Raw genomic sequence first — 54,957 nt, 5'->3', positions numbered from 1 at the left:
TGGTCGACAGGGTCCTGGCGGCCACGCGACGGGCGAGGAACCCCGCGGTCACGGCGGCGACGGTCGTGCCGATCGGGGTGGGGAGCACCCAGAGGGCGGCCTCGACGGCGTCCTTGCCGTCGACGGCCTGGAACGACAGGGACGCCAGCAGCACCAGTGCGTAGCTGGACAGGGCGCAGAGCCCGGCGGCGGAGAACAGGGTGATGGTGGCGCGGTCGCGGAAGATCGCCGGGTCGACCAGGGGGTGCGCGACCCGGCGCTGGGTCCACACGAACACGCCGCCGAGGACGACTGCGCCCGAGGCCATCGCCACGACGGGGACGGCCGACCAGCCGATCGAGCCACCCATCGAGACGGCGCCGACGAGCAGGCCGACGGCCGCGACGGACAGGATCGATCCCGGTACGTCGAGGCGCTCGCCGGAACGGGGACGGGTGCTGTGCGGGATCAACCGGAGCGACCAGACGAGTCCGGCGAGCGAGATCGGCACGCCGGCGAGGAAGATCCAGCGCCACCCGAAGGACTCGGCGACCAGCCCGCCCACGACCGGGCCGATGACCTGCCCCACCGCGGCGACGGTGGCGTTCAGGCCGAGGCCGAGCGACAGGATCGACTCCGGGAAGACGTCGGTGAGCAGTGCGGTCGTGTTCGTGACGATGGCCGCCGCACCCACGCCCTGCACGAGCCGGGCGCCGAGCAGGACGGCGGCGTCCGGGGCGAACCCGCACGCGAGCGAGGCGAGCAGGAAGACGAGGATGCCGGCGATGTACAGGCGGCGCCGACCGACGAGGTCGGCGATCCGTCCGAAGACCAGGATCAGGGTGGTCGTGGTGAGCATGTAGCTGAGGAGCACCCAGCTGGACTGCACCGCGCTGGCGTCGAGGTCGCGGCTGACGTCGGGGAGCGCGACGAGCAGGGCGCTCGAGGAGATGAAGACGAGGACGACGCTCAGGCTCGAGGCGCAGAGCACCTGCCAGGCGCGTCGTCGGGCGGCGCCCTCGTCGATGGTGCGGCTACTGATCGGTCGGCCCTCGCACGGCGGACGACGGCGGCACCAGGCGGTGGTGCGTCGTGACCCGCTGGAAGGCGGCGGCCGCGGACAGCACCAGGCGGTCGTCCCACGGCCGCGCGACGAGCTGCACGCCGACGGGCAGACCGTCGGGCGCGGTACCCGCCGGCATCATCAGTGCCGGGAACCCCACGTAGTCGAACAGGCGGGTGTTCCGGGGGATGACGTCGTGCAGGTTGAACCGCTCGCCGTCGACGGACATGGTCAGGTCGTCGAGTCGCGGGGCGGTGGCCCCGATGCCGGGGGTGAGCACCACGTCCACGCCGGCCTCGTCCATCCGGGCGACCATCGCGGCCTGCACGAGCGGGCGGCGGCGGAGCGCCCGGAGGTAGTCCGCCGCGGTCGGCAGGAACGACACGTCGAACCGGGCCCGGGTCCCGGCGTCGAACAGGTCGGCCGTGGCGGCGTTGGCCTCCTGGTTCGCGGCGAGTTCGCCGTAGAAGACGGTCCAGCACTCCGCGTCGATCGACTCGAGGTCGTCGAACTCGATCGGCACGAGGGTCGCTCCGAGGGCGCGGAACTGCTCGGTCGCGGCGGCGTGGGCGTCGAGCACCGCGGTGTCGACGCGTTCGGTGAACCAGCCGCGCGGCACCCCGATGCGGAGCCCCTCGACCCGCTCCGGTTCCGCCTCGATGAGCGGGACGGCGGTGAACGTCGTCGGGTCCTCGCCGTCGGACCCGGCGATGACCGCCAGGACGAGCGCGAGGTCCTCGGCGGAGCGGGCCATCGGTCCGACGTGGTCGAGGGTCCACGACAGGCTCGCGACCCCGGTGCGCGGCACGAGGCCGTAGGTCGGCTTGATCCCGGTGGTGCCGCAGAGTGCGGACGGCACGCGGATCGACCCGCCGGTGTCCGATCCGAGCGCCAACGGGACGATCCGGGCGGCGAGCGCCGAACCCGACCCGGTCGACGAGCCACCGGTCCAGCGCTCGGGGTCCCAGGGGTTCCGCACGGCACCGTAGCGGGCGTTGTGCGGCCCCCCGCAGGCGAACTCCGTCGTGGCCGCCGTGAACACGGGGATCGCGCCGGCTGCACGGAGTCGGGCCACGACGGTCGCGTCGGCCGGGGCCACACGGTCGCCGGTCTGGAGCGAGCCGCTCGTGACGATCGTCCCCGCGACGTCGATGATGTCCTTCACGGCGAACGGGATGCCCTCGAGCGGCCGGGCCTCGTCGTCCGCCCAGCGGCGGGTGGACTCGGCGGCGGCTGCCTCGGCTCCGTCCACCAGGCGCAGGACCGCGTCCGACCAGACGTCGTCGCTCGTCCAGTGCGGGGCGAGTGCGGCCAGGACGGCGGACGGGGTGGTGGTGCCGGAACGGTAGGCGTCGAGGAGCTCGACGACCGTGGCAGCGGCGGGGTCGGCGGCGGCGGGCCGGGACGCCGACGGCGCGTCTGCGGGCCGGGCCGGGATCGTGTCCACGCCCGTGCCCGGTGTCGCCGCCACGGCCGGGGCCGCCTCGATCGCGGCGTCGAGCAGCCGACCGAACAGCTGCGCACTGTGTGCCGGTTCCGCGCGCAGCGACGACGGGGCTGCCGGCAGCGGGTTCGCGCGGCTGGCGGCCAGCGCCCGGTCGAGCTGCGGGGCGATGGTGCCGCGGACCACGGCGGCGACGTCCGTCACGCGGGGACCGCCGCCGGTGCGTGGGCGTCGGCGAGGTACCGGAACACCCCGGGCTGGCGGTCGCGTCCGAGCGGGAAGTCGTGGCGTGCCGCGGCGACCTCGCCGACGTCGATGGTGGCCCGGATGATCGGCCCCGCCTGGTGGGCCGGTGCCGAGACGACCAGGTCGCCCCGCGGTGAGACGACCGACGACCGACCGAAGTAGCTCACGGTCTTGCCGTCGACGGTCTCCTCGCCGCCGCGGTTCGGGGCGACGATCCACGTCTGCGTCTCGAGCGCGCGGACCTGCAGTTCCTGGGTGAACAGGGTCTCGCGGAAGCCCATCGACGACACGAGCACGAGCATCACCTCGGCACCGGCGGCCCGCGATGCGAGCCAGTACTCCGGGAAGCTCCGGTCGTAGCAGATGAGCATCCCGAAGCGGGTGCCGAGCGCGTCGAACACGACCGGCCCGGAGCCGGCGGCGAAGTAGTGCTTCTCGTCGACGTCGGAGATCGCGTTGGTCGGGATCGAGGTCTTGCGGTACGACGCCACCTGCTCGCCGTGCACGTCGGTGCCGTGCACGAGCGTGCCGTCGGCGTCGATGAGCACGGCGCTGTTGTACTGCGCGTCGCCCGCGTCCTCGTACAGGCCGAAGGCGACGGCGGTGCCCAGACGCTTCGCCGCCGCTGCGAACCGTGCGGTTGCGGGGCCGGGGACGGGCTGCGCCCAGGCCTTGCGGCTGTCGTTGACCACGCCGCAGAAGTAGGGCGTGGTGCAGAGCTCGGGGAACACGACGAGGTCGGCGCCCTCGGCCGCCTGTTCGAACAGGGCGATGAGCTCGTCGAGCGCGACGTCGCCGTCGGCCGGGGTCTGTCCGGCCTGCACGACCGCGACCTCGATGACCGGTCGGCTCCCTGCGGCGCTCATGCGGTGACCGCGCTCGGAGCAACGGACTCCACGCCCTCGCGGGTGCGCATCAGCGGCTGGATGCGGGTGCCGAAGTCGTCCATGCCCTGCAGGAAGTCGTCGAACACGACCATGATGCCCTTCGTGCCCTCGACGACGGCGGCCTCGTCGAGCATCGCAGCGACCTGCTCGTACGAGCCGACCAGCGTGCCCATGTTCATGTTCACGGCGCCCTCGGGCAGGGAGATCCGCTTGGCGGTGTTGCCCTCCTCACCCTCGGTGTCGGTGAGCGCCTGGCCCGTCATCCACGAGATCGCCTCGACGTCGACGCCGTCGTTGTAGAGCGCCCACTTGGCCTGGGCGGCCTCCTCGGTCTCGTCGGCGATGATCATGAACAGCACGTACGAGCCGACGTCACGACCGGTCTTCGCCCGCGCCTCGATGAGGGCCTTGTTCTGGTCGGCGTAGGCGGTCGGGGTGTTCACGCCGACGCCCATCGAGAAGTTGTAGTCGGAGTACTGGGCGGCGAACGCCATGCCCTGCGACGACTGGCCGGCCGAGACGATCGGGATGTGTCCGGTCGGCTTCGGCAGCATCTTGCAGTCGTTCATCGTGAAGTAGTCGCCGTTGAAGTCGGACTCGCCGTGCTCCCACAGCTCCTTCATGACCTGCATGTACTCGGTCTGGTAGGCGTAGCGGCGCTTGAAGTGCACGTCGTCGCCGGGCCACAGACCCATCTGGTCGTACTCGGCCTTCTGCCACCCCGCGACGAGGTTCAGGCCGAAGCGACCGTGCGAGATCGAGTCGACCGTCGCCGCCATGCGCGCCGCGATCGCCGGCGGGATCGTCAGGACCGCGGTGGTGGCGAACAGGCGGATCCGCTCGGTGCGGGCGGCGAGACCGGCCATCAGCGTGAACGACTCGAGGTTCTCGTCCCAGAACCCGCTCGGGCCGCCGTACCCGTGCAGCTTGATCATCGACAGCGCGAAGTCGAAGCCGTACGCCTCGGCCTTCTGCACGATCTCGAGGTTCAGGTCGAAGGACGGCTTGTACTGGGGCGACGTGGTGGAGATGAGCCAGCCGTTGCTGCCGATCGGGATGAAGACTCCGATGTCCATGGGGGACTCGCTTTCTGTGGTGGGTGTCGAGCAGGGAGGGGGAGGACGAGGTGGGTCAGGAACGCTTCGCGGCGGCCTTGGCGGCGGTCGCGACGGAGTGCCGCCGGATGGTCTGCGACACGGCGACGGCGACGATCAGGGCGCCGCCGTAGAACAGCTGCTGGACGAAGTTGTCCGCGCCGAGCATCTGCAGGCCGACGACCCCGGAGAACAGGAAGTACACGGCGATGAAGGTGCCGATCGCGTTGAACCGGCCCGGGATGATGGCGGTCGCGCCGAGGTAGCAGGCGGCGAACGCCGGGAGCAGGAACGACTGTCCGCTCGACGGGTCCGCGCCGCCGAGCGTGCCGGCGTAGACGACCCCGGCGACCGCGGCGGTGAGGCCGGCGCCGACGAACGCACCGACCCGGAGCCGTCGCACGTTCAGCCCGGACAGTTCGGCGACGGTGCGACCGGTGCCGACGAACAACAGCCGTCGGCCGACCGGGGTGGCGCTCAGCACGACCAGGACGACGACGGTGGCGATCAGGCCGTACACGAACGCCAGCGGCAGGCCGGCGAGCCCGCGCCACCCGACCGTGGCCTGCACGAGCGCGGGGTCGATGCCCGTCACCGACGACGAGGCGCTCATCCACTGGATGATCCCGATCATGAACGTCGAGGTGCCCAGCGTGACGATGAACGAGTCGATGCGGAACCCGACGGTGAGCAGGCCGTTGACGAGCCCGACCACGACGCCGATGACGAGACCGGCGGCGATCGCGGGCACGAGCGGGACGTCCATCTTCGCGTTGAGCACGGCGATGGTCATGGCGGAGAGCGACATCGTCGAGGCGCCGGACAGGTCGAACTCGCCCGCGGTCAGCGGGAAGAGGAACCCGAGCGCCAGGATGAGCAGGACCGACTGGGACCCGAGGATGTTCTGCAGGTTGCCGAGGGTCGGGTAGGTGTCGGGCAGCGCGATGCTGAACGCGATGACGATGACGAGCCAGGCACCGAGCAGGGCGTAGCGCTCGGTGTGCCCCCATGAGAAGCGCGGGCGGGTCGGACGGACGATCGAGGTCTCGAGGACGGGGTCGGCGGTGGTGGACATCAGGCGTTCTCCTTGACGAGGGAGGGAACAGCAGCAGGGGACGGAGCAGCGGCGGACGGAGCAGCGGGTTCGGCCGCGTCGACGAGGCTCGCCACGACGGCGGCCGCGATGACGTCGCGGTCGACGCGTTCGTCGGTCAGCACGTCGTGCACGCGGCCGTGGGCGAGGACGACGACGCGGTCGCACAGTTGCGCGAGCTGGTCGTAGTCGGTGGACGCGCAGACGATGGCGACGCCCTGCTCCGCACTCCGGCGGAGCATCGAGAAGATCGCCGCGCGGGCGCCGACGTCGATGCCCTGGGTCGGTTCCTGCAGGAGCACGAGCCGGGGGTCGTCCTGCATCCACTTCGCCAGGACGGCCTTCTGCTGGTTGCCGCCGGACAGCGTGCCGAACAGGGCGGACGGGTCGGCGGGTCGGACGTCGTAGTCGCGGACGAGTCCCGCGACGTGCGACCGTTCCCGTGCGGGGGAGAGGCCGAGCAGTCCGCGGAGCTTCCCGAGGACGGGGAGCGTGACGTTCTGCTCGACGGACAGGGTGAGCGCCCCGCCCTCGCGCTTCCGGTCGGCGGGGACGTACACGACACGGCGGGCGATGGAGGAACCGGGCGACACCCGGGTCAGGTCGATCGGGGCGGCCTGCACCCCGTCGTCCCGCACGGTGAGCGATCCGGTCGCGGGTCGTGCGCCGTACAGGCCGGGCAGCACGTCCTCGACTCCAGAGCCGGCGAGGCCCGTGATGCCGACGACCTCGCCGTCGGCGACGTCGAACGACAGGCCGTCGACGACACCGACCCGGAGGTCGCGGACCGCCACGACGGCGTCACCGGTGGTCGCCGGCCGAGGGGTCCTGGCGGCGGCGCCGTCGAGCCCGCGTCCGACGATGAGCGCGACGAGTTCCTCGGCCGTCGTCGTGGCGGTGTCACGGTGTGCCTGGACCCGGCCGGCCCGCAGGACGGTGACCCGGTCGGCGTGCTCGAGGACCTCCGACATGTCGTGCGACACCAGCAGTGCCGAGGTGCGGCCGTCCGCGACGAGGTCCTTGACGACCCGGAACAGCAGGTCGGCGTCCTCCTTCGGCAGGAACACCGTCGGCTCGTCGAGCACGATGAGCGCGCGGTCGTCACCGAGTTCGGCGACGGCCCGCAGGATCGCGACGAGCGCCTTCTGGGTGTCGGAGAGCTCGTCGATCCGTGCACGGGGGTCGATGTCGACCCCGTACCGCGCGAACAGCTCGGCGGCGGCGCGGTGCTCGGCGCCCCAGCGGACGAAGGGGCCCCGGCCGGCCACGACGGTCGCGAGCCGCAGGTTCTCGGTCACGCCCAGGGACGGGACGAGCGCGAGGTCCTGGTGGACGAAGCTGATCCCGACGCGGCGGAAGTACCCGGGCGGCACCGGCAGTGGCAGTCGGGCACCACGGACCTCGATCGTCGCTCCCGGCTCCGGCGCGTAGGTGCCGGACAGGATCTTGATGAGGGTCGACTTGCCGGAGCCGTTCTCGCCGAGGAGCGCGTGGACCTGGCCCGGCAGGACCTCGAGGTCGACGTCGTCGAGTGCGGTCAGTCCGCCGAAGCGCTTCGTGAGTCCGCTGATCCGCAGCACCGGCACGGCGGTCACTCGGCCGCGCCCCAGATGGCCTCGTACCCGGTCTTGTACGCGTCGCCGTAGCCCTTGCTCGGCGCCGGCGGGGTGCCGGTCTCGTCGACGTTGTCCTTCGTGAAGACCTTGAGCGGGGTCTTCTCGTCACCGTCCTCGATGATCGGGGTGTCGGTCAGGACGCGGCCGGCCTGGTCGAGCGTGGCGTACGCGAGCCACTCCATGTTCTCGCCGATGTCCATCGTGAGGACGCTGCCGTCCTGCAGGATCTTCAGCACGGCGGGGGTGCCGTTGTACGACGAGGTGAACACCTGGCCGGTCTTGCCCGCCGCGGTCACGCCGGCCTCGACGTAGAGGGTCATCGAGTCGTAGACCGGCAGCACGTAGTCGAGGTTCGGGTTGGACTGCACGGCGGACTGCACCGTCGACGAGATCTTCGTCGCCCAGTCGGCGACCGGCACGTTCGTCACCTTGACGCTGCAGCCGTCGCACTGCGCCTCGAACTCGTCCTGCATCGCCTTGACGATGCCGTCCGACGGGGGGACCTCGGAGGACGTGATGATCAGGACGTCGCCCTGGCCCTTCGTCTCCTTGATGGCCCAGTCGGCGTTGAGCTTCGCGGCCTCGTGGAACGGGGCGGTCACCTGCGCGGCGACGAGGTCCTGCAGCTGGTCCGGCAGCGCCTCGCCGGTCTGGTACGTGTGGCTGATCAGCACGGGGATCCCCGCGGCCTTCGCACGCTTCAGCGCCGGGACGATGAGCTCACCGTTGACGCCCTGCGCCAGCACGATGATGTCGGCGCCGCGGCTGATCGCCTGGTCGATGCCGGCGGAGTGCTCGGTGGGCGTGCCCTGGTTCGTGTACTCGATCCACTTCGCGCCGTACTGCTCGGCGACCTTCTCGCCGGCCTCGTCGACCGCGGTGATGAAGGGGACAGCGGACGAGTTCGGGATGTTGAAGATCGTCTTGCCGGCGATCCCCGACATGTCGAAGGGCTCGCCCTCGAAGGTGAACTCGGGGTCGACGCTGGCCGCCTCGATCTGGCTCGTGGCGTGCTCGACCCCGGCGGTGTCGTCGCCGGAGGTCGTCGATGCGGTCGACGTGGCCGAGCAGGCGGACAGGAACAGCACGCCGGAGAGTGCGGCGGCGAGGAGCGCGGGGCGGGGGAGACGCGTTCGGGACGGTGCGGGGGACGACATCGGTCGGGGACCTCCTGGACGGGTGGAGCAGGGAAGGTGCGGGGAAGCTGCAGCGGGTACGACGAACACCCCGCGGCGCGGGGTGGCGTGTGCAGGGAGCCGGGAGACGTTCACCGGCGGCGGCGGGGCGTCGGGGTGACGCCGGCCGCTGCAGTGGGGCTGATGCGAATGTAACGGCAGCGGGGAGCCAGCAGGCGGTCGCCCGGTAACGGTCCTGTTAGGCGTTTGTTTCGCTGGTGTTAGGCCACCCGTCGCGATGGTGCGCGCGGGGCGTCCGCCGCGTGGTTCCGCGGGGGACGACTGCGCCACCGAGGCCCGTGCACGCGCGGATCCGGGCGGTGACGGGGCGGCGACGGCGGGGCGAAACACGCTGGACGCATCCGAGGCGACTTCCGGTAACGGCGCTCTCACAATTCGCAGGCGACGGCCGCGCACGGCGGCTGGCGGAATGCCCCGGGCCCCCGGACGCACAGCCCGGCTGACCGGGACATTCCGGTGTTGCCGGTCCGGGGGTCGCTGGCGTAACCCAGCCGATACGGATCCGGTACGACGGCGAAACGAACGAGCGGTGGACTGCACCAACGACCGCAGCACCAACCACCACGACAGGAGCACCCCGATGATCACCACCGTCGTCGCCGGCAACCCCAAGCCGGCCTCACGGACGCTCGACGCCGCGACGGTCGTGCTCGAACGCCTCACCGGTCGCGCCCCCGACCACGTCGTCGACGTCATCGACCTCGGCGCCGGCCTGCTCGGCTGGGGCGACACGGCGGTGTCCGACGCCGTCCGGACCGTCGCCGGCTCCGACCTCGTGGTCGTCGCGTCGCCGACGTTCAAGGCGACCTACACCGGTGTGCTCAAGCTGTTCCTCGACCAGTTCGGCACCGGTGACGGACTCGCCGGGGTCGTCGCGGTACCGCTCATGCTCGGTGCCGGTCCGGCCCACGCGCTCGCCCCGGAGGTCTTCCTCAAACCGGTGCTGGTCGAACTCGGCGCGACCGTCCCCGCCCCCGCCCTGTACCTGAACGACAAGCAGTACTCGGACCCCGCATCGACCGACGTCTGGCTCGCCCGTTGGCGGGACGTCGTTGTCGGTGCGACCGCCCGCCACCAGGAAGGAACCGCGTCATGATCAGCCCCTACTCCACCGAGGCCCCGGACCTCTCCGCACTCAAGCAGGCGTTCTCGGGCTTCCCCTGCGGTGTCGCCGCGCTGTCCGCCGTCGTGGACGGCGAACCGACCGTGCTCGTCGCGTCGTCGTTCACAGTCGGGGTCTCGCAGGACCCGCCGCTGGTGATGTTCGCGGTGCAGCACACCTCGACCACGTGGCCGGTGCTCCGCGACGCCGGCACGATCGGCGTCTCGATCCTCGGCGAGGGGCACGCGCAGGTCACGCGGCAGCTCGCCTCACGCGACAAGTCGGTCCGGTTCGTCGGGGTCGACACGACGGTCGCCGACACGGGAGCGGTCTTCCTGCAGGGGGCGCCGATCTGGCTGGAGTGCTCGGTCGAGCACACCTACCCGGCCGGCGACCACGACATCGTCGTGCTCCGCGTGCTCGGACTCATGTCCGACTTCGCGCACAGCCCGCTGGTCTGGCACCGGTCCGCCTTCGCGACGCTGAGCGCCTGACCTGCGCTGCGTGCCGGACCGACGCTGCGTGCCGGGCCGGCACGGGCAACGGACAGGAGGCCCGGATCACGTGAGCCGACCTGCTCACGTGATCCGGGCCTCCCGTCCACACCGCGGCGTCAGCCGCGCAGCGCCTCCGTCAGCTTCACGCGACTGCCCGTCCGCAGCAGCGCGTTCTCGTAGACGCGGGCGCCCACCAGCACGACGACGACCACCGCGGCGACCACGATCAGGAGCGACAGGATCGGCTCCCACCACTCGGCCGTGCCGAGGAAGATCCGCATCGGCATGCCGATCGGTGCACTGAACGGCACGTACGACATGATGCCGAGCACCGTCGGGTTGTTGTACGCGACGATGATCAGGATGTACGGGATCATCACGAGCATCATCACCGGCGTGGTGACGCTGCCGACGTCCTCCTGACGCGACACGAGCACGGCCGCCGCGGCGAACAGCGACGCGATGAGCACGAAGCCGACGGCGAAGAACCCGACGAACCACAGGATGCTCGGGCCGAGCATCGAGAACATGTTGTCCTGCCCGGTCACCGCCAGGGTGACGACCGCGGCGATCGCCACGGCGACGATCTGCGCGAACGCCATCACGCTGTTGCCGAGGACCTTGCCGGCGAGCAGCGCCCTGGCCGAGATCGCGGACATCAGGATCTCGACGACCCTGGTCGACTTCTCCTCGACCACGCTCTGCGCGATGGACTGGCCGAAGGTCACGGCCGAGGCGAAGTACACGACGCCGAACGCGATGGCGATGAGGTAGACGAGTCCGCCGGGCAGCGCGTCCGGGTCGAGCAGTTCGATCCGCGGTGTGACGCTCAGCGCGGAGACGACGTCGGTCGGGGCTTCGTCGAGGCCGACGACCTTGTAGCCGAGCGGGTCGTCGGACGGCACGATCGCCGCGTCGACGTCGCCGTTCTGCACGAGCCGTTCGGCGTCCGCCACCGAGGTGGAGTCCGTGACGTCGAGGCCCGCGGTGGTGGGCAGCGAGACACCGTCGACCACGGCGACCGGCGTGGTGTCGTCGGCGGCGGCCTTGCCGACGATGCCGCCGACCACGATGGACGCGACGACCATGCCGATCAGGATGAGGGCGGAGACCACGAAGGCCTTGCTGCGGATGCGTGCCTGGATCTCGCGTGCGGAGACGAGCCGCACGGCCTGCACGAAGGAGTCGTTCATCGGATGACCTCCCGGAAGACCTCGCTGAGCCGCGGGACCCGCGGGGCGAACGACCCGACGGTGCCCTGCTGGACGGCCCGCTGCAGGACGTGTTGGGCGGTGGACGGGTCGGCCTCGAAGACGGCGTAGCCGCCGTCGAACTCGCGGACCGTCACACCGGGCTCGTCGCGGAGCCAGGCGACGTCGCCGTCGACCAGCAGCTCCCAGGCGGCGGGCCCGGCCTGCTTGCGGAGTTCGTCCTGCGGGCCGGCGGCACGGATGGTGCCGCCCGCGATCACGACGACGTCGTCGCAGAGCCGTTCGACGACGTCCAGCTGGTGGCTCGAGAACAGCACCGGGACCCCACGCGCCGCGGTCTCGCGCAGGACGCCCAGCACCGTGTCGACGGCCATCGGGTCGAGGCCCGAGAACGGCTCGTCGAGCACCAGCACCTCGGGGTCGTGGGCCAGGGCCGCGGCGATCTGCACCCGCTGCTGGTTGCCGAGCGACAGCTTCTCGACGGCGTCGTCGGCGTGGCCGGTGAGCTCGAGCCGTTCGAGCAGCTCGGTGGTCCGCGTGGTCGCCGCGCGCTTGTCGACGCCGTGCAACCGGGCCATGTAGGTGATCTGCTCGGCCACCGGCATCTTCGGGTACAGCCCGCGTTCCTCGGGCATGTAGCCGAAACGGCGGCGGTCGGCGGGCCGGACCGCGGTGCCGTCGATCGAGACGGATCCCGCGTCGGCCTGCAGCACGCCGAGCATGATGCGCATGGTGGTCGTCTTGCCGGCGCCGTTGCCGCCGACGAACCCGGTGAGGCGGCCGTTGCCGACCGTGAACCCCACGTCGTCGAGCACCCGGCGGTCGCCGAAGTGCTTCGTCACCCCTTCGATGGTGAGCATGTCGTACCCCTCTCGCGACGGCCTGCGCCGCCTGCGTCGACGCTATTGGCCGGGAGGCACGGGGCGCCTCCGCCATCCGGCGGGACTTCGGCGGGTGGTCGGCTCCACCGCGCGGGGGAGCGGGCGGGTGGGCTGCGTCGTCCCGCGGTGCCGTGGTGTGGCTCGGTGCGGTGCGGTGCGGTGCGGTGCCGTGCCGGATGCATGTGCATCTTCCGACGTTCCACGCGTCGAACGACTCACGTTCTGTCGGAACATGCACCCGCACGCAATGCGTGTGCATCTTCCGACGTTCCACGCGTCGAACGTCTCGTGGAACGTCGGACTTCGCGGCGGCGGCCGGTCGGCGAGTCGGGCTCGGTCAGCCGGCGACGCCGTGCTCGAACGCCCAGACGACGGCCTGGATGCGGTCGCGCAGCGCGAGCTTCTGCAGCACGTTCGACACGTGGGTCTTCACGGTGGCGTCACCGACGTACAGCTCGGCGGCGATCTCGGCGTTGCTGAGGCCCCGGGCGAGCAGCCGGAGCACTTCGGTCTCGCGCTCGGTGAGTCCGGCGGCTGCCAGCGCGCCGTCCGCGGTCCGCGCGCTCGCCACCGGTGCGGCGGTCGCACGGCTGATCACCCGGCGCGTGACGTCGGGCGCGAGCAGGGCGTCCCCGGCGGCGACGGTCCGGACGGCGTCGATCAGCCGTTCGGGGGAGGCGTTCTTCAGCAGGAAGCCGCTGGCACCCGCCTCGAGTGCCTGGAACAGTGCGTCGTCGCTGTCGAACGTCGTCAGGATGAGCACCGCCGGCGGGTCCGGCAACGCTGCGATCCGCCGAGCGGCCTCGAGTCCGTCGACGCCGGGCATCTGCACGTCGAGGCAGACCACGTCGGGGCGCAGGGCCCGGACGGCCTCGACCGCACGGGCGCCGTCGGGGGCCTCGCCGATCACCCGGAACCCCGGCTCGGACTCCAGGATCACGCGGAACCCGGCCCGCACCAGCTCCTGATCGTCTGCGAGCACGATCGTCAGGTCGGTCGCGCCGTTCGGGTCGTTCGTCTCGTTCACGTCGTCGGCAGCCATGCCCGCACCAGGTAGCCTCCCCGGGCGCGTGGCCCGATCTCGATCCGTCCGTCCACGGCTGCGACCCGCTCCCGCATGCCGATGTGCCCGAGGCCGCTGCCCGACGGGTTCCGCGCAGCACGGTCGCCGTGCCCGTCGTCGGTGACCTCGACCTCGAGCCCGTCGTCGAGGTACCTGAGCCGGACGTCGGCGCGGGCGGTGGGCCCAGCGTGCTTGAGGACGTTCGTCACGGCCTCCTGCACGATCCGGTACGCGACGGCGGCGACCGTCGGCGGCACGGGACGCTCGTTGCCCACGACCACGTACTCGGTCGGGTGACCGGCGACCCGAGCGGACTCGGCGAGCTCGACGATGCGTGCGATGCCCTCGGTGCTCGGAGCGTCCCCGACACCGCGGTCACCGATGCCTGGTTCGTCCGCCGACCGCAGGGTGCCGAGCATCCGCCGGAGCTCCTCCACAGCCGTGCGCGCACTCTCCTCGACCACGCCGAGCGACGCCGTCGCCTGCGCGGGATCACGGTCGATGACCCGTCGGGCAGCGCCGGCCTGCACGCCCATCAGGGACACGTGGTGCGCGACGACGTCGTGCAGTTCGCGGGCGATCCGGACCCGCTCGATCGTCACGGCCTGGGCAGCACTGCGCTCCCGTTCGGCTGCCAGCTCCGCGGTGCGCTCGTCGAGCTGGTGTCGGGCGACGGCCGAGGCCCAGGCCCGGTTGCCCGCGTACCAGGCGGCGCCGAAGTAGATGACGTTGATCACGATGTTCAGCAGCGAGTACGCGATGTACGGGGGGATGAGGGCGCCCTCGTCGTTGGGCAGTGCGTTCGGTACCGCCCAGCCGAACGAGATCGCGAGGAACAGCCACGCGAACATCCCGCCGATGACGACCCACCGGACCGTCTCGGCCCGCACTCGGTCGGCGCACCACGCACCGACCGAGTACAGCGAGATGAACAGGGTGAAGTTGACCAGGAACACCTCGGGCACGTGCAGCAGCTGCGTGGCCGCGAACGCCAGCGCGGACACCACGGCAGCGGACATCGGGAACCGGCGGCGGAACGCGATCGGGACGGCGTTCGCGACGATCATCAGGGCCGAGACCCACCAGGCCGCCTGGTCGTCGCCGTAGATGCCGGACGCCCCGTACAGGACGGTGGTGATCGCGAGCGCAGCGGCGAAGCCGACCGCGAAGACTGCGTCGCTGCGCAGCTCGGTCGGGCCGACGGGTAACCGTCTCCATTGCTCTGACCCCACGGCCGACACGCTAGCGGACCGCGCCGAACGCTCCAGCTCGTTCGTGACATTCGTCACTACAGCCAGCAGGTCCAGGAGGCCAGACTCCCGTTGGGGTCACGACAACCAACAGAAAAGGGGTGACGCGTGAAGGACGATCGCGTCTTGCAGATGGTCGCACAGCGGCTAGCCACGATGCCCGCGCCGGACACCAGCCGGGCGATCATCGACGTCGAGCGGAACCATCCGGTCCTCGGCACACCGGCGATCGCCTTCTGGGGCGGGGCCACACTCGTCGCGGCGTTCTACGACGCAGGAAGGCAGGCAGGTTGATGTCCGTCCAGATGAAGATCGCCGAGATCCTCGACGAGACCGAGTGGGACACGGACAACGCGTCCATTGAGCCAACCCCTCGGCGGCCAGAACTCGGTCTTCCGGCCGTCGTCGCGACGCTCGGCGTCGCGAACGCCCTGGTGGCGGCCTACAACAAGGGCAAGGCCGACTGCGGCGGTTGACGTTCGTCGTCCAGGGCGACCCCGCTCGGTCAGGGTCGCCCTGGACGATCTCCACGGCACCGGTTTTCCGCGGATGTGTCGGCCAGGGTCGAGTATTTGACGTTCATGAACAGTAAAGGTGAAATCGAGACTCATGTCAAGGCTTCCATCGTCACGGGCGAGGATCGTCGCTCCCCGGGCGACCGAACGGACCGTCGGCTCGACGCTGTACCGATCCGAGGTGATCGGAGCGGTCCCCGCACTGCTCGCCAGCGCTGAGACTCTCTACAACTCGGCCCGTCGAGCGCCGACGCTCACGGACTGGAGCATCTCCCGCCAGACCTATGCCGGAGCCCCTCGGATCGTGCGGGCCGGACTCGACCTGGTCGCTCGCGACCGTGTCAACACGGCGATGCACGTGATCAGGGTGGTCTCGAACGCGACGTTGCTCGTCGCTCCTCCGAAGTGGCGGCTCGTCAGGGCTGCTGCGAGTCTCGCCAGCGGCTTGAGCACGGCGCTCCTCTCGCCGCGCGAGCGGTACGGAAGCGACGGCGCTGACCAGGCCACCGCAGTGGTCCAGATCAGCAACGGCGTGGCACGCCTCGGACAGACGAGACCACGGGTCGTCGACGCGGCCGTCTGGAACGTCTCGCTCCAGTCCTGCTTGTCGTACACCGCGGCCGGCTGGATCAAGCTCGCAGGTGGGTCCTGGCGGGATGGGAGTGCCGTCACCGACATCCTGCGGACTCGTGCTTACGGGAACGAGCGCATGTGGCGACTGCTGGACCAGCATCCGGCCATCGGACGCGCGCTGACCTGGACGGTCCTCGGCTTCGAGTGTGCCTTCCCGGTGGTCTACGTCCTCCCGCCAGCTGCCGTCCGAGGCCTCATGACTGGTGCCCTGGGCTTCCACCTCGTCAACGGACACGCTATGGGGCTGTGGCGCTTCGTCTTCGCGTTCGCCAGCATGCACCCGCACCTGACGGCCACGACTAAGGACCGGCGCACGGGGATGTCGACGGCCACTCCGGTGATGGCGGTCGCAGCGACCGGTGGTGCGATGGCCGTGTCGGTGATCGCATCGATCCTCCGCCGTCAGCGGGTGCGGAACCAGACCACGATGCAGGTGGACTCCGGCGCGCGGCTCGGGGTCGAAGTGGTGCCGGGCGACGACTCCAAGCCCATCGTCGTGTTCGAGAGCGGGCTCCTTGGGCTGCCGGAGCACTACGCCTGGCTCCGCCGATCACTCCACGAGGCCGGGTACGCCACCGTCGCGTACTGTCGTCCGGGCTACGGAGCAAGCGGTGATGCCGACGGCGGGGATGTGTCCGTGTCGCGAGCAGCCACGAACCTCGCTGCCCTGGTTCGCTCCGTCCGCTCGGACCATCCAGGCGTCGTCCTCGTCGGGCACTCCCTCGGCGGCGAGATCGTGCGGCGGGTCGCCGAGACATCGGATGCGATCGCGGGCGTGGTCTACCTCGATCCCACGCACCCGGATCAGCTGAGTCGTTCCGAAGCGCAGCGAGCGACCGTGCGCGACTTCTCTGACAACCTCGCGTCGTTCGACATCTCGACCCGGTTGTCCCTCGGGACCTTCCTCACCGTCCCGGCGTGGATTCGCACGCTCCCGTCCGACGCTCAGGCGCGGGCTGCCGACCAATTCCGGGACGGCCGGCTCTGGAACGCGGGTCGGAAGGAGTGGACCGCGATGCGACACGACCTCGCGCAGGGTGCCCCGGTGGGGCCGAACGCATCGGTGGCGGCGCTACTGGTGAGCGCAGGGCGGACGCTCCAGGGTGATCCGGACATCCTCGCGCTGCACAACGAGATCATCGACGCGCACACCGGAAACGCCCTCGTGCGGAACGTGGTCATCGACGACGTGACACATGACTCGATGTTGACGAATCCTGACCACGCAGCGCGACTCGCACAGACGCTCCGCGCGTTCCTCGACGACCTCGGACCAGGCGGCGCGTACACCGTGGTCCGCGGCGACGGAGCGCGATCCGGTTCCGGGTTCCGTCCGGAGTCGCACGAGGAGGCAGCCGCATGATCGCCCCGATGGCGTTCGGGGCGCATCTCGCCGCGACGGTCTTCACGCAGCTGCCGGGCAACGGGTTCGGTCGAGTCCGCGAAGTCGATCTGTTCGCGCTCGTACCGAGTTGGAGGTTCTTCGCGCCCAAGCCCGCCACGACCGACTACCACCTCTTCGCTCGCGGGCTCGTCGCCGGAGGATCGACGACCAGCTGGATCGACCTCCACCCACCGGTAGATCGGACGTTGCGGCACGCGGTCTGGTTTCCCGAGCACCGGGTGCAGAAGGCCGTCTTCGACGTCATGACCGATCTGCTCAGTGTGTTCCGCTCCGTGGATGGGCTCTCGGTCAATGAGCAACCGCCCTATCGAGTGCTCGAGGGCTACGTGCGACGCCTCGCGGACGTCCGCCCAGAACTGGCGGCGTCCGACGATGTCCAGTTCTGCATCGCCACGAGTACGGGCTTCGATGAGTCGATCGACCCCGCGGTGCTGTTCGTGTCTCGGCGGATACCCGTCACCGAGCCTGCCGACGCTGCAGCGGTGCGCGCATGACCGACGTGACCGACTACGGGGCACAGTTCGCTGACATCTACGACGACCTCATCCCGAGAGCGTCGTTCACCGAAGACATGGTGCGGTGGGTGCTCGCGCTCGTCGACGAGGCGACTCCGTCCGTGCTCGAGTTGGGTGTCGGGACCGGACGCGTGCTCGTGCCGCTCGCTCGTGTCCTCCGCGAGCGAGGTTCGAACGCCTCGCTGGTCGGGGTCGATGCGTCCTCCGAGATGCTCGCGCGTCTCGACGCCACCGCACTCGGCCTGGACGTGTGCGGCATCACGGCCGACATCCGGGCGTTCCGGACTGAGGAACGGTTCGACATGGTGCTCTGTGTCTGCAACACCATCGGGATGAGCATCGATCCCGGTGCGGAGGCCGAGGTGTTCCTGACTGCCGCAGCCGCGCTGCGGCAGGGCGGGGTGCTGGTCGTCGAGACACAGAACGCAGAGCTTGTCCGCGGGTTCTTCGGCCCGGATGGCCCGGGCGCCGTCTTCGCGCCGTACCCCGGGCGCACACGTGGCTTGGTCTCGTTCGGCTCGGTCGTCGATGACGTCTTCCACGCCGACCAGGTCTGGATCGACGGAGACCGCCTGATCCGACGAAGCGAATCGGTCCGCCTGGCCGACGTCGCCGACCTGGTCCGGTGGGCAGATGCCGCAGGGCTGCGGCTCGAGGGCCACTACACCGATCTCAGCGGACAGCCGGCCGACCGGCCGTCCGTACACGACGTCCTCGTGTTCCGGGCTCACTGACCCCACCGGGCGAGGGCGAGGGGCCGAGCCGCCCGGCTCGGCCCCGCCACCGGTCCGGCGCTTCGTGCCGGACGCCGATCCACTGAACACAAGGAGAACACGATGACATTGATCGAGAGCATCACCGAGCAGGCCAGCGTTCACGAAGCGAGAACCTCCCGAGACCGCGCAGCGTTGGTCGACTCGTCCGCAGACGTCGTGATGGGAACGCCGACGTTCTTCTTGGCCGGTGTCGGCGTTGCGCAACTGATTGTCACCACGCTCGACTGAGTACGCCACGACCGGGCGGTCCGAGTGGGTCCGTCCGGTCGTCCGGTCGATCATTCGCTGTGCCGTCTCAGGTGGAATGTGGTTCTGCGATGGTCCGCAGCACGGTCAGATGATGCTCGAAGGCGTCGCGCCCGTCGTCCGTGATCGCGAGCCAGCTCCGTGTACTGCGTCCGACCCGCAACCGACGAACCCTGACGAAGCCGGCGTCCCGGAGGACGGTGGCGGCCTGCGACAGTGTGGAGTCACTGACTTCGAGGGCATTGCGGACCGCGCTGAACTCGGCTTCGTCGACCGTGCGGAGCAGGGCCAGCAGCGAGAACCGAACCGGTGAGTGCACCCGGTCGTCGAGCTCGTGCCGTGGGTGCGGCCCCGGTGTCATCGGCGATGCGGCCGTGCGAGCACCGCAGCCACGATGAGGGGTGCGGCGACGACCAACGACGTCGCACCCCAGGCCGCCACTGAAGCGGGGGTGTCGAGGCCTCGCAGTAGCAGGGCTTCGAGTGGCGCGACGGCGAGCAGATACAGGATGCCGGTGGTCACCCAGGCTGCTGTCATGAGCCTGTTGCCGCCTCGTGGCACGACGCGTCGAGTAGCGGCCACAAGCCAGAGTGCGACTACGACCGCTGCTGCGATGACGAGGCTGGGGAGTCGGGGGGTGCCCAGTCCTTCGACGAGGAACACGAACGCAGCGACGACCACGGCACTGCACAGGAACACCGGGGACTGCCATCCGCGGCCGTGTCCGAGGCGGGCTTCGGGTCCGGAGGATCGATCGAGAGCACTCATGTTCATAGATCCTAAACGTGTAATCGGGTCAGGACCTGATGTCCCAGCGGAACACCAGCTTCGCGACGAACCCGCCGAGTGCCACCCAGCTGAACGTGGGCAGCAGGAACAGCCAGGTCGCCCCGAGGTCCCCGGTCCACGACGCCTCGGCGAGCAGCGCGATTCCCCCACCGGGGAGCCACCCGGCGATCGGTTGGTCCGACATGAGGGCCCACACGGCCACGACGATGGTGCCCATGAACACCGGGAGGCACGTGTACTGCGCGCTCTCCGGCGAACCGGTCACTCCCGCAGTGGCCATCGCGAGGGCAATGAACATCGCCTCAGCGGCGATGACCGTGACGCCGAGCAACCACGGGTGCGCGAGCGGATCGCCCGTGGTCGCGCCCAGCACGATCAGGACTAACGCGAGCTGGACGAGGTTGACGACCACGATGGGGAGCGTCATCCCGAGCAGGATGTGCACATCGGACGGCACGGTGCTCCGGAGGCGCTTCAAGAAGTGGGTCTGCCGTCGTGCCGCAAGCGTCGTGGTGGACACGGAGTAAGTACCCATCGCGCTGAGACCGACCACGATGCACGCACTCGCGTACGCGGCTGAGCCGTTGCGCGCTCCGGAGAACACGAAGAACGCGCCGAACGCGATCGGCAGGAGCACTGCACTCGCGAGGACAGTCCGGTTCCGGAGCAACATGAGCAGCTCGGCGCGGGCGATGGCGGTCACTGGTCGGTCTCCGCCCCGGGCTGGTCGCGACCGAGCCGGTCGAACACGGCCTCGAGCCGTGGTGCGGCCGTCGTGAGGTCCGCGACGCTTGCGCCGGTCCGGTCTGACCATGCGAAGACCGCTCGCACGGTCGACTGGACGTCGCCTGTCCGGATCGTCATGCGGCCGTCGTGGTCGCGGACGGCTTCGAGGTCCATGATCGCGGATCCCGAATCCGTCCGGAACGAAACGGCGCCAATCTCTTGCGCGAGGATCTCGCTCGCGCTGCCGTCCGAGACGATTCCGCCTGCGTGCATGAGGACGATGCGGTCAGCGTGCCGTTCTGCTTCTTCGAGGTAGTGCGTGGAGACCACGACCGTCGTCCCCTGTGCGCGGAGGCTGTCGATGTGTGCCCAGATCCCGGACCGTGCTGTCGGGTCCAGCCCAGTCGTCGGTTCATCGAGAAGCAGGAGCTCCGGTTCGCCCCACACGGCAGCGGCGAGGTCGAGTCGTCGGCGCTCTCCGCCGGAGAGTGACTTCACCGGACGACGAGCATGGTCGGTCAGGCCGACGAGGTCGAGCACACGGCCCAGCTCGTCGTGTCTACCGGAGACCTCGCCGAGTACTCGGAGGCACTGCGTGACGGAGAGGTCCGGGGAGGTGCCGCCTTCTTGGAGCACGACGCCCGTCCGGCGGTGCACCTGCCGGCGGTCCCGAGGGTCGAGGCCGAACACCCGGACCGATCCCTGGTCCGGGGTGGTGTGGCCTTCAAGGACGTCGAACAAGGTCGACTTCCCTGCTCCGTTCGTGCCGAGCACGGCTGTCACTTGGCCGGCGGGGACGTCGAGATCGACGTGGCAGAGCACCTGGTTGCCCCCGAAGCGATGGTTGACGCCCCGGGCCTCGATGACGTGGTCCAGTGCAACAGGATGCATGGAGTCAGTCTGTGGCTCGAAGGTGCTCTGGCACAGTGACAGACAGCAGCGTCGCGCATGACAATTGTCAGGTCGCGACGCTAGGCTCGGGCGAACGTCGGCAACACAATGTTAGATATCGGGGGATGTCCATGGCGATAGAGGCTGTTCAGCAGGGTGGACGAGTGGCAGCGGGGCTGCCGAGTGCGGACCCAATGAGACGACTGCACCGCTACACGACGCTCAGCCTCGTCGCTGCACTGGCCCTGACCGCCGTCTCGCTGGCACCGCGAGTCGAGGACATCACCGTGCGGGCGATCTTCCTGATCGGCGCGGCCGTCGCCTCGCTGCTCGCAGTCTGGTGGGACCGCCGCGCTCCGAGCGCGCTCTTCGCCAGCGGAGTGGTGTTGACCGCTCCGCTTTGGGCTGTCGGCGCGCTCGCCGGAGAGGGCCTCGCGGTCATCCCGGTCGCACTGGTCCTCGCGTTCCGTACGCCGCACGTCCGTCAAATGGTCGTCCACGTGGCGGTACTGGTGACGGCGCTGATCGCCGTGCCCACCGTTGTCGCGTCGGCTGACCATGACGGCGGTACCTTCTTCGACATCGCGGTGATCGCGTTCGTCGGCTTCGGTGCCGCCTATGGGGTGGTGCTCCTCAACGGCTACGCCTGGCGCCTTGCTTCGGGCATCGCCGCGGCGGGACGGGCGGAAGCCGAGCTCGCTGTCCTTCGAGAGCGCGTTCGGTTCGCGAGTGATCTCCACGACGTGCAGGGACACAGCCTCCACGTGCTCCGGATGCGCCTCGCCACGGCTGAGGTGCTCCTCGAGCGCGATGGCCGAGCGGCTGCGGACGAGCTCCGCGCGGCGTCCGAACTCGTCGAGGACTCGATCCGGATCGGTCGATCGCTCGCCTTCGGGGAGCGCGAGGTCGTGCTCGAACAAGAGGTGACGAACGCGGTGAACCTGTTCGACGCCGCCGCTATCCGATGCGAAGTCGATGCTCGCGGTACCGTGCCGCCCGAGCGGAACAGGCTCTTCGGTCAGCTCGTCCGGGAGAGCGCGACGAACATCCTTCGTCACGCGCAGGCGACGTGGGTGCGGATCGAGATCACCTCCGACAGCGTGCTGGTCGAGAACGACGGTGTGTGTCGGCCAGCTGCTGCGCCGCGAGGGCTCGCGACGCTCGGCGGCCGATTCCGAGCCGATGGCGGTTCGTTCTCGAGTGGCGTCGTCGACGACGTGTTTCGAGTCCGAGGTGTCGTCGCGTGACGACTGTGCTCGTCGCCGAGGACGAAGCGCTCCTGCGTGCGGCGCTCGTGTCGTTCATCGGGCATGCAGAAGGGGTCGACGTGGTCGCCGAGTGCGCGAACGGGGCCGAGGCAGTTGCCGCGCACGCGCGTCTCTCACCGGACGTCGTCGTGCTCGACCTGGAGATGCCGGTCCTCGACGGGCTCGATGCGGCCACGGCGATCCTCGCTGCGCGACCGGACGCAGCCGTGCTCATCGTCACGAAGCACGCTCGACCTGGAGTGCTCCGTCGTGCGTTGCGTGCTGGTGTCCGCGGGTTCCTCTCCAAGGACGTCGGACCAGCCAAGCTCCTCGAGGTGGTGGAAGAGCTCGCGGCGGGCCGGCGCTACGTGGACCCCGACATCACCGCGGCGGCGATGTCGGACGACAGCCCGCTCACCGATCGCGAGTCGGAGCTGCTCGAGTTGACCGAGCTCGGGATGAGCGTCCGCGAGATGGCGGCAGCCTTGCACCTCGCGCCGGGCACCGTCCGGAACTACCTCTCGACGGCCATGGCGAAGACCGGGACCTCGTCTCGTCTGTCCGCGGCGCGCTCGGCGCGCGCGCGGGGCTGGGCCTGACCTGACCCGACCTGAGTACGGGTGCATCGCGCTGCGTTGGGCGGTCGGTGCGCGGCCGGAGTAGGTTCCCGCCATCGAGCAGGGGAGTCACCATGCAGTTCCTCGTCAACGTCATCGACGACGGGCAGGCCGACGCCGCCGGTCGCACGGAGTCCGCCACCCAGGCCGAGGCCACTGCGGTCGATGCCCTGAACGAACGCCTGGGCGACGCCGTCGTGTTCGCCGCCGGGGTGTCCGCCCCCGCCGACGGCACCGTCGTCGACGCCCGTGGCGGCGGTTCGGACACCACGCCCGGACTGGTGGCCGACAGCTCCGAGTTCGTCGCGGGGTTCTGGGTCATGGAGCTGCCGGATGCCGAGACGGCGCTCCGTGTGGCGCACGAGGCGTCGCAGGCGTGCAACCGGAAGATCGAGCTGCGTCCGCTGCTGTGACGGCGGCGTCACCGTGCGGAGGGCCTCCGCGCCTGCCGACCACGGCGGGCACGGCGCTCGCCGCAGTGACGAGCGCCCCGACCACGAACGTCACCGCGTAGCCCGCCGTGCCGACGAGTGCGCCCGACGCCGCCGCTCCCACGGCCTGCCCGAGCACGAGCGCGACGAAGAGCACCGACGTCCCCGCCGACGACCGCGCAGCGTCGAGTTCGGTCGTCCAGGCGATCAACGCGCCGGTCGCCGCCGTGTAGCCCCAACCGAACACCGCACACGCCAGCATCGCCACCGCCGTGGACTGCGGCGCGGTACCGAGCGTGACGACGGCCACCGCCACGGCGCCCGCGGTCACCGCCCAGAGCGTCCGTGCGCGGAGGCTGCTCGTCCACCGAGCCGTCACGGCGACCGCAGCACCGCCGACCCCGAGCGCGATCCACGCCGACACCGACACCACGACGGGCGCGCCCGCGTCGACCAGCGCGGAGCGGCCGTAGGTCCACACGACCGCCGATCCGGCACCGAAGAGCAGCGCGAGCGCGATGACCCGTCGGTGCGCCGCGAACCACGCCGTCGCGGGTGCGGCTGGCAGGTCACCGCCAGACCCGCTCCCACGGGACACCACCAGCAGCACGACGCCGACGACGAGTGCGAAGACCCCGGACCACGCCCAGGCCGTCCGCCAGTCCGGCAGGAGCACGAGTGCGAGCGCCCCGGCGGCGATCAGTCCCGGACCGGTCCCTGAGTTGACGACCGCCTGCGCCGTCCCCTGCGCGGACCCCGGCACCGTGCGCGACACGAGCCGCACGAGAGCTGGTGAGGCAAGTCCGGCCCCGGTCGAGGCGACCACCGCGGCGATCCCGAAGGACCACGGCCCCGCCGCCGCTGCCATCGCGAGCGCACCGACCCCGGCGACCCCGGCGGCTGCGGCGACGAGCACCCGGGGGACGCGTGCGGCGACCAGGAACCCGACCACCGCGCCGACGCAGTACATCGCCGAGGCCCCCGAGGAGACCCACCCGGCGGCGTCCGGGCGCAGGCCGAGGTCACGTTGGACGTCGGGCAGGAAGAGGCCGAACGCCAGGCGCACCAGCCCGTACGTCGCGGCGATCAGCGCCAGCCCGCTGCCGAGGAACACCCACTGTCGTAACGAAAACGATCGTTTCACTTTTGAGAGCCTAGGGTGCTTGCATGGCGATGCGTCCAGGAACCGAGCAGCGGCTGCTCGACGCGGCAGAGGAGCTCTTCTTCACGCGGGGCATCGCCGCCACCCCGATCGACGCCGTGCTCGACCGCGCCGGGATCTCGAGCGCCACGCTCTACCGCGGGTACGCGAGCAAGGAAGCCCTGGTCGCCGCGGCCCTCGATCGCCGGCACGACCACTGGCTCGCCACGTGGGACCGCGCGGTCGAGGCTGCTCCGGACGACCGTGGCCGCCTGCTCGCGGTGTTCGACGCGCTCGACGACTACCGGTCGACCGCCGCCGGCTCGCGCTGGTGCGCGTTCCTCGGGACCGCTGCCGAGTACGCGGACGCCCCAGCCGAGGTGCACGAGGTGCTCGACCGCGAGACGGGTGCGCTCCGGACCCGGCTGACCGAACGTGCCGCGCCCGTCGTCGGCGAGCGCGCCGGGGCCCTGGCTGACCAGCTGTTGCTCGTCGTCTCCGGGTACCTGGCGATGCGCCTGCGCGATCCGTCGGTCGGCACGGCGACGGCGCGCGCGGTCGCCGCGGCGCTCGTCGCAGCAGCCTGACCGCTCGCCGCAGCAGCCTGACCGCTCGTCAGCGCCCCGGGGTTCTCCGACGCTGCGCTGGGTATCTTGCCCGGTGTGCAGCGACTCTCCTCGACCCTCGTGATGAAGCGCGTGACCTCTGACGGAACGGTGCCCCTCGGATGACCCGTTCGCGTGCGTCGACGATCACCCGTCGGTCGCTGCTGATCGGGGGAGTCGGCATCGTCGCCGCGGGTGCAGCCGCCGAGGCGGTGAACCTCGACCTGCTGCCGGGTCGGTCGACGATGTACCGCGTGCTCGGGCTCAACGGTGCCGACGGTACGATCCCCGACGTCGACCCGGTCCCCTCGGTCTCCGGCACCTTCGTGTCGGCTTCCAGGAAGGGGCGCACGGTCGGCTGGACCATCGCCGCTCCGGCGTCGGACACCCCGCTGCCGGTGGCCGTCGCGTTGCACGGCTACGGCGACGACCACTCGGCGTTCTTCGGGCGGGAGCTCGGATGGGACCGGTTCCTCGCGGCGCACATCACGGGTGGCGGCGCTCCGTTCGCGATCGCCTCGATCGACGGCGGCAACCGCTACTGGCACCACCGTTCCGACGGGGACGACCCCGCAGCGATGGTCGTCGACGAGTTCCTGCCCCGGATCGCGCGGCGCGGGTTCGACACCGACCGGCTCGCGCTGACCGGGTACTCGATGGGCGGGTTCGGCGCCCTCCGGCTCGGCGGGGTGCTCGGTGCGTCCCGCGTCCGCGCCGTGTCGGCGATCAGTCCGGCGCTCTGGACGTCAGCAGCGGACACCGCCCGCGGAGCCTTCGACGACGCGGCCGACTTCCGTGCGAACACGGTCCTCGGTCGGCAGCGCGCGCTCGACGGGATCTCGGTCCGTGTCGACTGCGGCAACGGTGACGGGTTCGCTCCGGCGGCGCACGCCTACGTCGACGGTTTCGCGTCGCCGCCCGCCGGGGGTTTCGAGCCCGGCGCCCACACGCACGGCTACTGGCGCCGCCTGGCACCGCAGCAACTCGCCTTCCTCGGCCGTCACCTGGGTCGCTGACCCAACCCGCGCCCTGGGCGGTCGCGGACGCGGACGGGAGGCCCGTGGCGGCCCCGCACCGCGCCTCCAGGCCACCGATCGGTCGCGCCCACGGCCCGTGCCGCGTGGCGAGCAGCGCTCAGGCTCGCCCGCGGTTGCGGCGCCGGATCTCCTTCGGCGCCCGACCAGCGATGAAGGACCTCGCAGGATCGACGAGGAAGCCCTGTCGTAGGGCCTCGCGCCCGACGAGCATCCGGAACCCCATCTGGTCGCGGTTGCTCAGGGTGACCTCGGACACGACGGCGCGCCCGGCCAGGGTGATCGTGGTGAGCACGACGATGCGCTCCTGGGTGTGCCCGGTCGAGCTGCGGATGATGCGCCGGTCGTGCACGTCGCACTCGATCGTGACGGCGTCGGCATCGGTGTCCTGCCACGGGTGCACCGAGAACCGGACCCGGTCGCCCGGGAGTTCTTCGAGGTCGAACGCGTGCAGTGCCGAGCTGCGTGCACCGGTGTCGAGCTTGACCTTGATCCACGGCAGACCGAGGTCCGGCAGGCCGGCCCACTCGCGCCAGCCGGCGACGACGAGCCCGCCGTCGGGGGACTTCGGAGCACGGGCCATGTGCCCATCCTGTCCCATGCGCGACTGTGCCGGTCAGGCGGGCGGGTTCGGCACCATCCGCACTGCGCTCTTCCGCGGCGGCCCGGGCAGCACCGAGACGCCGGCTGCCTCGGCCGCACGTGCTCCGTCGATGACCGCGGTCGCGCCGCCGAGCGACGGTGCCGGCCCCGCGGTTCCGAACAGTGCCCACGCCTCGCCCCCCGGGTCGAACCGCGAGTCGTAGCGGAGCGCATCGACCCGGTCCTTGAACAGCTCGGCCCATGCCTGCGTCACGGCGTAGTCGCCCATGGTCGTGAGTTCGCTCGTGACCCCGAAGCGTGCAGCGCCTGCGCCGCTGACGTGGGCGGAGCTCGCATCGGACGGCGGGGTGATCGTCGAGACGCGGAGGACGGCAGCGTCGGCAGCGCTCACTTCGTTGCGGCGGACCTTCGGGCCGAAGAACTCTCGGACAGCGGTCGAGGCCGCGGCTGCGAAGCAGCACGTGCCGTTCGGTTCCCGGAGGTTGAAGCGGCCGTGGGGGTGGCTGGCGAAGTACCAGGGCGCGAACTCGGCGAGGTGCGCGCGGAACACCTCGGCGGGGAGTCTGCCCCCGTCGGGGAAGCCGGTCAGGTCGAGACCGGCCGGTGGCGCGGTCTGGACGACGTCGGTGCGTACGACCGTGGTCATCCGAGTCGGAACGCTCCGGCGAGTGCGGCGAGACGGACCGCTTCGTCCGCGCGGTCCGTCCGGAGCGCCTGGGCCGGCGTGAGTCCGTCGAGTTCGTCCGCCGGCGCGTTCAACCACACGGCATCGCCCCAGGGGTCGACCCGGTCGGGGTCCAGGCCGGCCAGGACATCGCGCAACCGTGGCAGCAGGATGCCCCGTGCATCGAACTGGAACGACGGGTAGAGCCGGAAGCCGTCGGCTGACAGCACGCAGAGCACGTCGCCGACCTTGGCCTGCGCGTCGAGGGTCTGCCGGCTCATCTGGAACCACTTCCGCAGGCCGGCAGTGTCGTAGAACGGTCCGACGCGCTCGTCGAGCACATCGGCGCCGGGGATGCTGGCGAGCATCCGCTCCGCGACGGCGTCCATCGATCCGTTCACCCGCTCGACCTCGGCGAGATCGATCAGGTCCACGTGCCGCAGGAGCGCGGCCACGAGGCGATCCCGGAGGTCGTCCGCCGCACCGGTGGAGGTGGTGGTCGGTGGCGCGACCGCCTCGGTCGAGGAAGGTCTCCGCGATCGGACACGCCACTCGGACGACGCGGGTCGCCGCGACGTTGACCGTCCGGACCCTGCGAGTCGAGGGGTCCGATTGCTCCGGGTCGCCCGGAGACCGTACTGGTTCTTCATCATTGCGCCTACCGTCCGATCAGTCAATCCAGCGTACCGCACAAGCGTCAAAAGAGTACAACGCGCTCGCTCTCCAAGGCGGTCAGTGGCATCGCGGCGCGGGCGTGCTTGGATGGACCGTCGCCGTCGATCCCACCCCGCGGAGAACCCCTCGATGAAACTCGCCATCCTGTCCCGCGCCCCGCAGGCGTACTCGACCCAGCGCCTCCGTGCTGCGGCGCTCGACCGCGGCCACGACGTCAAGGTGCTGAACACGCTGCGCTTCGCGATCGACCTGTCCGGCGAGGACCCGGACCTGCTGTACCGCGGCAAGCTCCTGTCCGACTACGACGCGGTGCTGCCCCGGATCGGCAACTCGATCACCTACTACGGCACCGCGGTGGTGCGGCAGTTCGAACAGATGGACGTGTACACGCCGAACACCGCGACGGGCATCACGAACTCGCGCGACAAGCTCCGGGCGAACCAGATCCTGTCCCGCCACCACATCGGCATGCCCGCGACGACGTTCGTGAACAGCCGGGCCGACGTCCGCGGCGCGATCGAACGGGTCGGCGGGGCCCCGGTCGTGATCAAGCTGCTCGAGGGCACGCAGGGGATCGGCGTGATCCTGGCGCCGGAGGAGAAGGTCGCCGAGTCGATCGTCGAGACGCTGCACTCGACGAAGCAGAACGTCCTGATCCAGTCGTTCATCTCGGAGAGCCGCGGTCGTGACATCCGCGCGCTCGTCGTCGGCGACCGGGTGGTGGCCGCGATGCGCAGGACGGCGTCGGGGGACGAGTTCCGCTCCAACGTGCACCGTGGCGGCACCGTCGAGAAGGTCACGCTGTCGCCGGAGTACGAGGCGGTCGCGGTCCGGTCGGCGCAGATCATGGGACTCAAGGTCGCCGGTGTCGACATGCTCGAGGGCAACGACGGTCCGCTCGTGATGGAGGTCAACTCGTCACCGGGGCTCGAGGGCATCGAGCGTGCGACGGGTCTGGACGTCGCCGGCGCGATCATCGACTTCATCGGCAACCAGGTGGCCTTCCCCGAGATCGACGTGCGCCAGCGGCTCAGTGTGTCGACGGGCTACGGCGTCGCCGAGCTGCTCGTGCACACCAACGCCGACCTGGTCGGGAAGACGATCAAGGAGTCGGGACTGTGGGACCGGGACATCACCGTGCTGACCCTGCACCGGGGCGCGACCGTCATCCCGAACCCGCGCAGTGGCGTCGAGCTGCAGGCCAGTGACCGGCTGCTCTGCTTCGGCAAGCTCGAGGAGATGCGCTCGATGGTGCCGGACCGTCGACGCCGTCGCAGCAAGATCCGGAAGCTCCCGAAGGACGCCTGACACCGCGCGTCCAGCCGAGCCGGACTGCACACACAGGTGAAATGAGGAAGTATGTGTCGGTGACGATCATGACGGAACGGCCGGTCGACCGGGCAGCGAGCAGTGACCGGGCGCCGAGCAGTGAACCCGAGCAGCCCGGCAACGCCACGGCGAAGCACCACAACGTCTCGCTGCTGTCCGTGGCGACGACGACCGCCGAACGCGTGACGACCTCTGCGGACATCGAAGCGCGGCTGCGCGGCGTGCTCCGCCGCCTCCGTCTGCCGATGGGACTGCTCGAGCGGGTCGCCGGTGTGATCGAGCGCCGCAACTGGGGCGAGGGCCAGACCTTCCAGGACGCCGCCATCGACGCCGGCCGTCGCGCCATGGCCGAGGCGGGGGTGCGTCCGGACGAGATCGGGCTGCTGATCAACACCTCGGTGACCCGTCCGCACCTCGAGCCGTCGGTCGCCGTGCGCCTGCACCACGGGCTCGGTCTGCCGTCGTCCGCGATCAACTTCGACATCGCGAACGCCTGCCTGGGGTTCGTCAACGCCATGAGCGTCGCCGCGGGCATGATCGACTCCGGTCAGATCAAGTACGCGCTCGTCGTCGACGGCGAGGACGCCGACCAGGTGCAGCTCAACACCATCGACCGCCTAAACCAGGGCGGTCGGAACCGCAAGGACTTCATGAGCGAGTTCGCGAGCCTGACCCTCGGGTCCGGTGCCGCGGCCGCCGTGCTCGGCCCGGCGGACCTGCACCCCGAAGGACACCGGATCGTCGGCGGCGTCACCCGCGCGGCGACCCAGTGGTACGACCTGTGCGTCGGCAGCGTGGACGGCATGTTCACGGACGCCAAGATGCTGCTCAAGGGCGGCATGGAGCTCGTCGTCGCGGCCTGGACCGAGGCCCGTGCCCACTTCGACTGGGCCGACATGGACCGTTACGTCCTGCACCAGGTCTCCGACGTGCACACCAACGCGTTCGTCGAGGCCATCGGCATCCCGCGCGACAAGGTCCCCACCACCTACCAGCGCTTCGGCAACGTCGGCCCGGCGTCGATCCCGATCACCCTGGCCGACGAGGTCGAGTCCGGCGGCATCCGCCGCGGTGACCGCGTGTTCCTGGGCGGCGTCGGTTCCGGCATCAACACGGCGATGATGGAACTCCACTGGTGAGGTCCCGGCTGCCCCGCGTCGCGGCGAGCACGGCTCCGGCGACGCAGCCGCCCTCCCTGCCCGGACTCGACCCGGCCTGGTCACGCTTGGTCACGGTCCCCGCGTGGTCTGCAGAGCGGACGGGAGGCACGGATCGCGCCGCGCGCACCTGGCACCTCCTCGACACGGCCGGGTCCCTGGCCGCGCTCGGTGTGGAACCGGTCGGCACCATCCTGTGCGTGCACGGCAACCCCACGTGGTCGTACCTGTGGCGGTCGGTGCTCCGCACCTCGCTCGAGGTCGCACAGGCCGATGGCCCGGCCTGGCGCGTGGTCGCCGTCGACCAGCTCGACATGGGCTTCTCGGAGCGCACCGGGGTGGAACGGGGGCTGCCGCAGCGCGTCGCGGACCTCGGCGCCCTGACCGACGAACTCGGGCTGACCGGCCCGGTCGTCACCCTCGGCCACGACTGGGGCGGAGTCGTGTCGCTCGGCTGGGCGGTCGACCACCCCGAGGTCCTGGCTGCCGTGATGACGTGCAACACCGCCGTGCGCCAGCCCGACGACGCCCCGATCCCCGCGCCGCTGCGGCTCGCCCTGGGCCCGGGGCTGCTCGGCCGCGCGACCGTCGTGACGCCGGCGTTCCTCGAGACGACGCTCGGCATCGCGCACCCGAAGCTCGACCGTGCCGTGGCCGACGGCTACCGTGCCCCCTACCGCGGTGCCGCACGTCGTGGCGGGATCGGTGGGTTCGTGGCGGACATCCCCGTCGACGCCCGGCACCGGAGTGCACCCGAGCTCGACCGGATCGCTGCCGGGGTCGCTGCGCTCGAGGTCCCGGCGCTGCTGCTCTGGGGTCCCCGCGACCCGGTGTTCCTGGAGCGCTACCTCGACGACCTGTCCGAGCGGCTGCCGCAGGCCGACGTGCACCGCTTCGAGGGTGCCGGCCACCTGCTGCCCGACGACGCCGACGTGGCGGGCGCGGTGTTCGACTGGATCGGCGACCGTCGGCCGGACGGACACGTGCCTGCTCCAGCCGAGAAGGGCCTCCCGGTCGACGTCGACCAGTCGACCGACGTGAGCCGCCCCCTCGGCGCCGCGCTCGAGGACCTGCGCGACAGCGACGAACCCGCCCTGGTGGAGATGGCCGCGGCCGGCGGCCCCCGGACGATCACGTGGCGTCTGCTCGCCCGTCGGGTGGACGAGATCGCCGCCGGGCTGGACGACCTCGGTGTCCGGAGCGGTGACCGTGTCTCGCTCCTCGTCACCCCGGGAGCCGACCTGACGGCCGTCCTGTACGCCTGCGTGCGGATCGGCGCGGTCGTCGTGGTGGCGGATGCCGGACTGGGGCTGCGCGGTCTGACCCGTGCGGTCCGCGGAGCTCGGCCCGACTGGATCATCGGCGCGCTGCCCGGCCTCGGAGCCGCTCGTGCACTCGGCTGGCCGGGTCGGCGCATCGCGACCGTCCCGCTGCCCGCACCCGCACGGCGTGCGCTGCGCGTCGAGCACACGCTCGTCGACGTCGCCCGGAGGGGCGCCCGTCGGCTCGCGCACGGTTCCGCGCTGCCCACGGTGCCGGCGTCCGACGCTCCGGCCGCGATCCTGTTCACCTCCGGGTCGACCGGACCGGCGAAGGGCGTCGTCTACACGCACGGACAGCTCGGTGCCGTCCGCGACGTCCTGGCGGCCCAGTACGACATCGGTGTCGGCACCGGCCTGGTCGCGGGCTTCGCACCCTTCGCGCTGCTCGGACCGGCCCTCGGGGCCCGGTCGGTGGCGCCGGACATGGACGTCACCGCGCCCCGGACCCTGACGGCGCGCGCCGTCGCGGCCTCGGTGGCCGCGGCCGACGCGACCGTGGTCTTCCTGTCTCCGGCGGCACTGGCGAACGTCGTGGCGACGGCATCGGTGCTGACCGACGCCGACCGTGCGGCACTCGCGCGCGTCCGGTTGTTCCTGTCGGCGGGCGCCCCGGTGTCGGCCGCGCTGCTGACCGCGGCGACCGAGCTGATGCCGAACGCGAGTGCGCACACCCCCTACGGCATGACCGAGGGGCTGCTCATGACCGACGTCGACCTGGACGGCGTCCGTTCGGCGGCGGCCTCGGACGACGAGGGCATCTGCGTCGGACTCCCGGCGGCGAACGTGCGGGTGCGGATCGCGCCGCTCGACGCCGCGGGTGCCGCGACCGGTGCGCTGACCGACGCGGCGGGCGTCACCGGCGAGATCGTCGTCGTGGCACCGCACGTGCGCGACCACTACGACCGGCTCTGGCGGACGAACCGCGTCGCGCGGCTCGGCGTCGAGGACCCGCGCGGACACCGCACCGGTGACGTCGGACACCTGGACGCCTCCGGCCGCCTCTGGGTCGAGGGGCGGATGCAGCACGTGCTCACCACCCCGGACGGTGTCGTCACCCCGGTCGGACCGGAGCAGCGCATCGAAGGCGTACCCGGAGTCGGCCGTGCCGGCGTCGCGGGGATCGGCCCGAGCGGGACGCAGCAGGTCGTGGCCGTCGTCGAGACCACCGGCGGGCGACGTGCCCGACGGCCTGCCCTGGCTCCGCCGGCGTTGGCCGCTTCGGTCCGTGCAGCGGCCGGGGTCCCGCTCGCAGCGGTGCTGACCGTGCCCGTGCTGCCGACCGACATCCGGCACAACTCGAAGGTCGACCGCGCCCGGCTGTCCCGCTGGGCGACCGCGGTGCTGTCGGGTGGACGGATGGTCCGCCCGTGACCGGCGTGGTCGGCGCGTTCTCACGCGTTCAGCGACACTTCACGGGCCGTCGGACGCGCGACTTGTCGCTCAGCGCAAATCTCCGACCCGCCTCGGTGCTGTCCGGTGGACGGATGGGCCGCCCGTGACGGTCCTGGTCACCGGCGCCAGCGGGTTCCTCGGTCGGGCGACCGCCGCAGCCGTGCGAGACGCCGGGCACGAGGTCCGCACGTTCCAGCGACGGCCGTCCGGGGTCGCGGGCGTGCAGGACGTCGCCGGTTCGATGACCGATGCCGCCGCGGTGGCACGCGCGGTCGAGGGGGTCGACGCCGTCGTGCACCTCGCCGCGAAGGTCTCCCTGGCCGGTGACCCGGCCGACTTCGTCCGCGTGAACGTCGACGGTACCCGAGCACTCGTCGATGCCGCACGTCGTGCCGGCGCCCGGCGGTTCGTGTTCGTCTCGTCGCCGTCGGTCGCGCACACCGGCTCGTCGCTCGTCGGCGCCGGAGCCGGTGTCGCCGAACCGCAGCACGCTCGTGGCGACTACGCCCGCACGAAGGCCGCGGCCGAACTCCTCGCGCTGGACGCCGACGCTCCGGGGTTCGCCGTCGTCGCCGTCCGCCCGCACCTGGTGTGGGGGCCGGGGGACACGCAGCTGATCGGCCGGATCGTCGAGCGGGCACGGGCCGGGCGACTCCCACTGCTCGACTCCGGTGCCGCTCTGATCGACACCCTGTACGTCGACAACGCCGCGTCGGCCATGGTCGCGGCGCTCGAGCACGCGGCCGACGACGACGTGCACGGCAACGCCTACGTCGTCACGAACGGCGAACCCCGGCCCGTCGCGGACCTGCTCGCCGGGATCTGCGCGGCCTCGGGTGTGCCTGCACCGCGGTGGCACGTGCCGGCTGTCGTGGCCCGGGCCGCGGGGTCGCTCGTCGAGGCCGTGTGGCGGGTGCGTCCGGGGCAGGACGAGCCGCCGATGACGCGGTTCCTCGCCGAGCAGCTGTCGACGGCGCACTGGTTCGACCAACGCCGCACCCGAGCCGACCTGCAGTGGTCCCCGTCGGTGTCGATCGACGAGGGTCTCGCGCGCTTGGCGGCGGCCGCGGCGGTGGACGGCCCCCGAGTCTCGCGCTGAGCGACAGTTCTCGGACACTGCGCCCCGAGGAGTGTCGCTCAGCCCGAGTCTCGCGCACACGCGAACGCGGCTTGGCGGCGGCTCAGACCTCGTCGGCCGCGACGTAGACCCAGGCCGACAGACCCGAGGTGAGTTCGACCCGGATGCGCTGGTAGTCAGCGACCTCGTAGTCGTCGACCGCGCCGAGCTGCCACTCGTAGCCGAGGGTCAGGGCGACACCTTCGACGACGTCGTCCGGTGCACCCCGGCGGAGGATCGGGTGCAGGTCGGAACCGCTCGTCCGGACCACCTCGGGGTCGGTGATCGCCACCCAGTCGAGCCGCCACCCGGGCAGGGTGTCCGGGTGGTCGGGACGTGGCCGCCGAACAGCGACTCCTGGACGAGCGGCTGCCGCAGCGTGCCGTACGAGAACACCCGGTGCGTGGTGCCGGGCCACGGCGCGGGGCGCCGGATCGGCTTCGGGCCGATCGTCGGGGTCGACGTCCACACGAGTGCGCCGGCGACGCCGGTCAGTCCGAGGTGGAGCAGCCCGACGACGCCGAGCACGCTTCCCCAGACGATGCCGGAGGTGTCACCGGGGCAGGCTTCCCAGAACTCGTCCTCGGACGAGCCGCACATCGCGTGTCCGTTCGCGACGCCGACGGCGATCGCGATGATGCCGACGACGAGACAGACGAGCGCGAACGCGCCGAGACCGATGACCCAGCGCTGGCCGGGGGAGAGACGCTTCACGTCGCGAGGGTAGCGGACGCGGGGCCCGGATCACGCGCGCCGATCGGCAGAGGTGATCCGGGCCTCCAGGTCGTCAGCTGTGCCGCTTGGCGGCCTTGGCGATCTTCTTGCCCAGCTTCTTGCGGGCCTTGCGGGCGTGCGGGTCGTTCCAGGCCTTGCGGACGGTCTCGCCCTTGGACGTCTTGATGACCGGACGGTTCGCGCGGGAGCCGAACCAGAACCCGATCAGGACGATCAGGCCGATGACGATGATGCGGTTGCGCATGGTGGGACTCCTTGGTCGGTGGTGCAGGTGCCGGCGGATCAGCCGGTGAAGCGTTGCCAGAGCTCGGTGACGATCGGCCACACGTCCCCGGCGCGGTCGGCGGACCCGACGGCCACCAGGACCACGGGGACGATCGTGACGGCGATGCTCACCAGGACGGCGAGCACGACCGAGATCGTCGCCGTCGTGGTGTGCCGACGGGTGAGGGCCATCGCGAGGAGCGCCAGCACGACGATCAGCCCGAGGACCGCGACGACCGTGACCCGCACGAACGGGAACGGCACGAGGCCGGCGGTGGTGGCGGTGACGCCGCCGAGGAACCCGACCAGGGGCAGGAACGCCCCGAGCAGGACCCCGGCGACCAGGACCACGCCGATGCCACCGGCGATCCACACACCGCGCGGCCGGGGCTGACGGGTGCGGGGCCGACGACCGCCGGACCAGGCGGTGGTCACGGTCGGTCCGTGGTCGGGTCGGTCGGCTGGTCGGCGTCGCGGGCTGCTGCCCGCGCTGCCTCGCTGGCGTCGGCTGCGGCGTCGGCGGCGTCCTGCGCGGCGTCCTCGGCGGAGTCGGCGGCGCGCACGGCGGCATCGGCAGCCGTCTCGGAGGCCACGACGGGGGTCGCAATGTCCTCGTCGACGACGGCCGCACGTGCGCTGCTGGCCGCGTCGCGCGCGGTGTCGGCAGCGTCCCGAGCGCCCTCGGACGCACGGTCGAGCGCATCGGACGCGGCTTCGTGCACACGGCCGGCGGTGGCGGTCGTCGCGTCCACGGCCTGTTCTGCGGCGTCCGCGGTGACGTCGGCCGCACGCTTCGTGGCGTCCGCGGCCTGGTCAGCGGCCTGCTTGGTGGCCTCAGCGGTGGCCGAGGCAGCACGCTTGGCGGTGTCGACCGTCGCGTCGGCGGCACGCTTGGTGGCGTCGGCGGTGACCTCGGCTGCCTGCTTCGTGACGTCGGCGGTGGCGTCGGCGGCGCGCTTGGTCGCCTCGGCCGTCGCGTCGGCCGCCTGCTTCGTGGCGTCGACGGTCGCCGTCGCCACGCGCTTCGTGGTCTCGCTCGTCGCCTTGGCGGCATCCTGCACGGCATCGCCGACGGCGGTGGCCGCACGCTCGACGGGCGAGGGCTCGTCGTCGAACGGCCCGTGCACGTCGAGGACGCGGACGTCCACGGTCGTCGGCGCGGATGCGACCTGGCCGGCTGCTGCAGCGACCTGTCGTTTCACCTCGTCGGCGACCTCGCGGACGTTCTGCGGATAGGTCACGATGACGGAGACCTGCACCGCGAAGGTGCCGTCCTCGTCGTCGACCTGCACACCGGCGGTCCCGGCGGAGCGGCCGAGCCGCTTCCGCACTTCGTCGGCGGCTCGGGACACGGTCCCGCCGAGGTGGTGCACGCCGGGCACGCCGAGCGCCGTCTCCGCCGCGGTTCGCGCGATGAGCATCGCGGGGGTCGCGTCGTCGGGCAGCGGCTCCGTCAGTTCTGCGGGCAGGGCCACCTCGGTGACCTGCGTGTGCGCATGGGGGTCGTGCTGCATGGTTCCTCCTCGTTCGGGTCCGCGGAACGCATCGGGGCACTCGACGTCGCGAGTGCCCCGACACGAATCGAGCGTCCTAGTTCTTGAAGACGTCCTTGACGTCTTCGCCGGTCTTCTTGACGCTCGCGGAGGCCTGGTCCTTCTGGCCCTCGGCGACCTTGGAGTCGTCGTTCTGGGCCTTGCCCACGGCTTCCTTCGCCTTGCCGGCGAGGTCCTGAGCAGCGTTCTTGATCTTGTCGTCGAGTCCCATGACGGGTCCTTTCATCGGTCGGGCGTTCGCCCGGTGGTGGGTGTTGCGTGGGTCTTCGGTGGGCCGGGAGGCCCGGGGTCGCGTCCGGCTGACGGGTGTCAGTGGACGCGGGTCGACTTCGCGAGCGCCGAACGGGTCCCACCGGTGAGGTGGACCAGGACGGGCACCTGGCGGCCGAGCGTGCGGTCGAGGACCGCGACGGCGCGGTCGACGGCGTCGAGCACCGAGACGGCGTCCCCGCCGCGGCGGACCGCGACGCGGATGCGAGCGGCACGCTGCTTCCGCACCAGGTAGGTGTCGACCCGGGAGCCGACGACGTCGCGGACCCCGGCGAGCTCGTGCTCGACGACGTCGCGGACGAGTGCGACGTTCACCGTGACGGCGTCCTCACCGGAACGCTCGCGGACGGCGACGGACGTGCCGCCCCCGCCGCGGGTGAACACCCAGACCAGGGCGAGCACGATGACGACGGCGCAGGCGGCGGCGACGATCCAGAGCGAGGACGCGGGGACGTCCAGGCTGCTCGGCAGGTCGACGGTGGGCTTGATCGCGTCCTGCACGGCGGGCACGACGCCCGCACCGATCGTGAGACCGACGACGACGGCGACGAGGCCGAGGACGAAGAGGATGATCCGGTTCATGGTCCGGTTGCTCTTGGTCATGCGATGGTCCCCTTCTCGTCGACGCGGACGCGGATGTTCCGGCCGAATCGTTCGTCGAGACCACTGAGGCGGTCGCGGACGGCTGCCTGCACGGCCTGCTCGTCGACCGGGATGCCGGTGACGGGCACGATCCGGACGTCGGTGCGGCGACCGCGGGCGGTGGCCGAGGCGTTGCCCTCGGGGACCCCTGCGGCCGTGCCGGCGGCGTTGGCCGCGGTCGAGGCGACGATGCGGGTGTCGATGACGACGGCGCCACGGTCGTGCTGGACGACGGAACGGTGCTGGCGACCCGGCTTCAGGGCCAGGACGATCAGCACGATGCCCAGGACCACGAGCACGACGGCGATGACCTCGGCGATCGTGACGAACGCGGCATCGGGCTGCAGTGCGGCGTCGACGGCGGTCTGCGGGTCGGCGAGGAGCGGAGGCCGCCCGATCGCCCGCAGGACCGACTCCGTGCCGATCCACGCGGCGACCAGTGCGAGGACCACCAGCGCCACCGCCACTGCGGTCGAGCGGGAGCGGTGCACGCTCCGACGACGGATGCGTCGTTCGACGGAACCGTTGCTCATGATGGTCTCCTACCGGGTTCGGGACTCGCGCTCGCGCACGATCCCGGTGAGTTCGATGTGGGCACTGCCGACGCGGCGGCCGGTGAGTTCACTCACGCGGCGCTTGACCTCGTCGGCGACCTGGGCCGAACGGGCGACGAGGTCGTCGCCCGCGGCGATCGGGCCGGTGACGTCGAGGGCCATCGCTCCGGCCGCGTCTCCGAGACCGACCCTGACCCGCTTGGCGGGGGCGCCGAGCCGTTCGGCTGCGACGGCCCGCGCCAGCGAGGTCAGTGCACGAGCGGTGATCTCGACGCGGCCCGGGACGACGTCCGGGCCGGCGTTCACCGGGAGCTCCGGCGCCCGGTGAGCACGTCGGTCAGGGCGCCACGGTCGATCTTGCCGGTGGCGAGGGCGGCCACGAGGGCCCCGATCGCACCGAAGACGATGACCAGGACGAAGCCCCAGAACCCGAACTGCAGTGCGACGACTGCGAGGACGGCGCCGATGAGGGCACCGATCAGTGTGTTGCTCATGCGACTCGCGCTTCCTTCTTCTCGTCGTTGTCGTTGTCGTCGTCGTCGCCCGGGATGAAGACGTCCTGGACGGTCACGTTGACCTCGGCGACCTCCATGCCGACGATCTGCTCGAGGGCACGTGCGACGCTGCTGCGGACGCCGTCGGCGACCTGCTGGAGCGACACCGGGTACTCGGCGACGATGACGATGTCCGCGGCGACCTGCTTCTCGCCGACCTCGACCTTGACGCCCTGACCGAAGTCGCGCTGGCCGATCGCGTCGCGGAGGGCGCCGATCGCACGGGCAGCGCCGCCGCCGAGCGAGTGCACGCCGTTGACCTCACGGGCCGCGATGCCGGCGACCTTCGACACGACGGTGTCGTCGATGACGGTCTTGCCGGTGACGCCGCTGTTCGAGCCGGCGTGCGAGGTGGCACGGGCCGCAGCGGTGGTTGCCGGGGTGGTGGTGATGGAGTCAGCCATGGTTCGTTCCTTCCGAGTGACCCGCCGGGCGTTCCCAGCGGTTGCTGTTCACGGATGAGACGGGCTGCACCAGAGATTCGTCACACATGACTTTTCGGATTCGGCAGAAATCCAGGAATCCGCGGAAACACGGGGATGTGGCTGTACCCCCTGGCCGTCCGCTCAGGCGGTTTCGCGTGTTCCGTCCGCCGCGTTGCGTTCTGCAGCGGCGCGGATCGCTCGGGCGCACGCCATCGGGGACTCGCCCCGCTCGGCCCGGAAGAGCTGTTGCAGGCGTCGCGGCAGGACCCCGGCGGCGTCGGCGATGTCCTGCAGGGAGAGGTCCTCGGCGGCGTGCTCCTCGATGAACGCGACCGCGCGGCGGACGCGCCACGACGACCGACCGCTGTCGGGGCGTGCGGACAGCGACGTGCGGAGCGTGGCGGCGGGGTCCTCGCCGAACCGCTCGCGGTAGGCGGTGGCGAACCGGCCCGGGTTGGTGAAGCCCCAGCGACGTGCGACCACGGCGACCCCGTCGGCGCCGGGGGCCCGGTCGTCGCCCGCGCGCAGGAGCTCACTCCGGGCGCGGTCGAGCCGGTGCTCGCGCAGGAACCGGTGCGGCGTGGAGTCGAGGGTGCGGGCGAACACGTCCTGCAGTCCCCGCTGGCTGAGCCCGCACGCCGCGGCGATGTCGGACACCGCCGGACGTTCGGCCGCGTGCTGTTCGACGTAGCGGATCGCGTCGCGCAGGCGGTTCGCGACGGGGACGTCGTCGCCGCGGTTGCGGATCGGGAAGGTGTCGAGCACGACGATCGCCAGGCGACGGTTCAAGGCCGTCCGCATCGGACCGACCACGCGGTCGTCCACGAGTGCCGGGCCGAGCTCCCCGATCAGGTGGCGCAGCGGTTCGCGGCGGGCGATGACCTCGTCCTGCTGCTCGAACAGCAGCGGGCCGTCCGGCAGCCGGTAGCCGAGGTCGCGCCCGACGGTCCGCAGGAACGAGTCCGCGATGTGCACCCCGTTGTAGACGGTGCCGTCGGACTCGAAGCGGTACGCCTCGGACGCACTCGCGATGTACGGGCTGCCCGGCTCGACCACGCGTGTGCGGTCGGGGAAGTGCATCTCGAGCCGACCCCTGGTGAGCCAGAAGACCACGTGGTCCTCCCGCGCCCCGATGACCCCGCCCCGTCGACCGCCCTCAGCGCGCATGGTCCGCAGCGTCAGGTCGTCGTCGCCCACCACGGTGTACTCGTACCGGGTGTCGTTCGTCGCGTACGTCTCCGAGGCGAAGTCGGACCCGTGGTACTCCGCCTCGAAGATGTCCGAGTAGTCGGAGCCGTCGCCGTCGGCGAACCGCAGTCTGCGGAAGCCGTTCGTCGCCGGATCGGTCATGGTCGAAATCATGACATCGACGGCACGGCGAGGTGAATACCCTCGTTCGTGTCCGCGCGTCCACCGGAGGGAATACCCTAGGGGGGTACCGTATTGAGGACCGTGGAGGCCACCATGCACGAACACGTCGGGTACATCGGCGACAAGGACGACCTGCTCAAGCGGCTCCGTCGCGCCGAGGGCCAGGTGCGCGGCATCGCCCGCATGGTCGAGGACGAGACGTACTGCATCGACGTCCTCACCCAGATCTCGGCGGCGAACCGGGCGCTCGAACGCGTGGCGCTGTCGCTGCTCGAGGACCACCTCAAGCACTGCGTCGCCGAGGCGGTCGCCGAGGGTGGCGACGCCGCGGACGAGAAGGTCCGCGAAGCCAGCCAGGCCATCGCCCGGCTCGTGCGCTCGTGACCGCCGCCCGCACCCGAACCACAGGAGGAGACACCGTGACCACCGAACTGCTGCTCGTCGAGGGCATGACCTGCGAGCACTGCGTGCTGAGCGTGACCGAGGAACTCACCGAACTCGAGGGGGTGTCCGACGTCGCCGTCGCGCTCGTCCCCGGCGGTGCCTCGTCGGTGACCGTCACCTCGGACGCGCCCGTCGACGCCGATGCGCTCCGCGGCGCGGTCGCCGAGGCGGGGTACGAGGTCGTGCCGTCGTGACGGACGGCATCGTCGAGCTCGACATCACGGGCATGACCTGCGCCTCGTGCGCGAACCGCATCGAACGGAAGCTCGGCAAGCTGCCCGGGGTCACCGCCACCGTCAACTACGCCACCGAGAAGGCGCAGGTGCAGGTCGCGGCCGACGGCACCGCCGACCCCGCTGCCCTCATCGCCGCCGTCGAGTCCGCCGGGTACGGCGCGACCGTGCCCGCCCCGCCGGTCGACACGACAGAGCACTCCGACGCAGAGGACTCGGCTGCCACGCTGCGCCGTCGACTCGTCGTGTCCGCGGTCCTGGCCGTGCCGGTCGTCGTGCTCTCGATGGTGCCGGTCCTGCAGTTCCCGAACTGGCAGTGGCTCGCCCTGACGCTCGCCGCGCCCGTCGCGGTGTGGGGCGCGCTCCCGTTCCACCGCGCCGCGTGGGTGAACGCCCGACACGGTGCCGCGACCATGGACACCCTGGTCAGCGTGGGTGTGCTGGCGGCCTTCGGCTGGTCCCTCTACGCCCTCTTCTTCGGCGACGCCGGCACGACCGGCATGCACATGACGTTCTCGTGGATCGCGACCGACCCCGAGGCGACCGACCTGTACCTCGAGGTCGCCGCGGCCGTCACGGTGTTCATCCTGGCCGGCCGGTACATGGAGGCCCGCGCCAAGAAGCAGTCCGGGGCAGCGCTGCGCGCCCTGCTCGAACTCGGCGCGAAGGAGGCCACAGTGCTGCGCGACGGCGTCGAGCAGCGTGTGCCCGCGTCGGCGCTCGTCGTCGGGGACGTCGTCGTCGTCCGGCCGGGGGAGCGCATCCCCAGCGACGGCCTCGTGCAGGACGGGTCCTCGGCCGTGGACCGCAGCATGGTCACCGGCGAATCCGTCCCCGTCGAGGTCGGACCGGGCGATCGGGTGACCGGCGCGACGATCAACGTCGGCGGCCGGCTCGTGGTCGCCGTCACCCGCGTCGGCGCCGACACCGAGCTCGCCCGGATGGGACGGCTCGTCGAGGACGCGCAGACCGGCAAGGCCGACGTCCAACGCCTGGCCGACCGGGTCTCCGGCGTCTTCGTGCCGATCGTCATCGGGCTCGCCGTGCTGGCGTTCGTCGGCTGGCTCGTGCTCGGCGGCTCGGTCACGGCGGCGTTCACCGCGGCTGTCGCCACGCTCATCATCGCCTGCCCGTGCGCCCTCGGACTCGCGACGCCGACCGCACTGCTCGTCGGCACCGGCCGCGGGTCCCAGCTCGGCATCCTGATCGGTGGTCCGCAGGTGCTCGAACGCACCCGTGGCGTCGACACCATCGTGCTCGACAAGACCGGCACCGTCACCACCGGCGAGATGACCCTGCGCGCCGTGACCTCGACGGACGCGACCCTCGACGCGGACGCCGTGCTCCGGCTCGCCGCCGCCGTCGAGCAGGGTTCCGAACACCCCGTGGCACGTGCGGTCGTGCGGGCCGCGACGGCCAGGCAACTCGACGTCCCGACCGCCGAGCAGTTCGACTCCACCCCCGGCGCCGGCGTGCAGGCCGTCGTGGACGGCGACGTCGTGCTCGTCGGCGGGACCCGCTGGCTCGCAGCGTCCTGGGCGGTCGTCGTGCCCGACGACGCCTCGGCCGCGGTCACCGCCGCCGAGGCCGACGGGGGCACCGCGGTCGTCGTCGCGCGGAACGGCCGCGTGCTGGGCGTCGTGGTCGTCGGCGACACCGTGAAGCCCGAGGCAGCTGACGCGGTCGCGCGCTTCGTGGCCCTCGGCCTGCACCCCGTCCTGCTCACCGGCGACAACGACGGCGCCGCACGGGCCGTCGCCGCACAGGTCGGCATCGACGAGGTGCACGCCCGCGCGACCCCGGCCGGCAAGCTCGACGCCGTCCGGGGCATGCAGGCCGAGGGACGGAGCGTGGCCATGGTCGGTGACGGCGTCAACGACGCTGCGGCGCTCGCCGCGGCCGACCTCGGCATCGCGATGGGGGCCGGCACCGACGCCGCGATCGCGGCCAGTGACATCACGGTCGTGAGCGGTCGGCTCACCGTCGTCGCCGACGCCGTCCGGCTGTCGCGCGCCACGCTCGGCATCATCAAGGGCAACCTGTTCTGGGCGTTCGCGTACAACGTGGCGGCGATCCCGCTCGCGATGGCGGGGCTGCTGAACCCGGTGCTCGCCGGCGCCGCGATGGCGTTCTCGTCGGTCTTCGTCGTGACGAACAGCCTGCGGCTGCGGCGTTTCGCACCCCGGCACTGAGGCCGACCACCCGCCGGACGTGACGCGCGCAGCGAACGCGCCCCGTGCCTCCCGTCCGGCGGTGCGCACCACGGTGCCGACGGCACTACGCTCGAAGACGGTCCGCGACGCACTGGTGCGGTGACCTGCGGGCTGTACGTCTCGAACGTGATCCCAGGAGGACCGAAGTGACCGAATCCGCTCCCGTCGACCCCACATCGACCGAAGGCTGGAAGAAGCTCGACAGCATCGCTGCAGACTTCACCCCTGACCTGCGCGGGTGGTTCGACAGCGCCCCCGGCCGTGCCGAGCAGTACACGTTCCAGGCCGCCGACCTGACCGTGGACCTGTCGAAGGGCCTCGTCACCGAGGACGTCCTCGCCGCCCTGCTGCAGGTCGCGAAGGACACCGGCGTCGCCGAGCGCTTCCAGGCGATGCTCTCCGGCGAGCACATCAACGTCACCGAGGACCGCGCCGTCCTGCACACCGCGCTCCGCCGTCCGAAGGCGACCGAGGGGCTCGTCCCGGCGGCGCCGCTGACCGTCGACGGCCAGGACGTCGACGCCGACGTGCACGCCACGCTCGACAAGGTCTACGCGTTCGCGTCGCAGGTGCGTGACGGCTCGTGGACCGGTGTCACCGGCAAGCGCATCGAGACCGTCGTCAACATCGGAATCGGCGGGTCCGACCTCGGCCCGGTCATGGTCTACGAAGCACTCAAGCCGTACGTGCAGGCCGGGCTCGAAGCCCGCTTCGTGTCGAACATCGACCCCGCGGACATCTACGAGAAGACCGTGGACCTCGACCCCGAGACCACGCTGTTCATCGTCGCGTCGAAGACCTTCGGCACCCTCGAGACCCTGACGAACGCGCGACTCGCACGACAGTGGCTGTGGGAGCGGCTCGGCCTGACCGACGCCGCCGACGACGAAAAGACGAACGCCGTCGCGAAGCACTTCGTCGCCGTCTCCACCGCACTCGACAAGGTCGAGGCCTTCGGCATCGACCCCGAGAACGCCTTCGGGTTCTGGGACTGGGTGGGCGGCCGCTACTCCGTCGACTCCGCGATCGGCACGAGCGTCATCGTCGCGATCGGCCAGGAGAACTGGGAGCAGTTCCTCGCCGGGTTCCACGCCATCGACGAGCACGTCCGCACCACGCCGCTCGAGCAGAACGTCCCGGTCCTGATGGGCCTGCTCAACGTCTGGTACACGAACTTCCTCGGTGCGCAGAGCCACGCGGTCCTGCCGTACACGCAGTACCTGCACCGCTTCGCCGCGTACCTGCAGCAGCTCACCATGGAGTCGAACGGCAAGCGCGTCCGCTGGGACGGCTCGCCCGTCACCACCGAGACCGGCGAGGTCTTCTGGGGCGAGCCCGGCACGAACGGCCAGCACGCGTTCTACCAGCTCATCCACCAGGGCACCCGCCTGATCCCGGCCGACTTCATCACGGTCGCGAACCCGGCCCGTCCGCTCAAGGACGAGACCGGCGACGGCAAGGGCGTCGCACCCGGCACCGACGTGCACACGCTGTTCCTGGCGAACTTCTTCGCGCAGACCAAGGCGCTGGCGTTCGGCAAGAGCGCCGACGAGGTCCGTGCCGAGGGCACCACCGACGAGGGGATCGTCGCGGCGCGCACCTTCCCGGGCAACAAGCCGACGACGTCGATCCTGGCGCCGGAGCTCACCCCGAGCGTGCTCGGCCAGCTCATCGCCCTCTACGAGCACATCGTGTTCACCGAGGGCACCATCTGGGGCATCGACTCGTTCGACCAGTGGGGCGTGGAGCTCGGCAAGCAGCTGGCGCTGCAGGTCACGCCCGCCGTCGAGGGTGACCAGGCCGCGCTCGACGCGCAGGACGCCTCCACCAAGGCGCTCATCGCGAAGTACTTGGAGCTGCGCAAGTAGCGACGCACCCACCTGCGAGACGGGAGGCCCGTGGCGGATCCGCCACGGGCCTCCCGTCCGTCTGCCGGTCGCGCTGGCCGCGGGGCGGACCCGAGGCGGTTTTCGCGCTGAGCGACAGTTCACGCGCGGCGCGGCCCGTGAGGTGTCGCTCACCGCGACAGGTCGCCGGCGCCGTGGCCGCCGCGGTCAGCGGGCGAGCGGGTCGAGGTTGAGCGTCGTCCCTTCGTACAGGTGCTGGTCCGTCCCGAACACCTGCACGCCCTCGTTGAGCCAGACGAGCGCCCGCACGCTGATGCCGAAGCGGGCGGCGACGTCGCCGATGAGGTCGTCCGGCGCGACCGTGTACGACCGCGGCGCCCCGCCCGTCGTCGTCGCGGTGACCGGACCGGTCGCGTTCGCCCGGGCACCGGCGTCCTCCGGGTGCACGTTCGTCTGCCGCGCCGGGACGGACCACCGCACGGTCGTCACCGCGAGCACCTTGCCGGCAGCGATCTCGACCGGGACCTCCTGCCCCGGAGCCGCCGCGGAGTAGGTCACCAGCGTGGTGAGGTGCGACGGGTCGACGCCGGAGCCGCTCAGCGGGACGTCCACCGCGGTCGCCGTGCTGGTCGGCCCACCGAGCGTCCGGTCCCCGACGCCGGGGTAGGTCAGGCCGTCGCCGACCGCGCGCGGCAGGTCGAACAGGCCGACCCCGACCGGCACCGGCAGGGTCGAGGTGAAGCCGGAGTACTGGGCGGTGAACGTGTCGTCGCCGACCGCCACCACGCGGAACCGGAAGTGCACGCTGCCCTTCGGTGACGCGACGTCACCCTGCGCGAGGACGGTCCCGGCGGGGATCGGCGTCAGCGTCGGCGCCGGAGCCGCCGACTCGGTGGGTTCCGGCGTCGGCGTGCGGGGGTGCGCCGACGACTCGAGGAGGTCACCCTCCGGATCGGCGTCGGGCGTCGGCGTCGGCGTGGCGGACGAGGTCGGCGTCGTCGCCGGGGTGGACGGGGCGGGGAGGGCTCGGTCCGACCCGCGCAGCAGCGAGCACCCCGACAGTGCCACGGTGGCCGCGACGACGACCCCGATCGCGAGCGTCCGGTTCATGATTCCCCCTCAGCTCGATGCTAACCGCGCGGTGTCCCCGGGGCGAACGCAGCGCCTCCGTCCTGTGTCTGCAGACGTACCGCGGATCCGGCGGAGCGGCGGTCGCCGGTGTCGGTCGGAACGGCTACCGTCGAGGCCATGGAGCGTTCGGAGATCCTCGCCGCGGCTGCCGCCGCGCACGCCGCCCGCATCGCAGAAGAAGGCGGTGACGACGGCGCTGCTCGTGAACGGGCGGAGAGTGTCCGGCGCCGGGCCGACGGCCTCACCGACCGGTACGACACGGTCGAGGGCGCGAGCGAGTCCGCTGCACGCGACGCCGCGCGCCGTCGAGCGGGCGAGGCCGACCGCGCGGCGTCCCGGACCGAGGGCGTGCTGTCCGACTGGCACCGCATGGGCACCCGACGCGGTGTGACGCCGGACGCCCAGGTGCGCACAGCGTGGACGGTCACCGGGGTGCCCGAGCGCGGCGACGCCCGGGCGCTGGCGAACGTCCTGCTCTCGACGGCGGGGCACGCGGGCCGGGTGGCCGATGCCGCGCGACGCAACCCGGCGCTGTCCGGTGCCGCGAGCGCAGCTGCCCGACGGACCGTCCGGCGCTACACCGACCACGGCGCGGACATCGCGTCGCTCGGTGACGTGCTGGGGGACAGCCCGACGCCCGACGAGTCCTGACGGTCGAACGGGGGCCGTTGGACCGCTCCCGTCCTGATCAGGCGTTATGTGGACCGATCCAATCGTCCTGACGACAGAATGTCCAATTGACAGGACATGGAATCGGGTTACCATCGGTGCACGCACTGAAGCGCGATCACCGACGAAGGAGTCACCGAATGGTCGACATCAAGCCGACAGCCCCGACTGTCGCACTGCCCCCGATCGGGACCGGACCACACCGACGCCGCCTCGGCGTCCTGGCCCTGGTCGCCACGTTCGGCGGACTGCTCTTCGGGTACGACACCGGCGTCATCAACGGTGCCCTGAACCCGATGAAGGCCGAGCTCGGCCTCACGAACTTCACCGAGGGCGTCGTCACCAGCTCCCTGCTGTTCGGTGCCGCGATCGGTGCCATGCTCGGCGGCCGCATCGCCGACGGGTGGGGGCGGCGCAAGACGATCATCGCCCTCGCCGTGACGTTCTTCCTCGGCACGCTCATCTGCGTCTTCGCACCGACGTTCGGCGTCATCGTCGTCGGTCGTGTGCTCCTCGGCCTCGCGGTGGGTGGTGCATCGACGGTCGTCCCGGTGTTCCTCGCCGAACTCGCTCCGTACGAGATCCGGGGTTCGCTGTCCGGCCGCAACGAGCTCATGATCGTGATCGGGCAGCTCGCCGCGTTCGTGGTCAACGCCATCATCGGCAACCTGTGGGGTGAGGGCAACGGCGTCTGGCGCGTCATGCTGGCCGTCTGTGCACTCCCCGCGATCGCCCTGTTCGTCGGCATGCTCCGGGTGCCGGAGTCGCCGCGTTGGCTCGCGTCGAAGGGGCGCTACGACGAAGCGCTGTCCGTCCTGCAGCAGGTCCGCACCACGGAGCGTGCGACCGCCGAGCTCGACGACATCAAGCGGAGCAACGACCTCGAGGCGAAGGCCGATCGAGTCAGCGGGTGGCAGACGCTGCGCGGCAACAAGTGGCTCATCCGCATCGTGCTCATCGGTGCCGGGCTCGGCGTGGCCCAGCAGCTCACCGGCATCAACTCGATCATGTACTACGGCCAGACCGTGCTCATCGAGTCCGGGTTCCAGGCGTCGGCGGCCCTCATCGCCAACATCGCCCCCGGCGTGATCGCCGTGGTCGGTGGCGTCATCGCGCTGTACAACATGGAGAAGATCAACCGCCGGACGACCCTGATCATCGGGTTCTCGCTGACGACGGTCTGCCACTTCCTGATCGGCATCGCCTCGGTCGCGCTGCCCGAGGGCAACCCGGCCCGCCCGTGGGTGATCCTGTTCCTCGTCGTCGCGTTCGTCGGCTCGATGCAGACCTTCCTCAACATCGCCGTGTGGGTGGTGCTGTCGGAGATCTTCCCGACCCAGATCCGCGCGCTCGGCATGGGCATCTCGGTGTTCTGCCTCTGGATCGCCAACGCGTTCCTCGGGCTCTACTTCCCGACGATCGTCGCCGCGACCGGCATCACCGGGACGTTCTTCGGCTTCGGCATCGTCGGTCTGCTCGCGCTGCTCTTCATCTGGAAGTTCGTGCCGGAGAGCCGCGGCCGCACCCTCGAAGAGGTGGAAGAGGGCGTCACCACCGGCAACATCTTCACGGTCCCGCAGAAGGCGTCGCGCGGCTAGGTCGCGCGCGTGGCGCGGTGATCGCGCGTGCAGACAGACGGGAGGCCCGGTGCCAGCTGGCACCGGGCCTCCCGTTCGTTCAGTGGTCGCGCTACGGGCGCAGGAGCACCTTGCCGACGCGGCCGGCGGTGTCCGAGGCACGCACGGCGTCGCGGACGTCCTCGAACGCGAAGGTCTCGGCGACGGGGAGCGTCAGCGAGCCGTCGAGCACTCGGGTGATGAGCTCGCCGAAGAGCTGGCCCTTCGTCTCGGCCGGCATCGTCTTGCTGACGACGCTGCCCCAGAAGCCCTTCACGGTGAGCTGGCCGAAGATGACCTTGCCGGAGGGGATCTCGAGCGTGGGCGAGGCCATCGCGCCGAAGACGACGAGGGTCGCGTTCTCGCCGAGCACGCTGGCGATGTCGCCGGCGTGCTTGCCGCCGACGGACTCGACACCGGCGACGATCGGGGCGCCTCCGGTGATCGCGGCGATCTGGTCCTTCCAGTCGTCCGCGTCGGTGGCGACGATGCGCTCGATGCCCTGCTCGCGCAGCTCCTCGACGCCGGCGGCGCGACGCACCAGGCCGATGACGTTGATGCCGCGGGCCGCGCCGAGCTGGGCGACCATGCGCCCGACGGCACCGTTCGCGGCGTTCTGGATGAGCCAGTCGCCCTCGTGCAGGTCGAGCGAGTGCAGCAGGCTGATGGCGCTGAACGGCATCGAGACGAGCTGTGCTGCGGCCTCGTCGGTCATGGCGTCCGGCACCGGGACGAGCCCGGCGGCGTTCGCGGTGTAGTACTCGGCCCAGACGCCGAAGGCACCGCCGGCGACGCGCTGGCCGACCGACAGGTTCGTGACGCCCTCGCCCAGGGCCTCGACGACGCCGAGTGCCTCGGTGCCGGAGGCGGCGGGCAGCTCGGGCTTGAAGCCGTAGGTGCCGCGGACGGTCCACAGGTCGTGGTTGTGGATGGGGGAGAGGACCGTGCGGACGAGGACCTCGCCGGCGCCGGGCGTGGGGACGGGGCGCTCCTGCACCTCGAGGACGTCGGCGGGCTCGGCGAACGTCTCGTGGACGACGGCGCGCATGGTGGTGGGGGTGGTGGTGCTCATGGGTCAGTCCTCCGAGACGACGATGGTGACGTCGATGTTGCCGCGGGTCGCGTTCGAGTACGGGCAGACCTGGTGGGCTGCGTCGGCGAGTGCCTGGGCCTGGTCGTGCTCCAGGCCGGGGATGACGACCTCGAGCATGACGGCGAGCTGGTAGCCGCCGTTGCCGTTCGGGCCGATCTGCACGCGGCCGCCGACGGACGAGTCGGTGATCTTCACCTTCTGGCTGCGGGCGACGCCCTGCAGTGCGGAGTGGAAGCAGGCGGCGTACCCGGCGGCGAAGAGCTGCTCGGGGTTCGCGCCGTTGCCGGAGCCGCCCATCTCCTTGGGGATGGCGAGGTCGAACTCGACCGTGCCGTCGCTCGTGGCGACGTGGCCGTTGCGGCCTTCGCCGGTGGCCAGGGCCTCGGCGGTGTAGAGGGCTTCCATGGTGTTCCTTCCTTCGTGGGGTCAGTGGTCCACGGCGGCGCGGTCGGGCGTCGCGGCGGTGTCGTTCGTGGCCGCGGCGTGCATCGTCTCGGTCAGCCGGTGCAGGGTCGCGATGAGCTCCGTGGCGGCCTGCTCGTCGGGGAGCCCCATGCCGGCGGCGATCGTCGCCGGGATGTGCGCGAGGTCGGCACGGATGGTGCGGCCGCGGTCGCCGAGCGTGATCGTCACGACGCGCTCGTCGGCGCTGCGGCGTTCGCGGCGGACGAGCTCGGACTGCTCCATGCGGCGGAGCAGGGGCGACAGGGTGCCGGAGTCGAGCTGTAGGTGGTCACCGAGGCTCGAGACGGTCTGGTCACCCTCGATCCACAGGGTCACGAGCACCAGGTACTGCGGGTAGGTCAGTCCCCAGGGTTCGAGCAGCGAGCGGTACGCCTGCGTGGTCGCGCGGCTCGCTGCGTAGAGGGAGAAGCACACCATCTCGTCGGTCACGGGCATGCCACCAGGATCGCACGCAACTCGGTTGTGCACAACCCAACACGTGCTCCGGCCCGGACGGTTAGGCTGACGTGACCCACGATGACCAGCAGCGACCTCGACTCCACCACGACCCCCGGCTCCGGGACCGCGTCGTCCCACGGCAAGACGATCCTGATCGGTGAGCACGCCGTGGTCTACGGCGCACCCGCTCTCGTCCTGCCGGTGCTCGACGCCCGGGTCGTCGCGACCGTGAGCCCCGTCACCGCCGGCGTCGACGAGGCCACCGGCACGGTCGTCGGGCACACCCTCGAGTCCACCGTGCACACGGGGCCGCTCGACCTCGCACCTGCAGCCGTGATGCCGACTGTCACCGCCGTCACCGCGACCCTGCGGCACTTCGGCGTGACCGACCGGCACTTCCACGTCCGGGTCGAGAGCGAGGTCCCGACCGCCCGGGGCATGGGCTCGAGCGCAGCGGTCGCCGCCGCCGTGACGGCAGCCGTCGCGGACGCCCTCGGCGAGTCCCTCGACGCCGAGACCCACCACGACCTCATCCAGGAGTGCGAGCGGGTCGCCCACGGCCGTCCGTCAGGACTCGACGCCCGCGGTGTCGTCGCCGCGGTGCCGGTCTGGTTCGAGGGTGGCCGCATCGAGCCCGTCGCCCTCGGGGCCCGCTTCACCTTCGTCGTCGCCGACACCGGTGTCCCCGGCCACACCCGGCAGGCGGTCGCGGCCGTGCGGGAACGGCACGACCAGGACCCGGTCGCCGTCGACGCGGTCATCGACCGGATCGGCGCGCTCGCACGGCGGGCACGGGGGACACTCGAGGCTGGCGACGCACAGGGGCTCGGTGCCACGATGGACGCCGCGCACGACCTGCTCAGCGCACTCGACGTGTCGAGTGCCGACCTGGACCGGCTCGTCGACGCCGCACGTGCTGCGGACGCCCTCGGCGCGAAGCTGACCGGCGGCGGGCGGGGCGGGTGCGTGCTCGCACTCGCCGCGGACGACGACCACGCGGACCGCATCGCGGCCGCACTCCGCGGCGCAGGGGCCGCAGCCACCTGGACCACCACGATCGGAGCCCGCGCTTGATGACCGCCACCGCCGTCGCGCACCCCAACATCGCCCTCGTCAAGTACTGGGGCAAGGCGGACGCGCAGCTCGCGCTGCCCGCCACGGGCAGCGTCTCCATGGGCCTCGACGTGTTCCCGACGACGACGACCGTCACGCTGGACGGCGGGTCCGGCACCGGCCAGGAGGCCCGTGACCGGTTCACGCTGAACGGTCACGTCGTCGAGGACGGCGCCCTGGTGCGCGTGCAGCAGTTCCTCGACCTCGTGCGGGAGCTCGTCGGCAGCGACGCCCGCGCGTCCGTCGTGTCCGAGAACACCGTGCCGACCGGTGCTGGACTTGCCTCGAGCGCGTCGGGGTTCGCGGCGCTCGCCACCGCGGCCTCGGCGGCGTACGGCCTCGACCTGTCCCCGCGCGACCTGTCCCGCCTGGCCCGACGCGGCTCGGGGTCGGCCACGCGGTCGATCCCCGGCGGTGTCGCCGTGTGGCACGCCGGCGACGACCAGGGGTCCTTCGCCGAGCCGATCCCGGCACCGCCGATGGCCATGGTGGTCGTGACGATCGACGCCGGACCGAAGCCCATCGGTTCGCGCGAGGCGATGCGACGCACCATCGCGACGTCGCCGTTCTACCCGGCGTGGGTCACGTCGACCACCGAGACCGTCGGCGACATGCTCGACGCCTGCGCAGCCGGCGACTTCACGCGCATCGGCGAGATCACCGAGAGCAACGCGCTGCGCATGCACGCCACGATCGAGGGCGCCTTCCCGCCCATCCGCTACCTCAACGCGCGCAGCGTCGCCGTGTTCGACGCCGTGGGCGAACTCCGCGCCGCCGGGCTCGAGGCCTACGCCACCGCCGACGCCGGCCCGAACGTGGTCGTGCTCTGCCGGCCCGAGGACCGCTCCGCCGTGGCCACCGCGCTGGCGTCGTTCGGCGACGTCATCGAGTCCGGCACCGGACCTGCCGCTCGGGTGCTCCGCTCCGAAGAGATCGGGGTCGCCGCAGCGAGCGACAGCCCCGACCAGAAGGAGTCCGTGCAGTGATCGAGTTCCGCGCCCACGGCAAGCTGTTCGTCGCCGGCGAGTACGCCGTCGTCGAACCCGGCCAGCCGTCCGTCCTCATCGCCCTCGACCGCGCCATCACGGCACGCGTGTCCGAGGCGCACGGTGCGGGCAGCGTGCACTCGGAGGAGTACGGCCACCTGCCACTGACCTGGACGCGCGACGAGGACGGTCTCGCCCTGGACCGCGAGCACCACCCCTACGACTACGTGATGGCGACGATCGACCTCGTCGAGAAACTCCGCGCCGAGCGGGGGATCGCCCCGCGCTTCCACGACCTGCGGATCGAGAGCCAGCTCGACGACGCCAGCGGCCGGAAGTTCGGGCTCGGGTCCTCGGCGGCGGTGACCGTCGCGACCGTCGGTGCCCTCGACCGTTTCTACGGCATCGGCCTGACGCAGCGGCAGCGCTTCCAGGTCGCCCTGCTCGCCACCATCCGGGTGAACCCGCGGGCGTCCGGCGGGGACCTCGCCGCGAGCACCTTCGGTGGGTGGCTGCGCTACAGCGCCCCGGACCGCGACCACCTCGCCTCGTTCGTCGACGAGCGCCGCGTGTCCGACATCCTCACCGACGCCGACGCGTGGGCGGGCTTCGACGTCCAGCGGCTGCCGGCCCCCGAGAACCTGCAGCTCCTGGTCGGTTGGACCGGCTCGCCGGCCTCGACCACGAAGCTCGTCGGTGTGGTGCGTCGGCACCGCAACGGCGGGTACCAGGCGTTCCTCGACGAGAGCCGCAGCTGTGTCGACGACCTGACCACGGGCCTCCAGACCGGCGACGCGGAGCAGACGCTCGACGCGCTCCGACGTGCCCGGGTGCTGATGCAGCGCCTCGGCGACTCGGTCGGGTCGAAGATCGAGACCGAACGCCTCGCGACCCTGTGCGACGTCGTCGAGGCGGCCGGCGGAGCGGCGAAGCCGTCCGGCGCCGGCGGCGGCGACTGCGGCATCGCACTCGTCCCCGCGGACATCGACCCCGCCGGCATCCACCGCGCCTGGGAGGCGCACGACATCAGACACCTCAGCGTCGCGGTGCGAGCACCAGAAGGAGCCCTCGATGAGTGACCTGCTCACGCCGATCCCGACCAAGTGGGTCGGACCGATCCGCATCAGCGGCAACGCGGTCCAGGGCGAGCACGAGGTCCCGCTCGCCACGTACGAGTCGCCGCTCTGGCCGTCCGTCGGCCGCGGCGCCCGCATCTCGCGCATGGTCGACGACGGCATCGTCGCGACCGTCGTCGACGAGCGCATGACCCGCTCGGTCGTCGTCCGAGCAGCCAGTGCCGCTGCGGCGCACGTCGCTGCGGGGCAGATCCTCGCGCGACAGGACGAGCTCGAGGCGCTGGTCGCCGGGCAGAGCCGGTTCGCGAAGCTCATCGAGGTGCACCCCGAGATCGTCGGTGACCTGCTGTTCCTGCGGTTCGCGTTCACGACCGGTGACGCCTCCGGCCACAACATGGTCACGCAGGCGGCGGACAAGCTCCTGCCCGCGATCCTGGCGTGGCAGCCGGGCCTGCGCTACGTGTCCGTGTCGGGCAACTTCTGCACCGACAAGAAGGCCAGCGCGGTGAACGGCATCCGTGGTCGTGGCCGCAACACCATCGCCGAGATCGTGATCCCCGGCGAGATCGTCGAGAAGCGCCTGCGGTCGAGCACCGAGCGCATCGTCGAACTGAACATCGCGAAGAACCTCATCGGCTCGACCATCGCCGGGGCGCTCCGCTCCGCGAACGCGCACTACGCGAACATGCTGCTCGGCTTCTACCTGGCCACCGGGCAGGACGCCGCGAACATCGTCGAGGGCTCGCAGGGCATCACGAGTGCCGAGAACCGCGACGGCGACCTGTACTTCGCCACGTCGCTGCCGCACCTGAT

62 protein-coding genes (2 of these 62 only partly in view) are annotated in these 54,957 nt (G+C 71.3%); 27 read left to right on the top strand and 35 right to left on the bottom strand.

What is annotated here, in order from left to right:
• The 7 genes in view from M4960_RS07155 to M4960_RS07125 are tightly spaced (at most 55 nt apart) and all read right to left on the bottom strand, a layout consistent with a single transcriptional unit that may run on beyond the window.
• Nucleotides 1–970, bottom strand: the 5' portion of a protein-coding gene (locus tag M4960_RS07155; protein ID WP_165932389.1) for an MFS transporter. It extends 488 nt beyond the left edge of the window; only the first 970 of its 1,458 coding nucleotides appear in the window; its start codon is at nucleotides 968–970; its stop codon lies off the left edge, out of view.
• Nucleotides 971–1,013: 43 nt separating this feature from the next.
• Nucleotides 1,014–2,690, bottom strand: a complete 1,677-nt coding sequence (locus M4960_RS07150; RefSeq protein WP_248703867.1) for an amidase — start codon at nucleotides 2,688–2,690, stop codon at nucleotides 1,014–1,016.
• Nucleotides 2,687–3,598, bottom strand: coding sequence for a carbon-nitrogen hydrolase family protein (locus tag M4960_RS07145; protein ID WP_132099820.1), 912 nt, complete (start codon nucleotides 3,596–3,598; stop codon nucleotides 2,687–2,689). Before M4960_RS07145 ends, M4960_RS07150 begins: the two co-directional genes overlap by 4 nt.
• Nucleotides 3,595–4,695, bottom strand: coding sequence for a pyrimidine utilization protein A (rutA, locus tag M4960_RS07140; protein ID WP_248703866.1), 1,101 nt, complete (start codon nucleotides 4,693–4,695; stop codon nucleotides 3,595–3,597). The genes M4960_RS07145 and rutA overlap by 4 nt, the downstream gene beginning before the upstream one ends.
• Nucleotides 4,696–4,750: 55 nt before the next feature.
• Nucleotides 4,751–5,788 (bottom strand): ABC transporter permease, encoded by a 1,038-nt coding sequence (locus M4960_RS07135; protein WP_123341179.1) that lies wholly within the window; start codon nucleotides 5,786–5,788, stop codon nucleotides 4,751–4,753.
• A complete protein-coding gene (locus tag M4960_RS07130; RefSeq protein WP_248703865.1) occupies nucleotides 5,788–7,401 on the bottom strand; it encodes a sugar ABC transporter ATP-binding protein in 1,614 nt (537 codons plus the stop codon). Before M4960_RS07130 ends, M4960_RS07135 begins: the two co-directional genes overlap by 1 nt.
• Nucleotides 7,398–8,579 (bottom strand): sugar ABC transporter substrate-binding protein, encoded by a 1,182-nt coding sequence (locus M4960_RS07125; protein WP_173170432.1) that lies wholly within the window; start codon nucleotides 8,577–8,579, stop codon nucleotides 7,398–7,400. Before M4960_RS07125 ends, M4960_RS07130 begins: the two co-directional genes overlap by 4 nt.
• A 619-nt stretch (nucleotides 8,580–9,198) precedes the next feature.
• Here M4960_RS07125 and M4960_RS07120 point away from each other — a divergent pair.
• Together M4960_RS07120 and M4960_RS07115 are read left to right on the top strand one after the other, a co-directional pair.
• Entirely contained in the window at nucleotides 9,199–9,714 is a 516-nt protein-coding gene (locus M4960_RS07120; protein ID WP_173170430.1) for an NADPH-dependent FMN reductase, read from the top strand.
• Nucleotides 9,711–10,214 carry a flavin reductase family protein gene (locus tag M4960_RS07115; protein WP_123673676.1) on the top strand — a complete coding sequence of 168 codons (504 nt, stop codon included), beginning with the start codon at nucleotides 9,711–9,713 and terminating at the stop codon, nucleotides 10,212–10,214. Before M4960_RS07120 ends, M4960_RS07115 begins: the two co-directional genes overlap by 4 nt.
• A 119-nt stretch (nucleotides 10,215–10,333) precedes the next feature.
• On the opposite strand, the gene M4960_RS07110 is transcribed toward M4960_RS07115, so the two are convergent.
• The 4 genes from M4960_RS07110 to M4960_RS07095 form a co-directional block, all read right to left on the bottom strand.
• Complete coding sequence (locus M4960_RS07110; RefSeq protein WP_248703864.1) at nucleotides 10,334–11,410, bottom strand: ABC transporter permease; 1,077 nt, start codon at nucleotides 11,408–11,410, stop codon at nucleotides 10,334–10,336.
• Nucleotides 11,407–12,288, bottom strand: a complete 882-nt coding sequence (locus tag M4960_RS07105; protein ID WP_123341174.1) for an ABC transporter ATP-binding protein — start codon at nucleotides 12,286–12,288, stop codon at nucleotides 11,407–11,409. The genes M4960_RS07110 and M4960_RS07105 overlap by 4 nt, the downstream gene beginning before the upstream one ends.
• A gap of 358 nt (nucleotides 12,289–12,646) precedes the next feature.
• Entirely contained in the window at nucleotides 12,647–13,351 is a 705-nt protein-coding gene (locus M4960_RS07100) for a response regulator transcription factor (protein ID WP_123291748.1), read from the bottom strand.
• A complete protein-coding gene (locus M4960_RS07095) occupies nucleotides 13,333–14,604 on the bottom strand; it encodes a sensor histidine kinase (protein ID WP_248703863.1) in 1,272 nt (423 codons plus the stop codon). Before M4960_RS07095 ends, M4960_RS07100 begins: the two co-directional genes overlap by 19 nt.
• 126 nt (nucleotides 14,605–14,730) lie before the next feature.
• Here M4960_RS07095 and M4960_RS07090 point away from each other — a divergent pair, with 126 nt between their 5' ends.
• The 6 genes from M4960_RS07090 (at nucleotide 14,731) to M4960_RS07065 (ending at nucleotide 18,694) form a co-directional block, all read left to right on the top strand.
• Nucleotides 14,731–14,916, top strand: a complete 186-nt coding sequence (locus M4960_RS07090; protein WP_248703862.1) for a hypothetical protein — start codon at nucleotides 14,731–14,733, stop codon at nucleotides 14,914–14,916.
• Nucleotides 14,916–15,098 carry a hypothetical protein gene (locus M4960_RS07085; RefSeq protein WP_194646975.1) on the top strand — a complete coding sequence of 61 codons (183 nt, stop codon included), beginning with the start codon at nucleotides 14,916–14,918 and terminating at the stop codon, nucleotides 15,096–15,098. Before M4960_RS07090 ends, M4960_RS07085 begins: the two co-directional genes overlap by 1 nt.
• Nucleotides 15,099–15,318: 220 nt before the next feature.
• Complete coding sequence (locus M4960_RS19655; RefSeq protein ID WP_248703861.1) at nucleotides 15,319–17,133, top strand: alpha/beta fold hydrolase; 1,815 nt, start codon at nucleotides 15,319–15,321, stop codon at nucleotides 17,131–17,133.
• Nucleotides 17,130–17,669 carry a DUF5819 family protein gene (locus M4960_RS07075; protein ID WP_248703860.1) on the top strand — a complete coding sequence of 180 codons (540 nt, stop codon included), beginning with the start codon at nucleotides 17,130–17,132 and terminating at the stop codon, nucleotides 17,667–17,669. The genes M4960_RS19655 and M4960_RS07075 overlap by 4 nt, the downstream gene beginning before the upstream one ends.
• The gene (locus M4960_RS07070) at nucleotides 17,666–18,424 is read left to right on the top strand and encodes a trans-aconitate 2-methyltransferase (protein WP_248703859.1); all 759 of its coding nucleotides are present in this window, start codon (nucleotides 17,666–17,668) and stop codon (nucleotides 18,422–18,424) included. Before M4960_RS07075 ends, M4960_RS07070 begins: the two co-directional genes overlap by 4 nt.
• A gap of 102 nt (nucleotides 18,425–18,526) precedes the next feature.
• On the top strand, nucleotides 18,527–18,694 hold the full coding sequence (locus M4960_RS07065; RefSeq protein ID WP_194626511.1) for a hypothetical protein: 168 nt from the start codon (nucleotides 18,527–18,529) through the stop codon (nucleotides 18,692–18,694).
• Between the two features lie 67 nt (nucleotides 18,695–18,761).
• Here M4960_RS07065 and M4960_RS07060 read toward each other — a convergent pair whose 3' ends face one another.
• Genes M4960_RS07060 through M4960_RS07045 form a run of 4 tightly spaced genes read right to left on the bottom strand, consistent with a single transcriptional unit; the run spans nucleotide 18,762 to nucleotide 21,118 of the window.
• Nucleotides 18,762–19,073: a transcriptional regulator gene (locus M4960_RS07060; protein ID WP_248703858.1), complete on the bottom strand. Its 312-nt coding sequence runs from the start codon at nucleotides 19,071–19,073 to the stop codon at nucleotides 18,762–18,764.
• The gene (locus M4960_RS07055; RefSeq protein ID WP_248703857.1) at nucleotides 19,070–19,480 is read right to left on the bottom strand and encodes a hypothetical protein; all 411 of its coding nucleotides are present in this window, start codon (nucleotides 19,478–19,480) and stop codon (nucleotides 19,070–19,072) included. Before M4960_RS07055 ends, M4960_RS07060 begins: the two co-directional genes overlap by 4 nt.
• Nucleotides 19,481–19,508: 28 nt before the next feature.
• Nucleotides 19,509–20,204: an ABC transporter permease gene (locus M4960_RS07050; RefSeq protein WP_248703856.1), complete on the bottom strand. Its 696-nt coding sequence runs from the start codon at nucleotides 20,202–20,204 to the stop codon at nucleotides 19,509–19,511.
• The gene (locus M4960_RS07045) at nucleotides 20,201–21,118 is read right to left on the bottom strand and encodes an ABC transporter ATP-binding protein (protein WP_248703855.1); all 918 of its coding nucleotides are present in this window, start codon (nucleotides 21,116–21,118) and stop codon (nucleotides 20,201–20,203) included. Before M4960_RS07045 ends, M4960_RS07050 begins: the two co-directional genes overlap by 4 nt.
• On the opposite strand from M4960_RS07045, the gene M4960_RS19650 reads away from it, so the two are divergent.
• The 3 genes from M4960_RS19650 to M4960_RS07030 all read left to right on the top strand — a co-directional run bounded on the left by M4960_RS19650 (nucleotide 21,103) and on the right by M4960_RS07030 (nucleotide 23,395).
• On the top strand, nucleotides 21,103–22,365 hold the full coding sequence (locus M4960_RS19650; RefSeq protein WP_248703854.1) for a sensor histidine kinase: 1,263 nt from the start codon (nucleotides 21,103–21,105) through the stop codon (nucleotides 22,363–22,365). The two genes, M4960_RS07045 and M4960_RS19650, sit on opposite strands and share 16 nt — an antisense overlap.
• Nucleotides 22,362–22,964, top strand: coding sequence for a response regulator transcription factor (locus tag M4960_RS07035; RefSeq protein ID WP_248703853.1), 603 nt, complete (start codon nucleotides 22,362–22,364; stop codon nucleotides 22,962–22,964). Before M4960_RS19650 ends, M4960_RS07035 begins: the two co-directional genes overlap by 4 nt.
• Nucleotides 22,965–23,056: 92 nt before the next feature.
• Nucleotides 23,057–23,395 carry a YciI family protein gene (locus M4960_RS07030; protein ID WP_248703852.1) on the top strand — a complete coding sequence of 113 codons (339 nt, stop codon included), beginning with the start codon at nucleotides 23,057–23,059 and terminating at the stop codon, nucleotides 23,393–23,395.
• On the opposite strand, the gene M4960_RS07025 is transcribed toward M4960_RS07030, so the two are convergent.
• Nucleotides 23,301–24,557: an MFS transporter gene (locus M4960_RS07025; RefSeq protein ID WP_248703851.1), complete on the bottom strand. Its 1,257-nt coding sequence runs from the start codon at nucleotides 24,555–24,557 to the stop codon at nucleotides 23,301–23,303. The genes M4960_RS07030 and M4960_RS07025 overlap by 95 nt on opposite strands.
• Nucleotides 24,558–24,580: 23 nt before the next feature.
• Between M4960_RS07025 and M4960_RS07020 the strand changes: the two genes are divergently transcribed.
• Nucleotides 24,581–25,141, top strand: a complete 561-nt coding sequence (locus tag M4960_RS07020; protein ID WP_248703850.1) for a TetR/AcrR family transcriptional regulator — start codon at nucleotides 24,581–24,583, stop codon at nucleotides 25,139–25,141.
• Nucleotides 25,142–25,281: 140 nt separating this feature from the next.
• Nucleotides 25,282–26,175 carry an alpha/beta hydrolase family protein gene (locus M4960_RS07015; protein ID WP_248703849.1) on the top strand — a complete coding sequence of 298 codons (894 nt, stop codon included), beginning with the start codon at nucleotides 25,282–25,284 and terminating at the stop codon, nucleotides 26,173–26,175.
• Between the two features lie 118 nt (nucleotides 26,176–26,293).
• Here M4960_RS07015 and M4960_RS07010 read toward each other — a convergent pair whose 3' ends face one another.
• From M4960_RS07010 to M4960_RS07000, 3 genes are read right to left on the bottom strand one after another with little or no spacing between them, the layout of a single operon-like run.
• Entirely contained in the window at nucleotides 26,294–26,776 is a 483-nt protein-coding gene (locus tag M4960_RS07010) for a RimK/LysX family protein (protein ID WP_248703848.1), read from the bottom strand.
• Nucleotides 26,777–26,809: 33 nt separating this feature from the next.
• Nucleotides 26,810–27,442, bottom strand: a complete 633-nt coding sequence (locus M4960_RS07005) for an RES family NAD+ phosphorylase (protein ID WP_248703847.1) — start codon at nucleotides 27,440–27,442, stop codon at nucleotides 26,810–26,812.
• A complete protein-coding gene (locus tag M4960_RS07000; RefSeq protein ID WP_148058237.1) occupies nucleotides 27,439–27,915 on the bottom strand; it encodes a hypothetical protein in 477 nt (158 codons plus the stop codon). The genes M4960_RS07005 and M4960_RS07000 overlap by 4 nt, the downstream gene beginning before the upstream one ends.
• Before the next feature lie 349 nt (nucleotides 27,916–28,264).
• Here M4960_RS07000 and rimK point away from each other — a divergent pair, with 349 nt between their 5' ends.
• The 4 genes from rimK (at nucleotide 28,265) to M4960_RS06980 (ending at nucleotide 34,434) form a co-directional block, all read left to right on the top strand.
• Complete coding sequence (gene rimK / locus M4960_RS06995) at nucleotides 28,265–29,443, top strand: 30S ribosomal protein S6--L-glutamate ligase (RefSeq protein WP_123291758.1); 1,179 nt, start codon at nucleotides 28,265–28,267, stop codon at nucleotides 29,441–29,443.
• Between the two features lie 53 nt (nucleotides 29,444–29,496).
• Nucleotides 29,497–30,603 (top strand): 3-oxoacyl-ACP synthase III, encoded by a 1,107-nt coding sequence (locus tag M4960_RS06990; protein ID WP_111084764.1) that lies wholly within the window; start codon nucleotides 29,497–29,499, stop codon nucleotides 30,601–30,603.
• A gap of 8 nt (nucleotides 30,604–30,611) precedes the next feature.
• Nucleotides 30,612–33,314 carry an alpha/beta fold hydrolase gene (locus tag M4960_RS06985; protein ID WP_248703932.1) on the top strand — a complete coding sequence of 901 codons (2,703 nt, stop codon included), beginning with the start codon at nucleotides 30,612–30,614 and terminating at the stop codon, nucleotides 33,312–33,314.
• A gap of 124 nt (nucleotides 33,315–33,438) precedes the next feature.
• Nucleotides 33,439–34,434 (top strand): NAD(P)-dependent oxidoreductase, encoded by a 996-nt coding sequence (locus M4960_RS06980; protein ID WP_248703846.1) that lies wholly within the window; start codon nucleotides 33,439–33,441, stop codon nucleotides 34,432–34,434.
• A gap of 82 nt (nucleotides 34,435–34,516) precedes the next feature.
• Here M4960_RS06980 and M4960_RS06975 read toward each other — a convergent pair whose 3' ends face one another.
• The 12 genes from M4960_RS06975 to M4960_RS06920 form a co-directional block, all read right to left on the bottom strand.
• Nucleotides 34,517–34,723, bottom strand: a complete 207-nt coding sequence (locus M4960_RS06975) for a hypothetical protein (RefSeq protein ID WP_248703845.1) — start codon at nucleotides 34,721–34,723, stop codon at nucleotides 34,517–34,519.
• Entirely contained in the window at nucleotides 34,642–35,166 is a 525-nt protein-coding gene (locus M4960_RS06970) for a hypothetical protein (RefSeq protein WP_248703844.1), read from the bottom strand. The genes M4960_RS06975 and M4960_RS06970 overlap by 82 nt, the downstream gene beginning before the upstream one ends.
• A gap of 73 nt (nucleotides 35,167–35,239) precedes the next feature.
• A complete protein-coding gene (locus M4960_RS06965) occupies nucleotides 35,240–35,431 on the bottom strand; it encodes a hypothetical protein (protein ID WP_111084762.1) in 192 nt (63 codons plus the stop codon).
• Nucleotides 35,432–35,469: 38 nt separating this feature from the next.
• Nucleotides 35,470–35,886, bottom strand: a complete 417-nt coding sequence (locus tag M4960_RS06960; RefSeq protein ID WP_131880374.1) for an MFS transporter permease — start codon at nucleotides 35,884–35,886, stop codon at nucleotides 35,470–35,472.
• Complete coding sequence (locus M4960_RS06955; protein WP_248703843.1) at nucleotides 35,883–36,965, bottom strand: Asp23/Gls24 family envelope stress response protein; 1,083 nt, start codon at nucleotides 36,963–36,965, stop codon at nucleotides 35,883–35,885. Before M4960_RS06955 ends, M4960_RS06960 begins: the two co-directional genes overlap by 4 nt.
• A 76-nt stretch (nucleotides 36,966–37,041) precedes the next feature.
• On the bottom strand, nucleotides 37,042–37,215 hold the full coding sequence (locus M4960_RS06950; protein ID WP_123291762.1) for a CsbD family protein: 174 nt from the start codon (nucleotides 37,213–37,215) through the stop codon (nucleotides 37,042–37,044).
• 98 nt (nucleotides 37,216–37,313) lie between these two features.
• Nucleotides 37,314–37,877, bottom strand: a complete 564-nt coding sequence (locus M4960_RS06945) for a hypothetical protein (RefSeq protein WP_123291763.1) — start codon at nucleotides 37,875–37,877, stop codon at nucleotides 37,314–37,316.
• On the bottom strand, nucleotides 37,874–38,449 hold the full coding sequence (locus M4960_RS06940) for a DUF6286 domain-containing protein (RefSeq protein WP_123291764.1): 576 nt from the start codon (nucleotides 38,447–38,449) through the stop codon (nucleotides 37,874–37,876). Before M4960_RS06940 ends, M4960_RS06945 begins: the two co-directional genes overlap by 4 nt.
• Nucleotides 38,450–38,458: 9 nt before the next feature.
• Nucleotides 38,459–38,776 (bottom strand): hypothetical protein, encoded by a 318-nt coding sequence (locus M4960_RS06935; RefSeq protein ID WP_123291765.1) that lies wholly within the window; start codon nucleotides 38,774–38,776, stop codon nucleotides 38,459–38,461.
• Nucleotides 38,773–38,964, bottom strand: coding sequence for a DUF2273 domain-containing protein (locus M4960_RS06930; RefSeq protein ID WP_123291766.1), 192 nt, complete (start codon nucleotides 38,962–38,964; stop codon nucleotides 38,773–38,775). Before M4960_RS06930 ends, M4960_RS06935 begins: the two co-directional genes overlap by 4 nt.
• Nucleotides 38,961–39,428 carry an Asp23/Gls24 family envelope stress response protein gene (locus M4960_RS06925; RefSeq protein ID WP_123353902.1) on the bottom strand — a complete coding sequence of 156 codons (468 nt, stop codon included), beginning with the start codon at nucleotides 39,426–39,428 and terminating at the stop codon, nucleotides 38,961–38,963. The genes M4960_RS06930 and M4960_RS06925 overlap by 4 nt, the downstream gene beginning before the upstream one ends.
• Before the next feature lie 162 nt (nucleotides 39,429–39,590).
• Nucleotides 39,591–40,799, bottom strand: coding sequence for an AraC family transcriptional regulator (locus tag M4960_RS06920; protein WP_173170404.1), 1,209 nt, complete (start codon nucleotides 40,797–40,799; stop codon nucleotides 39,591–39,593).
• Between the two features lie 114 nt (nucleotides 40,800–40,913).
• Between M4960_RS06920 and M4960_RS06915 the strand changes: the two genes are divergently transcribed.
• The 4 genes from M4960_RS06915 (at nucleotide 40,914) to pgi (ending at nucleotide 45,578) form a co-directional block, all read left to right on the top strand.
• Nucleotides 40,914–41,204, top strand: coding sequence for a metal-sensitive transcriptional regulator (locus tag M4960_RS06915; RefSeq protein ID WP_111084793.1), 291 nt, complete (start codon nucleotides 40,914–40,916; stop codon nucleotides 41,202–41,204).
• A gap of 35 nt (nucleotides 41,205–41,239) precedes the next feature.
• Nucleotides 41,240–41,458, top strand: a complete 219-nt coding sequence (locus M4960_RS06910) for a heavy-metal-associated domain-containing protein (protein ID WP_374202908.1) — start codon at nucleotides 41,240–41,242, stop codon at nucleotides 41,456–41,458.
• The gene (locus tag M4960_RS06905) at nucleotides 41,455–43,689 is read left to right on the top strand and encodes a cation-translocating P-type ATPase (protein WP_248703842.1); all 2,235 of its coding nucleotides are present in this window, start codon (nucleotides 41,455–41,457) and stop codon (nucleotides 43,687–43,689) included. The genes M4960_RS06910 and M4960_RS06905 overlap by 4 nt, the downstream gene beginning before the upstream one ends.
• A gap of 167 nt (nucleotides 43,690–43,856) precedes the next feature.
• On the top strand, nucleotides 43,857–45,578 hold the full coding sequence (pgi, locus tag M4960_RS06900; RefSeq protein ID WP_248703841.1) for a glucose-6-phosphate isomerase: 1,722 nt from the start codon (nucleotides 43,857–43,859) through the stop codon (nucleotides 45,576–45,578).
• A gap of 186 nt (nucleotides 45,579–45,764) precedes the next feature.
• On the opposite strand, the gene M4960_RS06895 is transcribed toward pgi, so the two are convergent.
• On the bottom strand, nucleotides 45,765–46,667 hold the full coding sequence (locus tag M4960_RS06895; RefSeq protein WP_131846616.1) for a LysM domain-containing protein: 903 nt from the start codon (nucleotides 46,665–46,667) through the stop codon (nucleotides 45,765–45,767).
• A 138-nt stretch (nucleotides 46,668–46,805) separates the two neighbouring features.
• Between M4960_RS06895 and M4960_RS06890 the strand changes: the two genes are divergently transcribed.
• Together M4960_RS06890 and M4960_RS06885 are read left to right on the top strand one after the other, a co-directional pair.
• Entirely contained in the window at nucleotides 46,806–47,339 is a 534-nt protein-coding gene (locus tag M4960_RS06890) for a hypothetical protein (RefSeq protein WP_123938435.1), read from the top strand.
• A 158-nt stretch (nucleotides 47,340–47,497) separates the two neighbouring features.
• Nucleotides 47,498–48,955, top strand: a complete 1,458-nt coding sequence (locus M4960_RS06885; RefSeq protein ID WP_123938434.1) for a sugar porter family MFS transporter — start codon at nucleotides 47,498–47,500, stop codon at nucleotides 48,953–48,955.
• A 91-nt stretch (nucleotides 48,956–49,046) separates the two neighbouring features.
• Here M4960_RS06885 and M4960_RS06880 read toward each other — a convergent pair whose 3' ends face one another.
• Genes M4960_RS06880 through M4960_RS06870 form a run of 3 tightly spaced genes read right to left on the bottom strand, consistent with a single transcriptional unit; the run spans nucleotide 49,047 to nucleotide 50,966 of the window.
• Nucleotides 49,047–50,021 carry a zinc-binding dehydrogenase gene (locus tag M4960_RS06880; RefSeq protein ID WP_248703931.1) on the bottom strand — a complete coding sequence of 325 codons (975 nt, stop codon included), beginning with the start codon at nucleotides 50,019–50,021 and terminating at the stop codon, nucleotides 49,047–49,049.
• Between the two features lie 27 nt (nucleotides 50,022–50,048).
• Entirely contained in the window at nucleotides 50,049–50,471 is a 423-nt protein-coding gene (locus tag M4960_RS06875; RefSeq protein ID WP_017885422.1) for an organic hydroperoxide resistance protein, read from the bottom strand.
• Between the two features lie 21 nt (nucleotides 50,472–50,492).
• On the bottom strand, nucleotides 50,493–50,966 hold the full coding sequence (locus M4960_RS06870; protein WP_173170396.1) for a MarR family winged helix-turn-helix transcriptional regulator: 474 nt from the start codon (nucleotides 50,964–50,966) through the stop codon (nucleotides 50,493–50,495).
• An 81-nt stretch (nucleotides 50,967–51,047) separates the two neighbouring features.
• Here M4960_RS06870 and mvk point away from each other — a divergent pair, with 81 nt between their 5' ends.
• The 4 genes in view from mvk to M4960_RS06850 are tightly spaced (each overlapping or abutting the next) and all read left to right on the top strand, a layout consistent with a single transcriptional unit that may run on beyond the window.
• Nucleotides 51,048–52,043, top strand: a complete 996-nt coding sequence (gene mvk / locus M4960_RS06865; protein ID WP_123938432.1) for a mevalonate kinase — start codon at nucleotides 51,048–51,050, stop codon at nucleotides 52,041–52,043.
• Nucleotides 52,043–53,068, top strand: a complete 1,026-nt coding sequence (gene mvaD, locus M4960_RS06860) for a diphosphomevalonate decarboxylase (RefSeq protein WP_248703840.1) — start codon at nucleotides 52,043–52,045, stop codon at nucleotides 53,066–53,068. Before mvk ends, mvaD begins: the two co-directional genes overlap by 1 nt.
• Entirely contained in the window at nucleotides 53,065–54,147 is a 1,083-nt protein-coding gene (locus tag M4960_RS06855) for a phosphomevalonate kinase (RefSeq protein WP_111084745.1), read from the top strand. The genes mvaD and M4960_RS06855 overlap by 4 nt, the downstream gene beginning before the upstream one ends.
• Nucleotides 54,140–54,957, top strand: the 5' portion of a protein-coding gene (locus M4960_RS06850; RefSeq protein WP_123291780.1) for a hydroxymethylglutaryl-CoA reductase. 247 nt of this gene lie beyond the right edge of the window; only the first 818 of its 1,065 coding nucleotides appear in the window; its start codon is at nucleotides 54,140–54,142; its stop codon lies off the right edge, out of view. The genes M4960_RS06855 and M4960_RS06850 overlap by 8 nt, the downstream gene beginning before the upstream one ends.

It is taken from the genome of Curtobacterium sp. MWU13-2055 (assembly GCF_023242305.1).
Lineage (GTDB): Bacteria > Actinomycetota > Actinomycetes > Actinomycetales > Microbacteriaceae > Curtobacterium.
The sequence above is the reverse complement of the archived record's forward strand: the minus strand, read 5'-3'. Positions and strand labels throughout refer to the sequence as shown.

Coding starts and splice junctions, on each gene's coding strand:
- M4960_RS07145 (WP_132099820.1), bottom strand. CDS start 3,598: ATGAGCGCCGCAGGGAGCCGACCGGTCATCGAGGTCGCGGTCGTGCAG.
- rutA (WP_248703866.1), bottom strand. CDS start 4,695: ATGGACATCGGAGTCTTCATCCCGATCGGCAGCAACGGCTGGCTCATC.
- M4960_RS07135 (WP_123341179.1), bottom strand. CDS start 5,788: ATGTCCACCACCGCCGACCCCGTCCTCGAGACCTCGATCGTCCGTCCG.
- M4960_RS07125 (WP_173170432.1), bottom strand. CDS start 8,579: ATGTCGTCCCCCGCACCGTCCCGAACGCGTCTCCCCCGCCCCGCGCTC.
- M4960_RS07120 (WP_173170430.1), top strand. CDS start 9,199: ATGATCACCACCGTCGTCGCCGGCAACCCCAAGCCGGCCTCACGGACG.
- M4960_RS07115 (WP_123673676.1), top strand. CDS start 9,711: ATGATCAGCCCCTACTCCACCGAGGCCCCGGACCTCTCCGCACTCAAG.
- M4960_RS07110 (WP_248703864.1), bottom strand. CDS start 11,410: ATGAACGACTCCTTCGTGCAGGCCGTGCGGCTCGTCTCCGCACGCGAG.
- M4960_RS07105 (WP_123341174.1), bottom strand. CDS start 12,288: ATGCTCACCATCGAAGGGGTGACGAAGCACTTCGGCGACCGCCGGGTG.
- M4960_RS07100 (WP_123291748.1), bottom strand. CDS start 13,351: ATGGCTGCCGACGACGTGAACGAGACGAACGACCCGAACGGCGCGACC.
- M4960_RS07085 (WP_194646975.1), top strand. CDS start 14,916: ATGTCCGTCCAGATGAAGATCGCCGAGATCCTCGACGAGACCGAGTGG.
- M4960_RS07075 (WP_248703860.1), top strand. CDS start 17,130: ATGATCGCCCCGATGGCGTTCGGGGCGCATCTCGCCGCGACGGTCTTC.
- M4960_RS07070 (WP_248703859.1), top strand. CDS start 17,666: ATGACCGACGTGACCGACTACGGGGCACAGTTCGCTGACATCTACGAC.
- M4960_RS07065 (WP_194626511.1), top strand. CDS start 18,527: ATGACATTGATCGAGAGCATCACCGAGCAGGCCAGCGTTCACGAAGCG.
- M4960_RS07060 (WP_248703858.1), bottom strand. CDS start 19,073: ATGACACCGGGGCCGCACCCACGGCACGAGCTCGACGACCGGGTGCAC.
- M4960_RS07055 (WP_248703857.1), bottom strand. CDS start 19,480: ATGAGTGCTCTCGATCGATCCTCCGGACCCGAAGCCCGCCTCGGACAC.
- M4960_RS07045 (WP_248703855.1), bottom strand. CDS start 21,118: ATGCATCCTGTTGCACTGGACCACGTCATCGAGGCCCGGGGCGTCAAC.
- M4960_RS07030 (WP_248703852.1), top strand. CDS start 23,057: ATGCAGTTCCTCGTCAACGTCATCGACGACGGGCAGGCCGACGCCGCC.
- M4960_RS07020 (WP_248703850.1), top strand. CDS start 24,581: ATGGCGATGCGTCCAGGAACCGAGCAGCGGCTGCTCGACGCGGCAGAG.
- M4960_RS07015 (WP_248703849.1), top strand. CDS start 25,282: ATGACCCGTTCGCGTGCGTCGACGATCACCCGTCGGTCGCTGCTGATC.
- M4960_RS07010 (WP_248703848.1), bottom strand. CDS start 26,776: ATGGCCCGTGCTCCGAAGTCCCCCGACGGCGGGCTCGTCGTCGCCGGC.
- M4960_RS07005 (WP_248703847.1), bottom strand. CDS start 27,442: ATGACCACGGTCGTACGCACCGACGTCGTCCAGACCGCGCCACCGGCC.
- rimK (WP_123291758.1), top strand. CDS start 28,265: ATGAAACTCGCCATCCTGTCCCGCGCCCCGCAGGCGTACTCGACCCAG.
- M4960_RS06965 (WP_111084762.1), bottom strand. CDS start 35,431: ATGCGCAACCGCATCATCGTCATCGGCCTGATCGTCCTGATCGGGTTC.
- M4960_RS06955 (WP_248703843.1), bottom strand. CDS start 36,965: ATGCAGCACGACCCCCATGCGCACACGCAGGTCACCGAGGTGGCCCTG.
- M4960_RS06950 (WP_123291762.1), bottom strand. CDS start 37,215: ATGGGACTCGACGACAAGATCAAGAACGCTGCTCAGGACCTCGCCGGC.
- M4960_RS06945 (WP_123291763.1), bottom strand. CDS start 37,877: ATGACCAAGAGCAACCGGACCATGAACCGGATCATCCTCTTCGTCCTC.
- M4960_RS06940 (WP_123291764.1), bottom strand. CDS start 38,449: ATGAGCAACGGTTCCGTCGAACGACGCATCCGTCGTCGGAGCGTGCAC.
- M4960_RS06930 (WP_123291766.1), bottom strand. CDS start 38,964: ATGAGCAACACACTGATCGGTGCCCTCATCGGCGCCGTCCTCGCAGTC.
- M4960_RS06925 (WP_123353902.1), bottom strand. CDS start 39,428: ATGGCTGACTCCATCACCACCACCCCGGCAACCACCGCTGCGGCCCGT.
- M4960_RS06920 (WP_173170404.1), bottom strand. CDS start 40,799: ATGACCGATCCGGCGACGAACGGCTTCCGCAGACTGCGGTTCGCCGAC.
- M4960_RS06915 (WP_111084793.1), top strand. CDS start 40,914: ATGCACGAACACGTCGGGTACATCGGCGACAAGGACGACCTGCTCAAG.
- M4960_RS06895 (WP_131846616.1), bottom strand. CDS start 46,667: ATGAACCGGACGCTCGCGATCGGGGTCGTCGTCGCGGCCACCGTGGCA.
- M4960_RS06890 (WP_123938435.1), top strand. CDS start 46,806: ATGGAGCGTTCGGAGATCCTCGCCGCGGCTGCCGCCGCGCACGCCGCC.
- M4960_RS06885 (WP_123938434.1), top strand. CDS start 47,498: ATGGTCGACATCAAGCCGACAGCCCCGACTGTCGCACTGCCCCCGATC.
- M4960_RS06880 (WP_248703931.1), bottom strand. CDS start 50,021: ATGCGCGCCGTCGTCCACGAGACGTTCGCCGAGCCCGCCGACGTCCTC.
- M4960_RS06875 (WP_017885422.1), bottom strand. CDS start 50,471: ATGGAAGCCCTCTACACCGCCGAGGCCCTGGCCACCGGCGAAGGCCGC.
- M4960_RS06870 (WP_173170396.1), bottom strand. CDS start 50,966: ATGCCCGTGACCGACGAGATGGTGTGCTTCTCCCTCTACGCAGCGAGC.
- mvk (WP_123938432.1), top strand. CDS start 51,048: ATGACCAGCAGCGACCTCGACTCCACCACGACCCCCGGCTCCGGGACC.
- mvaD (WP_248703840.1), top strand. CDS start 52,043: ATGACCGCCACCGCCGTCGCGCACCCCAACATCGCCCTCGTCAAGTAC.